Source organism: Citrobacter sp. Igbk 17 (genome assembly GCF_028069775.1).
Lineage (GTDB): Bacteria > Pseudomonadota > Gammaproteobacteria > Enterobacterales > Enterobacteriaceae > Citrobacter.
In genome coordinates, this window is sequence record NZ_JANEWI010000011.1 from 1 (window position 1) to 57,671 (window position 57,671).

General features: G+C 52.4%; 50 protein-coding genes, 1 rRNA gene and 1 riboswitch (1 of these 52 running past the window's edge). Of the genes, 25 read left to right on the top strand and 26 right to left on the bottom strand.

Annotated elements, in window-relative coordinates; all coding sequences use genetic code 11:
• The 3 genes from NNO08_RS08740 to btuB all read right to left on the bottom strand — a co-directional run.
• Positions 1 to 75: ribosomal RNA gene (locus NNO08_RS08740) — 16S ribosomal RNA — on the bottom strand; the annotation flags it as partial.
• Between the two features lie 378 nt (positions 76 to 453).
• Positions 454 to 1,305, bottom strand: a complete 852-nt coding sequence (gene murI / locus NNO08_RS08745) for a glutamate racemase (protein WP_137381510.1) — start codon at positions 1,303 to 1,305, stop codon at positions 454 to 456.
• Entirely contained in the window at positions 1,250 to 3,088 is a 1,839-nt protein-coding gene (btuB, locus tag NNO08_RS08750; RefSeq protein ID WP_202037221.1) for a TonB-dependent vitamin B12 receptor BtuB, read from the bottom strand. The genes murI and btuB overlap by 56 nt, the downstream gene beginning before the upstream one ends.
• Positions 3,089 to 3,152: 64 nt before the next feature.
• Positions 3,153 to 3,349: riboswitch (cobalamin riboswitch) on the bottom strand.
• A gap of 115 nt (positions 3,350 to 3,464) precedes the next feature.
• Here btuB and trmA point away from each other — a divergent pair.
• Entirely contained in the window at positions 3,465 to 4,565 is a 1,101-nt protein-coding gene (trmA, locus tag NNO08_RS08755; RefSeq protein WP_271456570.1) for a tRNA (uridine(54)-C5)-methyltransferase TrmA, read from the top strand.
• An 82-nt stretch (positions 4,566 to 4,647) separates the two neighbouring features.
• Here trmA and NNO08_RS08760 read toward each other — a convergent pair whose 3' ends face one another.
• Both NNO08_RS08760 and fabR read right to left on the bottom strand, forming a co-directional pair.
• Positions 4,648 to 5,007: a YijD family membrane protein gene (locus tag NNO08_RS08760; RefSeq protein ID WP_003825114.1), complete on the bottom strand. Its 360-nt coding sequence runs from the start codon at positions 5,005 to 5,007 to the stop codon at positions 4,648 to 4,650.
• A 15-nt stretch (positions 5,008 to 5,022) separates the two neighbouring features.
• Entirely contained in the window at positions 5,023 to 5,658 is a 636-nt protein-coding gene (gene fabR, locus NNO08_RS08765) for an HTH-type transcriptional repressor FabR (protein WP_003028862.1), read from the bottom strand.
• A gap of 191 nt (positions 5,659 to 5,849) precedes the next feature.
• Between fabR and sthA the strand changes: the two genes are divergently transcribed.
• Entirely contained in the window at positions 5,850 to 7,250 is a 1,401-nt protein-coding gene (gene sthA, locus NNO08_RS08770; RefSeq protein ID WP_202037223.1) for a Si-specific NAD(P)(+) transhydrogenase, read from the top strand.
• Here sthA and oxyR read toward each other — a convergent pair.
• The 4 genes from oxyR to argC form a co-directional block, all read right to left on the bottom strand.
• Positions 7,233 to 8,150 carry a DNA-binding transcriptional regulator OxyR gene (gene oxyR, locus NNO08_RS08775; RefSeq protein ID WP_137381485.1) on the bottom strand — a complete coding sequence of 306 codons (918 nt, stop codon included), beginning with the start codon at positions 8,148 to 8,150 and terminating at the stop codon, positions 7,233 to 7,235. The two genes, sthA and oxyR, sit on opposite strands and share 18 nt — an antisense overlap.
• A 313-nt stretch (positions 8,151 to 8,463) precedes the next feature.
• Complete coding sequence (gene argH, locus NNO08_RS08780; RefSeq protein WP_271456571.1) at positions 8,464 to 9,834, bottom strand: argininosuccinate lyase; 1,371 nt, start codon at positions 9,832 to 9,834, stop codon at positions 8,464 to 8,466.
• A gap of 108 nt (positions 9,835 to 9,942) precedes the next feature.
• Positions 9,943 to 10,719 (bottom strand): acetylglutamate kinase, encoded by a 777-nt coding sequence (argB, locus tag NNO08_RS08785; RefSeq protein WP_137378532.1) that lies wholly within the window; start codon positions 10,717 to 10,719, stop codon positions 9,943 to 9,945.
• Positions 10,720 to 10,726: 7 nt separating this feature from the next.
• Positions 10,727 to 11,731 (bottom strand): N-acetyl-gamma-glutamyl-phosphate reductase, encoded by a 1,005-nt coding sequence (argC, locus tag NNO08_RS08790; protein WP_271456572.1) that lies wholly within the window; start codon positions 11,729 to 11,731, stop codon positions 10,727 to 10,729.
• A gap of 155 nt (positions 11,732 to 11,886) precedes the next feature.
• Here argC and argE point away from each other — a divergent pair, with 155 nt between their 5' ends.
• From argE to gldA, 6 genes are all read left to right on the top strand, one after another.
• Complete coding sequence (gene argE / locus NNO08_RS08795; RefSeq protein ID WP_271456573.1) at positions 11,887 to 13,038, top strand: acetylornithine deacetylase; 1,152 nt, start codon at positions 11,887 to 11,889, stop codon at positions 13,036 to 13,038.
• Between the two features lie 316 nt (positions 13,039 to 13,354).
• Positions 13,355 to 16,006, top strand: a complete 2,652-nt coding sequence (gene ppc / locus NNO08_RS08800) for a phosphoenolpyruvate carboxylase (protein ID WP_202037227.1) — start codon at positions 13,355 to 13,357, stop codon at positions 16,004 to 16,006.
• Between the two features lie 209 nt (positions 16,007 to 16,215).
• Positions 16,216 to 17,949, top strand: coding sequence for a phosphoethanolamine transferase CptA (locus tag NNO08_RS08805; protein ID WP_271442189.1), 1,734 nt, complete (start codon positions 16,216 to 16,218; stop codon positions 17,947 to 17,949).
• An 85-nt stretch (positions 17,950 to 18,034) separates the two neighbouring features.
• Positions 18,035 to 18,886, top strand: coding sequence for an AraC family transcriptional regulator (locus NNO08_RS08810; RefSeq protein ID WP_271456574.1), 852 nt, complete (start codon positions 18,035 to 18,037; stop codon positions 18,884 to 18,886).
• 267 nt (positions 18,887 to 19,153) lie between these two features.
• Positions 19,154 to 19,816: a fructose-6-phosphate aldolase gene (gene fsa, locus NNO08_RS08815; RefSeq protein WP_271456575.1), complete on the top strand. Its 663-nt coding sequence runs from the start codon at positions 19,154 to 19,156 to the stop codon at positions 19,814 to 19,816.
• A 12-nt stretch (positions 19,817 to 19,828) separates the two neighbouring features.
• Positions 19,829 to 20,932: a bifunctional L-1,2-propanediol dehydrogenase/glycerol dehydrogenase gene (gene gldA, locus NNO08_RS08820; protein ID WP_271456576.1), complete on the top strand. Its 1,104-nt coding sequence runs from the start codon at positions 19,829 to 19,831 to the stop codon at positions 20,930 to 20,932.
• A gap of 84 nt (positions 20,933 to 21,016) precedes the next feature.
• Here gldA and katG read toward each other — a convergent pair whose 3' ends face one another.
• The 3 genes from katG to NNO08_RS08835 all read right to left on the bottom strand — a co-directional run bounded on the left by katG (position 21,017) and on the right by NNO08_RS08835 (position 25,319).
• Positions 21,017 to 23,197, bottom strand: a complete 2,181-nt coding sequence (gene katG / locus NNO08_RS08825) for a catalase/peroxidase HPI (protein WP_271442186.1) — start codon at positions 23,195 to 23,197, stop codon at positions 21,017 to 21,019.
• A gap of 168 nt (positions 23,198 to 23,365) precedes the next feature.
• On the bottom strand, positions 23,366 to 24,253 hold the full coding sequence (metF, locus tag NNO08_RS08830; RefSeq protein WP_271442185.1) for a methylenetetrahydrofolate reductase: 888 nt from the start codon (positions 24,251 to 24,253) through the stop codon (positions 23,366 to 23,368).
• 157 nt (positions 24,254 to 24,410) lie between these two features.
• Complete coding sequence (locus tag NNO08_RS08835; RefSeq protein WP_271456577.1) at positions 24,411 to 25,319, bottom strand: LysR family transcriptional regulator; 909 nt, start codon at positions 25,317 to 25,319, stop codon at positions 24,411 to 24,413.
• An 89-nt stretch (positions 25,320 to 25,408) separates the two neighbouring features.
• Between NNO08_RS08835 and NNO08_RS08840 the strand changes: the two genes are divergently transcribed.
• Entirely contained in the window at positions 25,409 to 25,780 is a 372-nt protein-coding gene (locus tag NNO08_RS08840; protein ID WP_271449580.1) for a carboxymuconolactone decarboxylase family protein, read from the top strand.
• Between the two features lie 81 nt (positions 25,781 to 25,861).
• Here NNO08_RS08840 and metL read toward each other — a convergent pair whose 3' ends face one another.
• Positions 25,862 to 28,294: a bifunctional aspartate kinase/homoserine dehydrogenase II gene (gene metL, locus NNO08_RS08845; protein WP_271456578.1), complete on the bottom strand. Its 2,433-nt coding sequence runs from the start codon at positions 28,292 to 28,294 to the stop codon at positions 25,862 to 25,864.
• A gap of 2 nt (positions 28,295 to 28,296) precedes the next feature.
• Positions 28,297 to 29,457: a cystathionine gamma-synthase gene (metB, locus tag NNO08_RS08850; protein ID WP_271456579.1), complete on the bottom strand. Its 1,161-nt coding sequence runs from the start codon at positions 29,455 to 29,457 to the stop codon at positions 28,297 to 28,299.
• A 265-nt stretch (positions 29,458 to 29,722) separates the two neighbouring features.
• Between metB and metJ the strand changes: the two genes are divergently transcribed.
• A complete protein-coding gene (gene metJ / locus NNO08_RS08855; RefSeq protein ID WP_048213988.1) occupies positions 29,723 to 30,040 on the top strand; it encodes a met regulon transcriptional regulator MetJ in 318 nt (105 codons plus the stop codon).
• A gap of 58 nt (positions 30,041 to 30,098) precedes the next feature.
• Here metJ and NNO08_RS08860 read toward each other — a convergent pair whose 3' ends face one another.
• The 3 genes from NNO08_RS08860 to rpmE form a co-directional block, all read right to left on the bottom strand.
• A complete protein-coding gene (locus NNO08_RS08860) occupies positions 30,099 to 31,523 on the bottom strand; it encodes an MFS transporter (protein ID WP_271442179.1) in 1,425 nt (474 codons plus the stop codon).
• Between the two features lie 89 nt (positions 31,524 to 31,612).
• The gene (locus tag NNO08_RS08865) at positions 31,613 to 32,293 is read right to left on the bottom strand and encodes an oligogalacturonate-specific porin KdgM family protein (RefSeq protein WP_271456580.1); all 681 of its coding nucleotides are present in this window, start codon (positions 32,291 to 32,293) and stop codon (positions 31,613 to 31,615) included.
• Between the two features lie 341 nt (positions 32,294 to 32,634).
• Complete coding sequence (rpmE, locus tag NNO08_RS08870) at positions 32,635 to 32,847, bottom strand: 50S ribosomal protein L31 (protein WP_094761941.1); 213 nt, start codon at positions 32,845 to 32,847, stop codon at positions 32,635 to 32,637.
• 257 nt (positions 32,848 to 33,104) lie between these two features.
• On the opposite strand from rpmE, the gene priA reads away from it, so the two are divergent.
• The 7 genes from priA (at position 33,105) to rraA (ending at position 41,092) form a co-directional block, all read left to right on the top strand.
• Positions 33,105 to 35,303: a primosomal protein N' gene (priA, locus tag NNO08_RS08875; protein ID WP_271456581.1), complete on the top strand. Its 2,199-nt coding sequence runs from the start codon at positions 33,105 to 33,107 to the stop codon at positions 35,301 to 35,303.
• A gap of 156 nt (positions 35,304 to 35,459) precedes the next feature.
• Positions 35,460 to 36,485: a DNA-binding transcriptional regulator CytR gene (gene cytR, locus NNO08_RS08880; RefSeq protein WP_137381466.1), complete on the top strand. Its 1,026-nt coding sequence runs from the start codon at positions 35,460 to 35,462 to the stop codon at positions 36,483 to 36,485.
• Positions 36,486 to 36,578: 93 nt separating this feature from the next.
• Positions 36,579 to 37,553, top strand: coding sequence for a cell division protein FtsN (gene ftsN, locus NNO08_RS08885; RefSeq protein ID WP_202037242.1), 975 nt, complete (start codon positions 36,579 to 36,581; stop codon positions 37,551 to 37,553).
• Between the two features lie 92 nt (positions 37,554 to 37,645).
• On the top strand, positions 37,646 to 38,176 hold the full coding sequence (gene hslV, locus NNO08_RS08890; protein WP_003028805.1) for an ATP-dependent protease subunit HslV: 531 nt from the start codon (positions 37,646 to 37,648) through the stop codon (positions 38,174 to 38,176).
• Between the two features lie 9 nt (positions 38,177 to 38,185).
• Positions 38,186 to 39,517: an HslU--HslV peptidase ATPase subunit gene (gene hslU / locus NNO08_RS08895; RefSeq protein ID WP_003028803.1), complete on the top strand. Its 1,332-nt coding sequence runs from the start codon at positions 38,186 to 38,188 to the stop codon at positions 39,515 to 39,517.
• A gap of 67 nt (positions 39,518 to 39,584) precedes the next feature.
• Entirely contained in the window at positions 39,585 to 40,514 is a 930-nt protein-coding gene (gene menA / locus NNO08_RS08900) for a 1,4-dihydroxy-2-naphthoate polyprenyltransferase (protein ID WP_271442755.1), read from the top strand.
• A 92-nt stretch (positions 40,515 to 40,606) separates the two neighbouring features.
• Positions 40,607 to 41,092: a ribonuclease E activity regulator RraA gene (rraA, locus tag NNO08_RS08905; protein WP_003028798.1), complete on the top strand. Its 486-nt coding sequence runs from the start codon at positions 40,607 to 40,609 to the stop codon at positions 41,090 to 41,092.
• Between the two features lie 219 nt (positions 41,093 to 41,311).
• Here the strand turns inward: rraA and zapB are convergent, their stop codons facing one another.
• A complete protein-coding gene (gene zapB, locus NNO08_RS08910) occupies positions 41,312 to 41,557 on the bottom strand; it encodes a septal ring assembly protein ZapB (RefSeq protein ID WP_115259761.1) in 246 nt (81 codons plus the stop codon).
• 426 nt (positions 41,558 to 41,983) lie between these two features.
• Between zapB and NNO08_RS08915 the strand changes: the two genes are divergently transcribed.
• The 4 genes from NNO08_RS08915 to fpr all read left to right on the top strand — a co-directional run bounded on the left by NNO08_RS08915 (position 41,984) and on the right by fpr (position 46,389).
• Positions 41,984 to 42,829: an MIP/aquaporin family protein gene (locus NNO08_RS08915; protein ID WP_137381460.1), complete on the top strand. Its 846-nt coding sequence runs from the start codon at positions 41,984 to 41,986 to the stop codon at positions 42,827 to 42,829.
• 21 nt (positions 42,830 to 42,850) lie between these two features.
• Positions 42,851 to 44,359 carry a glycerol kinase GlpK gene (gene glpK, locus NNO08_RS08920; RefSeq protein ID WP_271441490.1) on the top strand — a complete coding sequence of 503 codons (1,509 nt, stop codon included), beginning with the start codon at positions 42,851 to 42,853 and terminating at the stop codon, positions 44,357 to 44,359.
• Positions 44,360 to 44,536: 177 nt separating this feature from the next.
• Positions 44,537 to 45,547, top strand: coding sequence for a class II fructose-bisphosphatase (glpX, locus tag NNO08_RS08925; protein ID WP_137381459.1), 1,011 nt, complete (start codon positions 44,537 to 44,539; stop codon positions 45,545 to 45,547).
• 95 nt (positions 45,548 to 45,642) lie between these two features.
• A complete protein-coding gene (gene fpr / locus NNO08_RS08930; RefSeq protein WP_101741961.1) occupies positions 45,643 to 46,389 on the top strand; it encodes a ferredoxin--NADP(+) reductase in 747 nt (248 codons plus the stop codon).
• Between the two features lie 33 nt (positions 46,390 to 46,422).
• Here fpr and NNO08_RS08935 read toward each other — a convergent pair whose 3' ends face one another.
• Entirely contained in the window at positions 46,423 to 46,851 is a 429-nt protein-coding gene (locus tag NNO08_RS08935) for a DUF805 domain-containing protein (RefSeq protein WP_005121733.1), read from the bottom strand.
• Between the two features lie 100 nt (positions 46,852 to 46,951).
• On the opposite strand from NNO08_RS08935, the gene NNO08_RS08940 reads away from it, so the two are divergent.
• Positions 46,952 to 47,548 (top strand): YiiQ family protein, encoded by a 597-nt coding sequence (locus tag NNO08_RS08940; protein WP_271456582.1) that lies wholly within the window; start codon positions 46,952 to 46,954, stop codon positions 47,546 to 47,548.
• Between the two features lie 111 nt (positions 47,549 to 47,659).
• The gene (gene tpiA / locus NNO08_RS08945) at positions 47,660 to 48,427 is read left to right on the top strand and encodes a triose-phosphate isomerase (protein ID WP_003028783.1); all 768 of its coding nucleotides are present in this window, start codon (positions 47,660 to 47,662) and stop codon (positions 48,425 to 48,427) included.
• A 41-nt stretch (positions 48,428 to 48,468) separates the two neighbouring features.
• Here tpiA and NNO08_RS08950 read toward each other — a convergent pair whose 3' ends face one another.
• The 7 genes from NNO08_RS08950 to cpxP form a co-directional block, all read right to left on the bottom strand.
• Positions 48,469 to 49,941, bottom strand: a complete 1,473-nt coding sequence (locus tag NNO08_RS08950) for a DASS family sodium-coupled anion symporter (protein ID WP_061066967.1) — start codon at positions 49,939 to 49,941, stop codon at positions 48,469 to 48,471.
• Between the two features lie 113 nt (positions 49,942 to 50,054).
• The gene (locus tag NNO08_RS08955) at positions 50,055 to 51,359 is read right to left on the bottom strand and encodes an SLC13 family permease (protein WP_271456583.1); all 1,305 of its coding nucleotides are present in this window, start codon (positions 51,357 to 51,359) and stop codon (positions 50,055 to 50,057) included.
• A gap of 73 nt (positions 51,360 to 51,432) precedes the next feature.
• Entirely contained in the window at positions 51,433 to 52,182 is a 750-nt protein-coding gene (locus tag NNO08_RS08960; RefSeq protein WP_271454387.1) for a CDP-diacylglycerol diphosphatase, read from the bottom strand.
• A gap of 104 nt (positions 52,183 to 52,286) precedes the next feature.
• The gene (gene sbp / locus NNO08_RS08965; protein ID WP_271441480.1) at positions 52,287 to 53,276 is read right to left on the bottom strand and encodes a sulfate/thiosulfate ABC transporter substrate-binding protein Sbp; all 990 of its coding nucleotides are present in this window, start codon (positions 53,274 to 53,276) and stop codon (positions 52,287 to 52,289) included.
• A 206-nt stretch (positions 53,277 to 53,482) separates the two neighbouring features.
• The gene (gene pfkA / locus NNO08_RS08970; protein ID WP_003028778.1) at positions 53,483 to 54,445 is read right to left on the bottom strand and encodes a 6-phosphofructokinase; all 963 of its coding nucleotides are present in this window, start codon (positions 54,443 to 54,445) and stop codon (positions 53,483 to 53,485) included.
• A 183-nt stretch (positions 54,446 to 54,628) separates the two neighbouring features.
• Positions 54,629 to 55,531, bottom strand: a complete 903-nt coding sequence (gene fieF, locus NNO08_RS08975; protein ID WP_137381453.1) for a CDF family cation-efflux transporter FieF — start codon at positions 55,529 to 55,531, stop codon at positions 54,629 to 54,631.
• A 147-nt stretch (positions 55,532 to 55,678) separates the two neighbouring features.
• Positions 55,679 to 56,179 (bottom strand): cell-envelope stress modulator CpxP, encoded by a 501-nt coding sequence (gene cpxP, locus NNO08_RS08980; RefSeq protein ID WP_137381452.1) that lies wholly within the window; start codon positions 56,177 to 56,179, stop codon positions 55,679 to 55,681.
• A 150-nt stretch (positions 56,180 to 56,329) separates the two neighbouring features.
• Between cpxP and cpxR the strand changes: the two genes are divergently transcribed.
• The gene (gene cpxR / locus NNO08_RS08985; RefSeq protein WP_048214010.1) at positions 56,330 to 57,028 is read left to right on the top strand and encodes an envelope stress response regulator transcription factor CpxR; all 699 of its coding nucleotides are present in this window, start codon (positions 56,330 to 56,332) and stop codon (positions 57,026 to 57,028) included.
• A protein-coding gene (gene cpxA / locus NNO08_RS08990) for an envelope stress sensor histidine kinase CpxA (protein WP_137381451.1) crosses the window boundary here: on the top strand, positions 57,025 to 57,671 show its start. 727 nt of this gene lie beyond the right edge of the window; only the first 647 of its 1,374 coding nucleotides appear in the window; the start codon lies at positions 57,025 to 57,027; its stop codon lies off the right edge, out of view. The genes cpxR and cpxA overlap by 4 nt, the downstream gene beginning before the upstream one ends.

The window sequence follows — 57,671 nt, forward strand, 5'->3', positions numbered from 1 at the left end:
GTGCTACCGTTCGACTTGCATGTGTTAGGCCTGCCGCCAGCGTTCAATCTGAGCCATGATCAAACTCTTCAATTTAAGTTTGATGCTCGTGAATTAAACTTCGTAATGAATTACGTATGTTCACTCAAGAGACTTGGTATTCATTTTTCGTCTTGCGACGTTAAGAATCCGTATCTTCGAGTGCCCACACAGATTGTCTGATAAATTGTTAAAGAGCAGTTGCGACGCGCTTTAGCGCTCTGTCGCGAGGTCCCGTATATTACGTTTTCCTCATTCAGAGTCAAGCATTTATTTTTGCTTTTCTCTACGAGATCCTCAGTGGAACCCCGCTGACCCGGCGGCGTGTAATCCGTTGTTCCGTGTCAGTGGAGGCGCATTATAGGGAGTTATTTCAGGCTGACAAGGGGAAATTTAAAATAATTTTCCGAGTGCGTACTTTTTCACCAAAACAGACTAAATCGCCAGTTTTTCGAGCGTTTTGAAGCCATAGCGCTGCAACACTGGCAATAATTGTTCAGCCTCTGTTGTCATTGCCATGCAGAATGCCACATTCTCATCGGCTGATTTTGCATCTGGCGCTTCGTGTTCCAATAGCCAGGCCGTTCGACGCGCAATCGCTGCACCGGAATCCACCAGTCGCGTCCCTTCCGGGAGGACTTGCAATAACTCTTCCTGTAATAGAGGGAAATGGGTGCATCCAAGGACCACCGTATCAGGGGGTTCCGACATCCGCAGCCACGGTCGCAGAATACGACGCAGCTCTTCCAGCGAGACGGGTTCTCCGTGCAGCTTCGCTTCTGCCAGTTCCACCAGCTCAGCGGATCCCAACATCGCTATCTGACACTCGTTAGCAAAGCGCGCAATCAATTCGTGTGTGTACGAGCGTTTCACCGTCGCGCGCGTCGCCAGTAGCCCGACAATACCATTCGCCGTGAGCCGCGCCGCGGGTTTAATCGCAGGCACCACACCGACAACCGGAAAAGCGAACTTTTCACGTAATGCCGGGAGTGACACCGTGCTGGCGGTATTGCATGCGATAACCGCAAGTGCGAGGGGATAGCGTTGCTGAACTGCCGTCACAATCTCAACAACACGCTCAACGATAAACTCTTCGCTTTTCTCACCATAAGGAAAAGCGACGTTATCGAAAGCATATATATAGTGGAGATCCGGCAGGAGATTCCGGATCTCATTGTAGACCGACAACCCACCGACGCCGGAATCAAACACCAGCACGGTAGGACGTGAATCAGAAGGTGTAGCTGCCAGACAAGGTGTATTCCCGTCCTGCAGTTGGGTAGCCATAAACTGTCTCGTAATCTTTATCGAACAGGTTGGCGATTTTACCACGAACTGTCAGCTGTGAGGTGATCGGATATGACACTGCCAGATCCCACAAACTCACACCACCCAATTTTACCGGTTGATAAGTAACGTAGTCCGTATCGTATCGCGTCCCCAGATATTGATATGTCAGGCCCCAGTCAAAATCATAGACCTGCCAGTCGAGTTGGTATTTCACCTGCTGTTTAGAACGACGAGCCAGTGGCTCGTTGGTAATCGCATTACGCGAATCTACGTAGTCGTAGCTAAGCGTATGCGCCAACGGCCCGGTGTCGAAGTTTGCAGTCGCTTCGATACCTTTAATACGCGCTTTGCCTTCGTTGTAGTACTTCTGAGTGTGGGTGTTGTAGTCGATCATGTCATCGATATCGTTGCGATACCCTGACACGCGCCAGTTAACACCTGATGTTAACCCTTCAAACGCCCCTTCCCACTGCTTACTCTCTTCGGGGTCAAGGTTTGCATTGCCGTAATAGCCATGCAACTGCCCCAGATTTGGCGCTTTGTAAGATGTGCCATAGGAGGCAATGAAACGATAGCCTTCGATAAACTCCCATCCAGCACTGGTTTGCCATGTACCATGGCGACCAAACTCGGAGTTATCATCACTACGTGCCGCACCTTCGAAGGTGAAGTCACCAAGCTGCTGCAATCCCGTCAAATAGAGGCCAGTATTACGTTGGTCGTAACCGTCCGTAACATACCCAGTGCCAGGCTCCGTGGTTTGCTTTTGCCAGTCCACGCCTGCACCAATGTTACCGTGGCCAACAACTATGCTGTTTGACCACTGAACATTATATTGCTTCATATCATCCAGCGTGGCCGAGGAATCATAGCGGCCATAGTTCGGATCATAGTTGTAGTCTTTACTGTGGCTGTAGCTCGAAACCAGTTGTGACTGAATAAGCTCGCCATTAAAACGTAACCCAGCGTCCCAGCTCTGGCTATAAAGCTGTCGGGTATCAAGTAGTGCAGAGCCAGGAGAATAATACGAGTCATAATCTGTGCGGTTATCATAACCATAACCACGAACGAACCCGCTCCATGTCTCGGAGAAGTTGTGCTCCAGTGCGCCATACAGCGTCTTGCTTAAGAAACCGTCTTTATCCGGTTGAGCCTGTGCACCAGTGCTACCGTAGGCCACGACATCGAAGCCTTTGGTGTAGGCATAATCGCCCATCAACGTGACACGCGTATTTTCGCCAAGCTGTTGCTGGGTTGAGATATCGTAATTCTGATACCCATTGCTTCCCACGCCGGCGGTCAGTTCCGTCCCTGGTTTTTCGCGCGTAGTAATGATATTCACCACACCGCCAATCGCATCCGAACCATATATAGCGGAACGCGGCCCGCGGATATACTCAATACGTTGCACCAGCGATACCGGGAACTGGCTAAGATCGGCTGAGCCGCTAACTCCCGCTAAATTAAGACGCACACCATCTATCAACACCAGAACATGGCTGGCGTTAGTGCCGCGAATAAAAATAGACGAGTTTTGCCCCATACCGCCGCTTTGCGCGATATCAACACCAGGCAAACGACGTAGTACATCGTTTACCGAGGTAGATTGCCAGCGATCAATGTCCTGACGTGTAACGACGGTGATGGGTGCAAGTACTGCGCTTAGGGGCTGCTGAAAACGGTTGGCAGTGACGACGAGAGTATCTGGGCTAGCATCCTGCGCCCAACCAGAAGATGCCGCGACGGAAAGCGCCGTCAACAGCAACGATTTTTTAATCATTGTAAAGCATCCACAATATAAGAAGGATGCCGCAGGTCCACCGATAGTACGCGATAGTGAAAACCAGATGCGACGTTAGCCGGCAGGTCTTCGGGCTTGGAAGGTTATTCAGGATACCGAATAAAAAGAAATGAAGACTTCCCACCCACAGGCAGTGTCTGCTTTACGCTCTCATTTCACCTTTCCTTACCGCTGCGCGTCAGCTCCAGATTCACACTGGATTCCCTTTTAACTCACAGGACCGGAAAACGGATGCTACAGTTTGTTACAACCTACTGTCCAGACCGGATATCACAATATCGGAAATCATCAATAACTGGACATCTGATGAGCAATCCCTACAATCCCCGCGTACTTTTATTTTTCAGGACGCATCATGACCCCCGAACACCTTCCGACAGAACAGTACGACGCACAGTTAGCTGAAAAAGTGGTGCGTCTGCAGAGCTTAATGACGCCATTTTATGCACAGGCTCCGGAAGTGTTCCGCTCACCGGTTAGCCATTACCGTATGCGTGCCGAGTTCCGTCTGTGGCATGACGGGGATGACCTGTACCACATCATGTTCGACAGCCAAACGAAAAAACGTATTCGCGTCGACAGCTTTCCGGCGGCCAGCGAGCTTATCAATACGCTGATGGCGGCAATGATTGAAGGTGTACGCAACAACCACATCCTGCGTCACAAACTGTTCCAGATTGATTACCTCACCACCCTGAGCGGTCAGGCGGTGGTATCCATGCTGTACCATAAAAAACTGGATAATGAGTGGCGCCAGGAAGCCGAAGTGCTGCGGGATGCGCTGCGGGCGCAAAACCTGAATGTGCACCTGATCGGCCGGGCGACCAAAACTAAAATCGAGTTGGATCAGGATTATATCGACGAACGTTTACCGGTCGCGGGCAAAGAGATTATCTACCGCCAGGTTGAGAACAGTTTCACGCAACCGAATGCTGCAATGAACATTCAGATGCTGGAATGGGCGATTGATGTCACCAAAGATTCAAAGGGCGATCTGCTGGAGCTGTACTGCGGTAATGGCAACTTTTCATTAGCGCTGGCACAGAACTTCAACCGCGTACTGGCCACCGAAATCGCCAAGCCGTCCGTTGCTGCAGCCCAGTACAACATCGCCGCTAACCATATTGATAATGTACAAATTATCCGTATGGCAGCCGAAGAGTTTACGCAGGCAATGAACGGTGTTCGCGAATTCAACCGGTTGCAGGGGATTGATCTGAAGAGTTATCAGTGCGAGACCATTTTCGTTGACCCACCGCGCAGCGGTCTGGACAGCGAAACGGAAAAAATGGTGCAGGCGTATCCGCGTATTCTGTACATCTCCTGCAACCCGGAGACACTGTGTAAGAACCTGGAAACATTAAGCCAGACGCACAATGTTTCACGTCTGGCGCTGTTCGATCAGTTCCCGTATACGCACCATATGGAGTGCGGCGTACTGTTAACGAAGAAGTAAGACTGAACGGAGGCCGGATAAGCACTTCCGGTTCAGATTGCCGGATGGCGGCTTTGCCTTATCCGGCCTACAGCTATAACTGTTACTCCGCGATTTCCTGCTTACGGTTACGCACTTTAAAGCCGATCCAGAACACCAGAATCACCGACAGTACCGCCGGGAAGAAGTTAGAGCCAATATCCGGATATTCAGCACGTACAACGGTGCTGTACAGCAGAACACCGAGAATAAAACAGGCTGCAGCCAGGCCCGGTAACCCCACAGGCATGGTGCGATTCTGGTAACGTTGATGCAGACAGTAAACCGTCAACACCAGCGAAATAATCGGGAATACAGAGAATGGCACAATGGAGCTAAACAGCGCCGCGAATGTGCCATTGATCGATAAGCCAGCAACCAGCGCCAGCAGCAGCGTACCTTTATCTTGACCTGACTGTTTCATTGCTCGTCCTTCTCGTTACTCGGAGTGGTGCGTCATCTTCTCTTGTTCACGGCGGTACCAGTAAAATGCGCCTTTGGCGATCATGCGCAGTTGCAATACCAGCCGCTCTTCCAACTGCCGACGCTGTTCAGCGCCAACATCCAGTGCTTCTGCCCCGGCACTGAACACAATCGTTACCATGGCTTCGGCTTGCGCTTCAGTAAACGCGCGAGGCATATGGTTTTCGAGTTCAAGATAGTCCGCAAGTTCCGCAATGAAGTGCTGAATTTCACGCGCAACCGCTGCACGAAACGCTGCGGAGGTGCCCGAACGCTCGCGCAATAATAAACGGAAGGCGTTGGGATTGTTGCCGATGAACTCCATAAATGTTGAGACCGAGGTACGGATCACACTACCGCCTTTGGCGATACGCTGACGAGCCTGACGCATCAACTGGCGCAGCATCAGACCGCTCTCATCCACCATCGTCAGGCCGAGCTCATCCACATCGCGGAAATGGCGATAAAACGAGGTTGGCGCAATGCCCGCTTCACGAGCAACTTCTCGTAAACTTAGGCTGGCAAAACTACGCTCAGCGCTGAGTTGACTAAATGCGGCTTCTACCAGCGAACGCCGGGTTTTCTCTTTTTGTTGCGCTCTAACGCCCATCACGATGTCTGAATCCTTCCACATACCTTGCTGGCACTATACCAGAGATTAGGCGGTTGGCATGGCTTTGTGAATGATTGTTTACGCGCAGTTTGTGCTTCGACTTCGCAAAAAAGCACAACGATAATTGGGTTATCCCAACAACGATGTTACTATTCTGTTGCTTTTATGTATAAGAACAGGTAAGCCTGACCATGTCACATTCCTACGATTACGATGCAATAGTAATAGGTTCCGGTCCCGGCGGCGAAGGCGCTGCGATGGGTCTGGTTAAGCAAGGAGCGCGCGTCGCGGTTATTGAGCGCTATCATAACGTCGGCGGAGGCTGTACCCATTGGGGCACCATCCCGTCGAAAGCGCTCCGCCACGCAGTCAGCCGTATTATCGAATTCAATCAGAACCCACTTTACAGCGACCATTCCCGACTCCTTCGTTCTTCTTTCGCCGATATTCTCAACCATGCTGATAACGTAATTAATCAGCAAACGCGTATGCGGCAAGGTTTTTACGAGCGCAACCACTGTGAAATTCTGCAGGGAAATGCCCGTTTCGTCGACGAACATACCCTTGCTCTGGAATGTCACGACGGTACAGTGGAAACACTCACCGCAGATAAGTTTGTTATTGCCTGCGGCTCACGCCCTTATCACCCAACTGACGTCGATTTTTCGCACCCACGCGTTTACGACAGCGATTCTATCCTCAGCCTGCATCACGAACCTCGCCATGTTCTGATTTATGGCGCAGGTGTGATTGGCTGCGAATATGCGTCGATCTTCCGAGGGATGGACGTAAAAGTTGATTTAATCAACACCCGCGATCGTCTGCTGGCATTCCTCGATCAAGAGATGTCCGATTCACTCTCATACCACTTCTGGAACAGCGGCGTGGTCATTCGCCACAACGAAGAGTATGAGCGGATTGAAGGCTGTGATGACGGCGTCATCATGCACCTGAAATCCGGTAAAAAGCTGAAAGCAGACTGTCTGCTGTACGCCAATGGTCGCACCGGTAATACCGATTCGCTGGCACTGGAAAATATTGGTCTGAAAACGGACAGTCGCGGACAGCTAAAAGTGAATAGCATGTATCAGACCGCACTGCCGCATGTGTATGCCGTTGGCGATGTGATCGGTTACCCAAGCCTGGCATCTGCAGCCTACGATCAGGGACGTATCGCCGCTCAGGCACTGGTCAAAGGCGAAGCCACCGCACATCTGATCGAAGATATTCCCACCGGGATTTATACCATTCCTGAAATCAGCTCCGTCGGTAAAACCGAACAGCAGCTAACGGCAATGAAAGTCCCATACGAAGTCGGTCGCGCCCAGTTTAAACATCTGGCACGAGCGCAAATCGTCGGAATGAGTGTCGGTACGCTGAAGATTTTGTTCCATCGCGAGACCAAAGAGATTTTGGGGATCCATTGCTTTGGGGAACGCGCAGCCGAAATTATTCATATCGGTCAGGCGATCATGGAGCAAAAAGGTGGTGGTAACACCATCGAGTACTTCGTTAACACCACCTTTAACTACCCAACCATGGCAGAAGCCTATCGGGTAGCCGCGCTAAACGGCTTAAACCGCCTGTTTTAACGCTTTGTCGAAATGGCCATCCATTGCCCCACGGATGGCCTCTGCCAGCTGTTCATAACGGCTGCGTAACGGCGATCCCGGACGATAGACGAGACCAATAGTACGGCGCGGTTCTGGCTTAATGCACGGCAGATAGACCACACCATCACGCTTACGCTCTGGCGGAACGGCCAGTGCAGGCAGCAAAGTAATGCCACTCCCTGCCGCAACCATATTGCGCAGCGTTTCCAGACTGGTTGCCCGGAAATGGGTGTCTTCATCGGCACCGGCTTCAAAGCAGAAGCCCATCGCCTGATCGCGCAGACAGTGCCCATCTTCCAGCATCAGCAGTTTTTCACCGGCTAAATCTGACATCGGCACACAGTCGCGGTTTGCCCATGGGTGATCTTCATAGATCGCCAGCATCATAGGCTCATCAAACAGCGGCACTTCAATGAACGCCTCACTTTCCTTGACCAACGCCAGGATCACGCAGTCGAGCTTACCGCTATCCAGTTGCGCCAACAGTTGATGCGTCTGCGCTTCATGCAGATACATTTCCAGTTTCGGGAAGGTCTGGTGCAACATAGGGATAATATGCGGCAACAGGTATGGCCCCACCGTTGGGATCAAACCAATGTGCAGCGGGCCAGACATTGTCTCGCCTTGTTGGCTTGCCATTTCCTTGAGCACTTTGACCTCGCGCAGCACGGTACGCGCCTGATCCACCAGCAGTAAACCTGCCTGAGTGAACAGCACTTTACGACTCGTACGCTCCAGCAGCATAACGCCAAGCTCATCTTCCAGTTTGCGGATTTGCCCGCTAAGCGTTGGCTGGCTGACGTGGCAGGAATCCGCCGCTCGCCGGAAGTGACGATGCTCGGCTAGCGCCACCAGGTATTCAAGATCACGAATATTCATTATTCATCCTCCATCGCCACGATAGTTCATGGCGATAGGTAGCATAGCAACGAACGATTATCCCTATCAAGCTTTCTGTTTAATAATGCACCACAGAAACGGAACGGTACCCTTTAACCCTTGAAGCACCTGTCCGTTCTCATACTCGAAATAACTAAAGCCAACGTGAACTTTTGCGGACCTCTGGTCCGCATTTTTTTTGCATAAAAAAGCCCGGCTTAATGCCAGGCTCTGATAACTTTTTACCTGATGGCGCTACGCTTATCAGGCAGAACGGCGCACAGTGCCGGATGGCGGCTTCGCCTTATCCGGCCTACAGACGTGCCTTCGCATCGTCGATTGCCTGCGCAACCTGCTGCGGTGATACGCCACCTTTCGCTGCACGTTTGTCCAGACAGGATTGCAGGGAAAGTATCGGATAGACATCATCGCCAATGACGCTGCTGAACTTTTGCAAGTCGGCCAGCGACAATGCTTCCAGCGGTTTACCCTGACGAATCGCCTCAACCACCGTCTCACCTACGATATGGTGTGCTTCGCGGAACGGAACACCTTTGGCAACCAGATAATCCGCCAATTCAGTGGCGTTGGCATAACCCTGCTGCGCCGCTTCCTGACAACGAGGACGTTTCACCTGAATGCCGTCCAGCACCAGTGCGGCCATGTGTAAACAGTCCAGCCAGGTATCGAGTGCATCGAACAGGCCTTCTTTGTCTTCCTGCATATCTTTGTTATACGCCAGCGGCAGACCTTTCAGTGTCATCATCATACCGGTCAGCGCACCTTGTACACGGCCACATTTGCCACGGATCAGCTCTAATGCATCCGGGTTTTTCTTCTGTGGCATCAGGGATGAACCTGAGGTCACACGATCGGATAACTCCACAAAGCCTGCTTCGCCAGTGTTAAAGAAAATCAGATCTTCAGCAAAGCGCGACAGATGCACCATGCCGATAGAGGCATCAGAGAGCAACTCCAGGACATGGTCACGATCAGAAACGCTGTCCAGGCTGTTGCGGGTTGCCGAGGAAAAACCCAACCAGCCAGCCAGTTGCACACGATCGATTTCGTAGGCGGTACCCGCCAGTGCACCACAACCTAACGGGCTAACGTCCAGACGCTTAAGCGCATCCTGCAGACGGCTCTCATCACGCGCCAGCATTTCGACATATGCCAGACACCAGTGCGCAAACGTCACCGGCTGTGCACGCTGCAAGTGGGTGTAACCCGGCATAACCGCGTCCTGATTATTTTGCGCGGTGTCGACTAACGCGCTTTGCAACTGACGATTCGCAGACAACAGTTCCATGACCGTGTCTTTGCACCACAGTTTAAGGTCAGTTGCGACCTGGTCATTACGGCTACGCCCGGTGTGCAGTTTTTTACCTAACTGCCCGACTTTATCAATCAGCTTGCCTTCCACCCAGCTGTGAATATCTTCCGCATCACTTTGCAGGATCTGCTGCGGGTCCAGGCGTACCTCTTCCAGCAGATTATTCAGCGCGTCTTCCAGCTGTAGTTGTTCATCTGCAGTCAGTACGCCGACGGTTACCAGCGCTTTGGACCAGGCCACAGAGCCGACAATATCCTGCTCTGCCAGGCGGTAGTCAAAACGCAACGAGTCGTTGAACTGTTTGAACCGCTGATCTGCTGCCTGTGTAAAACGCCCACCCCAAAGTGCCATAACGAATTTCCTTAATATGATATTTTTGCCCGATGGCGCTGCGCTTACCGGGCCTACAAAACCCATGTCGGCCGGATAAGGCGAAGCCGCCATCCGGCACATTAATAGTTAAGCCAGAATACGCGTACCAATCGGCGTGCCGTTAAACAGCGCCGGGAGTTGCTCAGCATGACGCCAGGAAGCGATATCTACCGGGCGGCCCAGCGTACGCGCAGCATCCAGCGCCGCATTGACCTTCACGATCATGCCATCGGTAATAATGCCCTGCTCAATCAACTGTTCCGCTTTCGTCGCGGTCATTTCGGCAATACGCTGGCCTTTACCATCCAGAATACCGCTCACATCGGAGAGCAGGATCAGATCAGCCCCCAGCGTTGCCGCCAGCGCCGTCGCCGCCTGATCGGCATTGACATTCATCAACAGCCCATCCTCAGTAACGCCAATGGAACTCACTACCGGCAGAAAGCCCCCTTCCAGCAGCGTGTTAATCAGCTTAGGCGAACCCGGCTGCGCCAGTCCAACGTGACCTAACTCTTTATCGAGTGGCGTCACTTTTACACTGTCGCCATCGCCAAGATACAGACCCACAGAGGCAATTTGATGTTTTTTCGCCCAGGCCAGTAAGGTTTTATTCGCGGTCCCCGCCAGCGCCCCGGTGATGATGTCGATTTGATCGGCTGGCGTAACACGCAGGCCATTTTTCTTTTTCACCGGCAAATTAAGTTGTTTCATCAGCTCGTCGACGACACAGCCACCACCGTGCACAATGACCAGCGGACGCTGATGCGACTCGCGATAATTTACCAGCGCGGTAAACAGACGCTCCAGCGCCTCTTCGCTATCCAGTAACACGCCGCCCAGCTTGATAATTAATGGATTCATCATTGCACCCTTAAATAAGAGACTGCGTCTCAGCAAAGCCGAAACGGATATTTGCGCACTGCATGGCCTGTGCCGCCGCGCCCTTCAATAAGTTATCTTCAGTCGCTACCACAATCAGATGTTCGCCCTGCACAGCAAATCCGATATCACAGAACGGTAAGCCAACCACATTTTTCAGTGCCGGAACGCCTTTTTCATACAGGCGCACCAACGGTTTATCGCTGTATGCCTGTTGCAGCGTCTGCGCGACCTGAGCCTGAGTGACACCCGAATTCAGACGGCAGGTAATAGTTTCCAGGATCCCACGCGGGAAATTACCCAGATGTGGAGTGAAGATCACCTCCGTACCCAGGTGAGTAGCGATTTCCGGCTGATGGCGATGAGTAAACACGCCATACGGTTGCAGGCTCACTTCACAAAAGCTGTTCGAAATAGCGGCCTTACGGCCCGCACCGCTCACCCCACTGGTGGCGTTAATCACCGGCCACTGAGTAAGGTCCAGTAGCCCGGCATCAATAAGTGGTTTCAGCGACAATTGTGCCGCCGTCGGGTAACAACCCGGAACAGCAATCAAATTCGCGTCTTTCAGTCTGTCTACGCTCCACTCAGCCAGACCGTATACCGCCTGTTCCAGCAGTTCAGGATGCTGATGGGTAAAGCCATAGTATTGCTCATAGAATGCGCCGTCGTTTACGCGAAACGCACCCGAGAGGTCAAACACCACACAACCGGCACGCAGAAACTGCGGAGCCAGATCATGACTGACCTCATGAGCCGTCGCGAGGAACACAACGTCCACCCCTGCGCTAAACTCGCTGATATCGGACATTGGCTGTAACGGCAAATCGACAATGCCTTTTAGCTGCGGATGTAAATCGGAGATTAATTTTCCTGCATCATTGCTTTGCGCTGAGACGGTCAAAGCGGTTATGGTCATATCAGGATGGCGATTTACATAGGTCACAAGCTCTGCGCCAGCGTAGCCACTCGCGCCCACAATCAGCGTATTCAACATCGGAGCTGTTCACCTTCTTAGATTCGGTTGCCAGGTATAAGCCTTTATCACCTCACCTTACACTTGGTGGGTTTTATTACGCTCAATGTTATTGTATTTTTATTCATAAATACTGCATGAATATTGATACTATCATGACCCGAGGTGTGTCAACAATGAAAAACAATTTACCGCCATTTATCGAGATTTACCGCGCTCTGATTGCCACACCGTCGATTAGCGCAACCGAAGAAGCGCTCGATCAAAGCAATGCAGGTTTAATCACTCTGCTGGCGGACTGGTTCAGAGATTTAGGTTTCAATGTTGAGGTTCAGCCTGTTCCTGGTACGCGCAATAAATTCAACATGCTGGCGAGTGTCGGGCACGGTGCCGGCGGTCTGTTGTTGGCAGGCCATACCGATACCGTACCTTTTGACGATGGGCGTTGGACGCGCGATCCCTTCACCCTCACCGAGCACGACAATAAGCTCTACGGTCTGGGCACCGCGGATATGAAAGGCTTTTTCGCCTTTATTCTCGATGCACTGCGCGGTGTGGATGTCACGAAACTGAAAAAGCCGCTCTACATTCTGGCCACCGCTGATGAAGAGACCAGCATGGCCGGCGCTCGTTACTTTTCTGAAACGACTTCGCTCCGCCCGGACTGCGCAATCATTGGTGAACCGACATCTCTGCAGCCCGTTCGCGCGCACAAAGGTCATATCTCTAACGCCATTCGAATTTTGGGTCAGTCGGGTCACTCAAGCGATCCGGCACGCGGCGTGAATGCGATTGAACTGATGCATGATGCTATCGGCCATATCATGAAGCTGCGCGATGGCCTGAAAGAACGCTATCACCATGACGCTTTTACCGTGCCGTACCCCACGTTAAATCTGGGCCATATTCATGGCGGCGATGCAGCTAACCGTATCTGCGCCTGCTGCGAACTGCATATGGATATTCGTCCACTACCCGGTATGACGCTTAACGATCTGAATGGGCTACTTAACGATGCGCTGGCCCCGGTCAGTGAGCGTTGGCCGGGTCGCCTGACGGTATCGGAACTGCATCCGCCCATTCCTGGCTATGAGTGTCCGCCGGACCATCAACTGGTCGAGGTGGTTGAGAAACTGCTGGGCGCACAGACTGAAGTGGTGAACTACTGCACCGAAGCGCCATTTATCCAGACGCTGTGTCCGACGCTGGTATTGGGTCCCGGTTCTATTAATCAGGCACATCAGCCGGATGAATATCTGGAAACACGCTTTATTAAGCCAACCCGCGAATTAATCACCCAGGTTGTGCACCATTTCTGCTGGCACTAATGAAACTTGCCCGGTGGCGCTACGCTTACCGGGCCTACCCCGTCTAGTAGGCCGGATAAGCGCAGCGCCATCCGGCATCTCTATGTCACATGTTCATAAGCTTTTCTTATTTGGCACGATGTGAATTAACTTTAATAAATTGCCGCGATTTATTGGTTTGCTGAAGCGATTTCGCAGCAATTGACGTCACGAGTTTTACGTGGCTTTATAAAAGACGGCGAAAAAATTAAGTCCGAGAGATTTCGAGCGCAGCCAACAACGCTGTGGCGCGAAGGATACAGGACACATAAATTAAAGATGGGGTGTCTGGGTTAATATGAACGAACAATATTCCGCGTTGCGTAGTAATGTCAGTATGCTCGGCAAAGTGCTGGGAGAGACCATCAAGGATGCGCTGGGAGAGAACATTCTTGATCGCGTAGAAACAATCCGTAAGCTGTCCAAATCATCTCGCGCTGGCAATGAAGTTAATCGCCAGGAACTGCTCACCACACTGCAAAATCTGTCTAACGACGAGCTGCTGCCCGTTGCCCGCGCATTTAGCCAGTTCCTGAATCTGGCCAATACCGCCGAGCAGTACCACAGCATTTCGCCAAAAGGCGAAGCTGCCAGCAACCCGGAAGTGATTGCTCGTACTTTGCGTAAACTGAAAGACCAGCCCAACCTCGATGAAGCCACCATCAAGAACGCCGTGGAATCGCTGTCTCTGGAGCTGGTACTGACCGCACACCCAACCGAAATCACCCGCCGCACCTTGATTCATAAAATGGGTGAAGTAAACGCATGCCTCAAACAGCTTGATAACAAAGATATCGTTGATTACGAACGCAATCAGCTGATGCGTCGTCTGCGCCAGTTGATTGCTCAGTCCTGGCATACGGATGAAATCCGTAAGCTACGACCAAGCCCGGTTGATGAAGCCAAATGGGGCTTCGCAGTGGTTGAAAACAGCCTGTGGGAAGGCGTACCTAACTACCTGCGCGAGCTAAATGAACAGTTGGAAGAACATCTGGGCTATAAGCTACCTGTTGATTTTGTTCCGGTGCGTTTTACCTCCTGGATGGGCGGCGACCGTGATGGTAACCCGAATGTCACTGCAGATATCACCCGCCATGTGCTGCTGCTTAGTCGTTGGAAAGCCACTGACCTGTTCCTGAAGGACATCCAGTTCCTGATTTCTGAGCTGTCGATGGTTGAAGCCACGCCGGAACTGATGGCGCTGGTCGGGGAAGAAGGTGCGGCAGAACCTTACCGCTATCTGATGAAAATGCTGCGTTCGCGTCTGATGGCAACTCAGGCCTGGCTGGAAGCGCGTCTGAAAGGCGAAAAACTGCCAAAACCTGCTGGTCTGCTAACCCAAAACGAACAGCTTTGGGAGCCGCTGTACGCGTGTTACCAGTCTCTGCAGGCCTGTGGTATGGGTATCATCGCCAATGGTGAGTTGCTCGACACCCTTAGGCGCGTGAAATGTTTCGGCGTACCGCTGGTACGCATTGATATTCGTCAGGAAAGCACTCGTCATACCGAGGCACTGGGCGAATTGACCCGGTATCTGGGCATTGGTGACTACGAAAACTGGTCAGAAGCGGATAAACAAGCCTTCTTGATCCGTGAACTGAACTCCAAGCGCCCGCTTCTGCCACGTAATTGGGAACCCAGCAACGATACCCGTGAAGTGCTCGATACCTGCCGGGTGATTGCCGAAGCGCCTTATGGCTCCATTGCTGCCTATGTAATCTCAATGGCGAAAACACCGTCTGACGTACTGGCCGTGCATTTGCTGCTGAAGGAAGCCGGCATTGGTTTTGCTATGCCAGTCGCACCGCTGTTTGAGACGCTGGACGACCTGAACAACGCCGATGATGTCATGAGCCAGCTACTGAATATCGACTGGTATCGCGGCTTTATTCAGGGCAAACAGATGGTCATGATTGGCTATTCTGACTCAGCAAAAGACGCCGGCGTGATGGCCGCTTCCTGGGCGCAATATCAGGCACAGGACGCGCTGATCAAAACCTGCGAAAAAGCTGGTATTGAACTGACACTGTTCCACGGTCGCGGCGGCTCTATTGGTCGTGGTGGCGCGCCTGCCCATGCGGCGCTGCTCTCTCAACCACCAGGTAGCCTTAAAGGCGGCCTGCGCGTGACAGAACAAGGCGAGATGATCCGCTTCAAATACGGCCTACCGGAAGTCACCATCAGCAGCCTGTCGCTGTACACCGCCGCGATTCTGGAAGCTAACCTGTTACCGCCACCGGAACCAAAAGATGGCTGGCGTCATATCATGGATGAGCTTTCAGATATCTCCTGCGATCTCTATCGTGGGTATGTTCGTGAAAATAAAGACTTTGTACCTTACTTCCGTTCAGCAACACCAGAGCAGGAACTGGGCAAGTTACCGCTCGGCTCACGTCCGGCAAAACGCCGCCCGACCGGTGGCGTAGAGTCTCTGCGTGCTATTCCGTGGATCTTCGCCTGGACGCAGAACCGCCTGATGCTTCCGGCCTGGCTGGGTGCGGGTACGGCACTGCAAAAAGTGGTTGAAGACGGTAAGCAAAGCGAGCTTGAAGCAATGTGCCGTGACTGGCCATTCTTCTCCACGCGTCTTGGCATGCTGGAGATGGTGTTCTCAAAAGCTGACCTGTGGCTGGCAGAGTACTACGATCAGCGTCTGGTCAAAAAAGAGCTTTGGCCATTGGGTGAAGAGCTGCGTCAGCGTCTGGAAGCCGATATCAATGTGGTGTTGGCAATTGCCAATGACTCGCATTTGATGGCCGATCTACCGTGGATTGCCGAGTCTATTCAGTTAAGAAATATTTATACTGACCCACTGAACGTCTTACAGGCCGAATTATTATATCGTTCGCGCCTGGCAGAAGAGCAAGGTCATGCACCAGATCCACGCGTCGAACAGGCGCTAATGGTGACTATTGCTGGCGTTGCTGCCGGTATGCGTAACACCGGCTAATTTTTATGCCTGTCACCCTCGTGCTATTGCGCGAGGGTGATATAAAATACTGCTGTCATAACCACCTCATTTTTAATATATTCCTGTCTGCATTTTATACATCCAATGGATATTTGTTAGCAGAACGCGATTTTCGACTCGCATTGCTTCAGATCCTCTTAAGGTTTAGCCGCTAACGTTGGCGCTACGATTAAAGACAGGCTCACACTATGCAATCCTTACAACTCCAGTCTAAACCCAAATTTAGCTGGAAAGCCCTGGGTTGGGCACTCCTCTATTTTTGGTTCTTCTCTACCTTACTCCAGGCCATTATTTATTTTAGTGGCTATAGCGGAACTAACGGATTACGCGACTCAATACTGTTCAGCTCATTGTGGTTGATTCCGGTATTCTTATTCCCGAACCGTATTCGCATTATCGCCGCCGTTATTGGTGTGGCACTCTGGGCTGCTTCATTGGCCGCGCTGAGTTATTACGTTATTTACGGACAAGAATTCTCACAAAGCGTTCTGTTCGTTATGTTTGAAACCAACGCCAACGAAGCCCGCGAATATCTGAGCCAATATTTCAGTCTCAAGATAGTACTTATCGCACTGGCCTATACAGCAACCGCAATCCTGCTGTGGACGCGTTTACGCCCGGTCCATATTCCGTCGCCATGGCGTTATCTGGTGTCATTTGCGCTGTTGTACGGTTTAATTCTGCACCCAATGACCGTCAATACGTTTATCAAGCATAAGCCTTTTGAGAAAACGCTGGGCGGCCTTGCATCGCGCATGGAGCCTGCCGCGCCATGGCAGTTCATCTCTGGTTATTATCAATACCGTCAACAATTGACCGCATTAAATAGCCTGCTGAATGAGAACAACGCATTGCCACCACTGGCTAACTTTAAAGACAATTCTGGTGATGCGCCGCGTACGCTGGTGCTGGTGATTGGCGAGTCAACTCAACGTGGCCGCATGAGCCTGTACGGCTACCCACGTGAAACCACGCCGGAACTGGATGCGCTGCATAAATCCGATCCAAACTTCACCGTGTTCAATAATGTCGTGACCTCACGTCCTTACACGATTGAAATCCTGCAACAGGCGCTGACCTTCGCAAACGAGAAGAACCCGGATTTATATCTGACGCAGCCGTCGTTGATGAATATGATGAAACAGGCGGGTTATAAAACGTTCTGGATAACCAACCAGCAAACAATGACCGCCCGTAACACCATGCTGACCGTATTTTCCCGGCAGACAGACAAGCAGTTCTATATGAACCAGCAGCGTACCCAAAGTGCGCGTGAATACGACAGCAACGTGCTGGGACCGTTTAAAGAAGTCATGGCCGACCCGGCACCGAAAAAGTTCATCATCGTTCACTTGCTGGGTACGCACATTAAATACAAATTCCGCTACCCGGAAGGCCAGGGTAAGTTTGACGGTAATACCGAGAACGTACCTGCAGGTCTGAGCAGTGATGAACTGGAGTCATATAACGATTATGACAATGCCAACGTCTATAACGACCATATCATTGCCAGCCTGATCAAAGACTACAAAGCAACTGATCCGAACGGCTTCCTGCTCTACTTCTCTGACCATGGTGAAGAAGTGTATGACACGCCGCCACATAAAACGCAGGGCCGTAATGAAGATAGCCCAACGCGCCATATGTATACGGTACCGTTCCTGCTGTGGACGTCTGAAAAATGGCAGGCTGCGCACCCACGCGACTTCTCACAGGACGTTAATCGTAAGTACAGCAGCTCTGAACTTATCCATACCTGGTCAGATTTGGCAGGCTTTACGTACGATGGTTTCGATCCGACCCGTTCTATTACCAGCCCGGAGTTCAAAGAGACGACCCGCTGGATTGGTAATCCGTACAAGAAAAACGCCCTGATCGATTACGACTCCCTGCCTTACGGCGATCAAATCGGGAATCAGTAACGCTCTCTCAGGCCACTCTTTAAGAGTGGCCTTTTTTTATGATGACGGTTACTGTTTCCCTGTCCACGATCTGTCAGGGATTCACATGTATCACAACATCAGCCACCTACTTTCCCGCCTGATTAACGGCCCCTTACCGCTGCACCAGGTTTACTTCGCCAGCAGCAATGCCGTAACGCCAGAACTGGCGTATAAGGTAGATTTTCCACGACTGGAAATCGTGCTGGAGGGGCAACTTTCGGATACGGGTATCGGGAACATACTTGTTCCCGGGGACGTTCTGTACGTCCCCGCAGGAGGCTGGAATCTTCCGCAATGGCAAACGCCCGTCACTATGCTGACGATTCTGTTCGCTAAGCAGCAGTTAATCTTTAGCGTTATGCAATGGGATGGCCGCCAGTTCCAACATCTCGCCAATCAACATGTGGCACGCCGCGGGCCGCGTATCGGCTCCTTCCTGCTACAGGCGCTCAATGAAATACAAATGCAGCCCCAGGAGCAGCAAACCGCGAAATTAATTATTGCCAGCCTGTTCAGCCATTGCCGTGACCTGCTCGGTAGCCAAATCCAGACAGCATCGCGTAGCCAGGCACTTTTCGACGCCATTCGCGACTACATTGACGAACGCTACGCCTCTCCGTTGACCCGCGAATCCGTCGCCCAGGCCTTTTACATCTCACCGAATTATCTTTCGCATCTGTTTCAGAAAACCGGAGCCATTGGTTTTAACGAATATCTTAACCACACCCGACTTGAACAAGCGAAAACGCTATTGAAGGGCTACGATCTGAAAATTAAAGAAGTTGCACACGCCTGCGGGTTCGTCGACAGCAACTACTTCTGTCGCCTGTTTCGCAAAAATACCGAACGCTCACCGTCTGAGTATCGTCGGCAATATCACAGCCAGTTAACGGAAAAAGAGACGTCCCCACATTAAGGTGACGTCGCGACAAAACCCACAGAGGACAAAAAACATATTTACTGGATTTTTGTAATATTAAAAAGAAACGCGTATCCCCGGCCATCAGCATAAACTGACCAACCAAGAACATGTGAAGTATCTCCCACTTTCACCGACACATTACATTTGTCCAGCTTTTGACAGATTTGTCAGATAGCGCAGCATGCCGAAACACTCTTATCCTGAGCACAGCAAAGTATCCCGGTAACGGGCTGCTAACGAGAAATTAAGAGGGTGTTTTATATGGAACTGTACTTGGATACCGCTAACGTCGCGGAAGTTGAACGTCTGGCTCGCATCTTCCCCATCGCCGGGGTCACAACCAACCCCAGTATTGTCGCGGCCAGCAAAGAATCCATCTGGGATGTACTACCACGTCTGCAAAACGCCATCGGCGAAGAGGGCATTTTGTTTGCCCAAACCATGAGCCGGGATGCACAAGGCATGGTGGAAGAAGCCAGACGCCTGAGCAACGCCGTCCCCGGTCTGGTGGTGAAGATTCCCGTCACGGCTGAAGGCCTGGCTGCCATCAAAATACTAAAAACAGAGGGGATCACCACGCTGGGCACCGCGGTATACAGTGCTTCTCAGGGTCTGCTGGCCGCACTGGCTGGGGCAAAATATATCGCACCATACGTCAACCGCATTGATGCTCAGGGTGGTGACGGTATCCGCACAGTACAAGAACTGCAAACGCTGCTGGCGCTGCATGCGCCAAACAGCATGGTGTTGGCAGCCAGTTTTAAGACACCGCGCCAGGCACTGGATTGCTTACTGGCAGGATGTGCCGCAATCACCCTGCCATTAGACGTAGCGCAACAAATGCTCAATACCCCTGCGGTAGAGTCAGCTATAGAGAAGTTTGAGCAGGACTGGAACAACGCATTTGGTCACATCAACCTGTGAGGGAAATAAAGTATGGATCGCATTATTCAATCACCTGGTAAGTACATCCAGGGCGCTGATGTTATTACCCGTCTTGGCAGCTATCTCAAACCACTGGCAGAACGCTGGCTGGTCGTTGGGGACAAGTTTGTCTTAGGATTTGCACAATCGGCACTGGAAAAAAGCTTCCATGACGCCGGTCTGGCACTCGAGATCGTGCCATTTGGTGGTGAATGTTCACAAAACGAAATCGACCGCCTGCGTGGCGTGGCAGAAAAAGCGCAATGCGGTGCAGTGCTCGGTATCGGCGGGGGTAAAACGCTGGATACCGCCAAAGCGCTGGCGCACTTTATGGGTGTACCGGTTGCCATTGCGCCAACCATCGCCTCTACCGATGCGCCATGTAGTGCGCTGTCCGTCATTTACACCGATGCCGGTGAATTCGATCGCTATTTGCTGCTGCCAAACAACCCGGACAGGGTCATTGTTGATACCAAAATTGTCGCGGGTGCGCCTGCGCGGCTGCTGGCAGCAGGTATCGGCGATGCGCTGGCAACCTGGTTTGAAGCACGCGCCTGCTCACGCAGCGGCGCAACGACCATGGCGGGAGGTCAATGCACTCAGGCCGCGCTGGCACTGGCGGAGCTATGTTTCAACACGCTGATTGAAGAAGGCGAAAAAGCGATGCTGGCCGCCGAGCAACATGTGGTAACGCCTGCGCTGGAGCGTGTCATTGAAGCCAATACCTATCTGAGCGGCGTGGGTTTTGAAAGCGGTGGCCTGGCCGCTGCACACGCGATCCATAACGGTCTGACGGCAATCCCGGATGCACATCACTACTACCACGGTGAGAAGGTGGCTTTCGGTACATTGACGCAACTGGTGCTGGAAAACGCGCCGGTAGACGAAATCGAAACCGTGGCTGCACTGTGCCATTCCGTTGGTCTGCCTATTACGCTGGCACAACTGGACATCAAACAGGATGTTCCCGCGAAGATGCGCATTGTGGCAGAAGCGGCTTGTGCCGAAGGCGAGACTATCCATAACATGCCGGGCGGTGCCACACCAGATCAGGTGTACGCTGCGCTGCTGGTGGCCGATCAGTATGGCCAGCGGTATCTGCAAGAGTGGGAATAAGCACACCATAAAAAATCCCCGCAATGGCGGGGATTTTTCTGTCTGGCAGGCCGGATAAACGCAAAGCTTATCCGGCATTTTCGATTACAGCAGATCGAAACGGTCCAGGTTCATCACTTTCACCCATGCCGCGACAAAGTCCTTCACGAACTTCTCGTGGGCATCGCTGCAGGCATAAACTTCTGCCAGCGCACGCAGTACCGAGTTAGAGCCAAACACCAGGTCGGCGCGGGTTGCGGTGTATTTCACTTCACCGTTCAGACGGTCACGACCTTCAAAGACCTCTTTCGATTCGTCAGTCGCTTTCCATTCGTTACGCATATCCAGCAGGTTGACAAAGAAGTCATTGCTGAGCACGCCTGGACGATCGGTAAAGACGCCATGCTGACTACCATCGAAGTTGGCACCCAGGACGCGCATCCCGCCTACCAGCACGGTCATTTCCGGTGCCGTCAGGGTCAACTGCTGCGCTTTATCGATCAGTAATGACTCGGTGGTCGACACGTCAGGACGGGCACGATAGTTACGGAAACCATCTGCAATAGGCTCCAGCAGCTCAAACATCTCGATATCGGTTTGGTCCTGACGCGCATCTACGCGGCCCGGAACAAAAGGTACAGTGATGTTAACACCCGCCGCGCTTGCCGCTTTCTCAACACCTACCACACCGGCCAGCACGATAATGTCAGCCAACGAGGCGGTATGAGCAGATTTATAAATACCTTCCAGCACAGGCAGAACACGTGCCGCAGTCGCATTCACATCCCAGCCGCGTTGTGGTGCCAGCGCCAGGCGAGCACCGTTAGCGCCACCACGTTTGTCACCGCCACGGAAAGTCGATGCGGAGGCCCACGCCACCGATACCAACTCACTGACAGAAAGTCCGGAAGCTGCAATGGTCGCCTTCAGGTTAAGAATGTCTTCTTCGCTTGGGTTGAAGAACGCATGCGGCAGTGGGTCCTGCCAAATCAGATCTTCTTGCGGTACTTCCGGTCCGATGTAGCGCGATTTCGGCCCCATATCACGGTGCGTCAGTTTAAACCACGCACGGGCAAAGGCTTCGTTGAACGCTTGCGGATCGTTAAGGAAACGACGAGAGATCTTCTCGAACTCAGGATCAAAGCGCAAGGTCAGGTCGGTGACCAGCATTGTAGGCTTGCGTTTTTTCGACGGATCAAACGGATCGGGGATAATCTCCGGTGCGTCAACCGCTTCAAACTGAATAGCGCCTGCCGGGCTGCGCGTTTGCACCCACTCATATTTGAACAGGTTCTCGAAGAAATAGTTGCTCCACTGGGTCGGCGTCTGCGTCCAGACGACTTCCAGACCAGAGGTGATGGCATCTGCACCCGAGCCGCTGCCGTAGCTGCTGGCCCAGCCCAGTCCCTGCGCTTCAATTGGTGCGGATTCTGGATCAGGACCAACATGGGATGCTGGTGCTGCACCGTGGGTTTTGCCCAACGTATGACCACCACCAATCAGCGCGACAGTTTCTTCGTCGTTCATCCCCATATTACCGAAGGTCGCACGAATAGCTGCTGCCGCAGAAAGCGGCTCACCACTGTGATCAGGACCTTCCGGGTTAACATAGATAAGACCCATCTCGGTTGCGCCAAGCGGAGCTTTTGCCAGCTCTTCAGGATGACGGTGGGTCAGCCAGGCTTTCTCATCACCCCAGTTTACGTCCAGATCCGGTTCCCAGACATCTTCACGCCCTGCGCCAAAACCGAAGGTGCGGAAGCCTGAGTTTTCCAACGCCACGTTACCCGCGAGGATAAACAGGTCGGCCCAGGAAATTTTCTGCCCATATTTTTGCTTGATTGGCCACAGCAGACGACGCGCCTTATCAAGGCTAACGTTGTCCGGCCAGGAGTTCAGTGGTGCAAAACGCTGCTGTCCGCGACCCGCGCCACCGCGTCCATCGATGGAGCGATAAGTCCCTGCACCGTGCCATGCCATACGGATGAATAAACCGGCATAGGTACCCCAGTCGGCAGGCCACCACGGTTGAGATTCGGACAGAAGGGCTCTGAGATCCCCTTTCAGGGCAGAATAGTCGAGTTTGCTAAATTCTTTGCGGTAGTTGAAGTCCTCGCCCAGTGGGTTCGAACGGTTGGAATGTTGGTTCAGCAAATCTACACGGAGTTGATTAGGCCACCAGTCGCGGTTGTTCGTTCCTGCTCCCGCGCTCTGATCGTGACCGCCCTGATGAAAAGGACACTTACCGGCAGTTGATGCGTTATGGCTATCGTCGGACATGCTCATCTATATGCTCCCTTTACAGTGTTCTGACTACGATATACACCACCAGAGATAAGATATAGTCGAAATAACCCACAGATTCGATAGCTAATTCCTTTTATATTTTAAGTTACAGAGATGTAGATCAAAATGATCAATAAAAAGCCCTCCGTAGAGGGCTGGGGCATCTGTTTAATTCGGTCTTACACCCAGTGTGTGACAAATAGCGTAGCTCATCTCAGCGCGGTTGAGCGTATAGAAGTGAAAATCTTTCACCCCTTCGCGACTGAGGATCTTCACCATGTCCATGGCGATATTCGCCCCTACCAGCTTGCGGGTTTCGGCATCATCATCCAGACCATCAAACATTGTCGACATCCAGGAAGGGATACGAACATTGGTCATATCGGCAAATTTCTTCGCCTGCTTAAAGTTAGAGACCGGCAGGATACCCGGAATAATTTCCACATCGATGCCTGCTGATACGCAACGGTCGCGAAAACGCAGGTAGCTTTCCACATCAAAGAAGAACTGGGTGATCGCCCGATTTGCGCCGGCATCAACCTTACGTTTCAGGTTAAGCAGGTCTGCCTGGGCACTCTTCGCTTCCGGATGAACTTCCGGATAAGCGGCAACAGAGATATCAAAATCTGCGACGTCTTTCAGCAGGCTCACCAGATCGGCAGCATACATATCTGGTTTACCGCCACCCGGAGGCAGGTCGCCACGCAGGGCAACAATATGACGAATACCGTTATTCCAGTAATCCTGAGCAATGGTGCGCAGTTCATCGCGAGTGGCATCAATACAGGTCAGGTGCGGAGCCGCTTCGAGGCCCGTGCGATCCTTAATCCCTTTAATAATGCTGTGCGTACGGTCGCGTTCACCCGAATTTGCCCCGTAAGTCACGGATACAAACTTCGGCTTCAGGCTGCTCAGGCGATCGATGGAGTTCCACAGGGTTTGCTCCATTTCACTGGTGCGCGGCGGGAAAAACTCAAACGAAACGTTAATCTGACCCTGCACTTCTGCCAGGCTCTGATTCAGGGCTTCCCGCTGGTTGGCGTGAAAAAAGCTCATACCTTACCTCATCAATCTTATGTCGTTATATGTTGTGTTGTGAACTGCTATACGTTTAGACGTCTAGATGTAAAAATGACGGAAAAGCGTGCTGCCGTCAACACAAAAATCATCGATAAAGGTGAGGAATACTCAGCCAACGTGAAAAAAATTCACATCAGCTTGAAATGGTGAGGGATTGCATCATGAGTTCTTGCAACCACTGCAACCGGCTCTCATTCTCAGGCAACATCACTAACCCGGCACGGATACACAGCTCAGCATCGCTCAGTGGATGGAATACCACGCCCTGACGCTGGATAGCGGCAAATGAAGCCGGGAGCAAACTTAAGCCATCGCCCTGGGCAATCCGCGCAAGCAGAACATCATGCTCCAGCGGTTCTTCAAGGCAGGAAGGAGAGTAACCAGCACGGTGGAAAATCTGCCGGGTGTAGTCAAAGAAAGCCGGGTTACGTTCCCGCTGGAACCAGAACAACGGTCGGTGGTTGAGTGCCGATAAGGAAAGAGAGGCCGTACAAGCCTCTGACCAAAAGGAGGGTAATGCAGCAATTATCGGCTCTTGCCAGGCTAAAGGGGTGACGGTAAGCCCAGATGCCTCAATAGGCAAGGCTACCAGCGCCGCATCCAGTTTGCCTCGCCTTACCTGACGAACAAGTTCAGGTGAGCCGTGACGCGTGACACGCAGCATTTTTACACGAGCATTTAGCGTTGATTCAAGCGCCACAAAAACACCCTGTTCAAACGCCGTGCTTAATCCTAAACGCAGAGGTTGCACCTCCCTCTGCGCTAGCTGGCTCAATGCAAGATAGGTCTTGTCCTGTAGCGCCAGCAGTGGACGCACCATTTCTAATACGTGCTGACCCTCCTCCGTCAACGTCAGCCCACGGGTATGGCGGACAAAAAGCGTCACCCCCAGGCGTTCTTCAAGCTGGCGAATATGACGGCTTAGCGGCGGCTGCGACATAAAAAGACGTTGCGCCGCACGGCTCATGTTGTTCTCTTCGGCCACCACGGTGAAGTAGCGCAGCAGACGGATATCCAGAGAGTGCAGGGGCGATATTGTCATACCAAAAAAGTATCACGGAAACGGTATTATCCCAATCATTCTGCCCGCTCTATCCTCATGGCATACACCGCACTCACGAGGAAGAGATAATGAATTCAGAACGCTTTATTACCGGTCAGTTGATGCTGCAAAAAGTGGATGGTAAAGGGGGCGATGCGGTCGTCGAAAGTCTGCAAGATATTGCGCCAGACTTCGCCCGCTACCTGATTGAATTTCCTTTTGGCGACATCTATTCAAGACCGGGATTGGATTTACGCAGTAGAGAGATTGCTACCGTCGCGGCGTTAACGGCGCTGGGCAATGCCGCCCCGCAATTGAAGGTGCATATTGGCGCGGCATTACACGTGGGCTTAACGCAGGATGAGATCGTGGAAGTGATTATGCAGATGGCCGTATATGCTGGCTTCCCCGCGGCACTCAACGGCTTGTTCGCCGCGAAAGAGGTGTTTGCCTCTCAATAACACTGCCGGATGCGACGCTAACGCATCTTATCCGGCCTACGTTACGCACGAACCGTAGGCCGGAACATCCGCCAACAAAAACTACAGCAGTTGTGCCAGGCGATTGATGTCTGACTGAATCGCACCGGCGGTCACATCACGACCTGCGCCCGGCCCGCGGATCACCAACGGGTTATCGCGATACCAGCGGCTTTCAATGGCGAACACATTATCGCACGGCAACAGCGCTGCCAGCGGGTGTTCAGCACGGACCGCTTCAACACCCACACGCGCTTTACCATTGGCGTCAAAACGCGCCACGTAGCGCAACACCAGCCCCATTTCACGCGCAGCTTCCAGGCGTTGCACCATCTGTTCGTTCAACTCATCACCATTTTCAAAGAAATGGTCAATGGAGCCTTCTTCACAGTGTGCAGGCACCAGCGACTCAACGCGAACCTGGTCCGGCTCAATATCGTAACCTGCTTCACGCGCCAGGATCACCAGCTTACGCATCACATCTTTGCCAGAAAGATCGACGCGCGGGTCCGGTTCAGTTAACCCTTGCTGCCAGGCCTGATCCACCAGATCGGTGAACGGGACCGTGCCATCAAATTGCAGAAACAGCCAGGATAACGTGCCGGAGAAGATCCCGCTGATCGACAAAATCGTATCACCGCTATCAATCAGATCGCGCACAGTATGGTTGATCGGCAAACCTGCGCCCACGGTGGCGTTATACAGCCAGTGACGGCCGGTTTTTTCGAACGCATCATGAATTTGGCGATACTTATCACTGGTACTCGCCCCCGCCAGTTTATTGGCGCTAATGACATGGAAACCATGGCTGGCGAAGTCCAGATACTGATCGGCCAATTGTTCACTGGCCGTCACATCCAGCACCACTAAATCATCATACGGGTGGGCGCGCATCCACAGGAATAGCGCCTCTTCATCCTGCTCTACCGCTTCGTCGTCGAAGAAGGCCAGAGCACGGCTGGCATCCAGTCCTTCATAGTTCAGCAGGCTACGGCGGCTATCCACCACGCCTGCCAGCACGAATTCAAACCCGGTACGTGCGGAAAGCGTTGTTTGTTCGCGGGCGAACAGTTCCAGCCAGCGTGAACCAATATTCCCTTTACCGAACAGCACCAGACCGATACGTTTTTCTGCACGGAAAATAGACTGATGCAGGCCCTGAATCAGGCTTTCGGTCGGGCCGGTACGCAGTACCGCAACCAGACTGATCCCCTCTTCCGACTGCCAGGTAAACTCGACTGGCTGGCCTTTTAACTGCTGCCAGAAACGGTGGCAATGCAGTGGATTGCGCGTTACGCCAGCCCCAACCATCGCCACCAGCGCCAGCCCCTGGCGCAGACGCAGCTCGCCCGGCAAACCGGCTTCATCAAGAATTTTCAGTGCGCCATCAGCCACTTCGGAGGTATAGCAAAATTGCAGCAGCTGACGGTCCGGATGCACGCCAACCGCCAGCGGACGCACCTGCGTGCGTTTTAAAATCTGGTCGATATCTTTGTAAGCCAGCTTAAAGTCCTGGCCAGTGGGAACCTGAAACTCAATCAGACAGACGTCGTCATGGCTGGTCACAATGCGCGCCCCGGTACCAGAAGCCAGTACACGCTCAATCCGCGTTGACCCCTGATCCGGCGTGTAACTGCAGCGCAGCTGGAGGTCGATATCGCTACCCGAAACCGGCTGTAAGGTGCGGGCGTGCAAAACCGGAGCCGCAAGACGCGCCAGCTCGCTGGCTTCATCAAGACGCAGCAGCGGCAGCAGGCAGGCATCTTTGACTTTACGCGGGTCCGCACTATAAACCCCGGCGACATCGCTCCAGATAGTCACGCGGGAAACGCCTGCCAGCGCACCCACCTGCGTAGCTGAATAGTCAGAGCCGTTACGCCCCAGCAGCACCGTTTCACCCGCATTGCTACGGCTGATAAACCCGGTAACCACCAGGCGCTTGCCTGGATGTTGAGCCAGCAGTTGTTGCAGCAACGGATAAGACAGACCTTCATCCACCTGCGGCTGGGCACCGCGTTCAGCACGTAAAAACTCACGCGCATCCAGCCAGGCAGACTCCAGTCCCTGCTGGTTAAGGACAGCAGACATCAAACGCGCCGACCACACTTCACCATGCCCCACCACTTCGGCATAGACGGCTTCATTCACACCGCTGTCGAGCAATCCGGCCAGACGCTCCAGATCGTGAATAAACGCACCGATCAGCCCATCAGCCACATCTGGTGGTAACAGGCCACTAATCAGCTCACCTTGATAACGGCGTAACGCCTGCTGAACCTGATGCGCAGAAAGACGATCGGTCTGGCTTAACTTAAGCCAGCTAATCAACTGGTTAGTGGTACTGCCCGCGGCGGAAACAACCATCATGTCGTCAGGCTGCGAGTACTCCGCCATAATACCTGCGACACGCAAATAACATTTCACGTCTGCCAGACTACTACCACCAAATTTGTGCAGTTGACGACCCTTCGCCCCTGCCTGCGCAATCACACTCATGTTTACCCCTTGTTTGCAGCCCGGAAGCCATTTTCCAGGTCGGCAATTAAATCTTCGCCATCTTCAATACCGGTGGAGATACGCAGTAGCGTTTCAGAAATTCCGGCAGCAGCACGCGCTTCTGGCGCCATACCCGCGTGTGTCATGGTCGCGGCGTGGGAGATCAGACTTTCAACGCCCCCTAATGATTCCGCCAACGTAAACAATGACAACCCGCTCAGGAAGCGACGCAATGTTTGCTCGTCGCCATCCAGTTCAAAACTCAACATCGCGCCAAACCCTTTTTGTTGACGCGCGGCAATCTCATGCCCCTGATTATCCGGCAGTGACGGATGATACAGTTTCTTCACCAACGGCTGGGTTTGCAGGTAGTCCACAATAGCCTGAGCGTTACGTTGTGCCACTTCCATACGCGGCGACAGAGTACGCAGGCCACGCAACAGCAGATAGCTATCAAATGCGCCGCCGGTTACACCAATATTATTCGCCCACCATGCCAGCTCAGTGACTGTCTCCGGATCTTTCGCTATCACCACGCCAGCCACCACATCCGAGTGACCGTTTAAATATTTCGTGCATGAATGCAACACCAGATCGGCGCCCAATGCCAGTGGATTTTGCAGTGCAGGGCTTAAAAAAGTGTTGTCGACAACGCTCACCGCACCCGCCTCACGCGCCAGTTGGCAGATTTTTGCAATATCCACCACACGCAGCAACGGATTGCTTGGACTTTCGATCAGTACCAGCTTTGGTTTTTCCGCCAACGCCGCTTTCAGCGCCAGCTCATCACCCTGATCGACAAACAGCACGCGATAGCAGCCACGTTTTGCCAGACTGTCAAACAGGCGGTAGCTACCACCGTAACAGTCGTGCGGTGCGACCAGCAGATCGCCAGGCTTCAGGAACACCGTCGTCACCAGATGAATCGCCGACATGCCGGTATTGGTCAGCACTGCACCAGCGCCCCCCTCCAACTCCGCCAGCGCACGCTGAACCACATCACGCGTCGGGTTGCCACGGCGTGAATAATCATGAGCACGCGGCTCATTAAAACCGGTGAAATTATAGGTACTGGAGAGGTGAATCGGTGGGACAACGCAACCGTACTGCTCGTCGTCATTTAATCCGCTACGCACTGCAATGGTGGCCTGTTTACGCGTCATATTGAGGAGATCCTGGCTGAGTCGGTGAAAAGTCAGACACCAGAGTAATCATTGTTACAATAGCCGTCAATACATCTGGACATCTAAACTTCTTTGCGTATAGATTGAGCAAACAGGAAATAGCCGTTAAAATTATATGCATTAGCGTACATTTGCGTCGGCTAACTTCGTGTCAGGGCCGCGCCACTACGATAAACTACGCGCAATTATGGTCCGGGCTCAGGTTCTGGCCTCAATATTAATGACGAAGAGGATTAAGTATCTCATGGCTGAATGGAGCGGCGAATATATCAGCCCATACGCTGAGCACGGTAAGAAGAGTGAGCAAGTCAAAAAAATTACGGTTTCCATTCCTCTGAAGGTGTTAAAAATCCTTACCGATGAACGCACGCGTCGTCAGGTGAATAACCTGCGCCACGCCACCAACAGCGAGTTGCTGTGTGAAGCGTTTCTGCACGCCTTTACCGGGCAACCGTTGCCAAACGACGAGGATCTGCGTAAAGAGCGCAGTGATGAAATCCCGGAAGAAGCGAAGATCATCATGCGTGAACTGGGGATCGACCCGGAAACGTGGGAGTACTGATCGGCTGACGGTTAGAAAAATGAGAAAAGGCGGGATAACCCCGCCGTTTCTCACAACATTATTTTCTAATACCATTGATTTTATTCAATGTTTCTTCCATTTTGAGCGTTTCTTTGCGGTTCAATGGATAGAGATAAATCAGTATGACTGCCGCCAAAAACAGACATAAGGCCGGCAAGAGATTTGCCATCGTATAAATATTTTCCTGCACGATGCTGGTTTGCACAGCGCCGCCCGTTGACGAAGATTGATAACCAATGATGGCCAGCATAAAGCCACCAATCGCCCCTGCGCACGCCTGACCCACCTTGCGGGCAAAGAAGTTCACGCCGTAAACCGTACCATCCTCACGATCGCCGGTGACATACTGATGATAATCACAAACATCGGTCATAAACGCCCAAATCATCAGGTTGAATAACCCTGCCCCCAGCGTCGCCAGGAACAGGAAAACCAAATAGACTTTCGCGTCCGTAATATGGATGAAGTACATAATCAGATACATCGCCACCGCAAAGAGCAATGCGCCGACGCTGGCCTCTTTTTTACCAAACCGCTTCGTCAGCCAGGATGCCGAGGGAGCCAGCAAAACCAGAGAGCCGAAGGTAAACAGCAACGCCACGGACATGGCCTCTTTGTTGTGGAAGTAGTCATTAAACAGGTAAGTCATGTTGGTACCTGACAACCCCTGGTTAATCACAATCAGCAGATCCACCACAACTAAAACGATCAGTGCTTTATTGCGTAACAATCCCTTCAGCAGCACCGATACGGGCATGCTCTCTTTTCTCTCCACGCGCACACGTTCTGTTGTTAACTGACAGGTCAACGTTAAAAAGATAAAGCCCAGTACGGCACAACCAATAGCAATCCAGAAGAAGTGTTGCCCGGAAATCACCTGGCTTCCGTCCACCAGGGTGGTGTACATCAGAATCGGGATAAAAAAGCCGGTTGCGCCGCCGCCGATGGCGGAACCCACGCTTCGCCAGGTTGACAGTGACACTCGGTCTTCCGGATTCGAGCTAATCGCCGCAGACATGGCGCCATACGGAATGCTGACTGTCGATAACAGTGAACCGTAAACAAAATAGGAGCAGCAGATATAGATAATTTTCGCCGTATAAGAAAAATCATTCACAAACGGCAGAAACAGGACCACCGCAACGATACAGAATGGATACTTCATGCGACGCACCCAGGGGTTGAAACGTCCATGTGCCGTCAGTTTAGACGTATCGCATAAGCGACCTACGCCAACATCGACAAACGCATCAAAGAGTTTGGTCACAAAATAGAGCGAGCCGACAATGACACCAGAAATGCCGAGGACGTTCGTGTAATAAATCATTAAAAAACTATTTACCAGACCAAGAATAAAACAGGTTCCCAGGTCACCACACAAATAACCAATCTTATCTCTGAATCCGAAAGGTCTGACGACAATACTTTGATTGCTTCCACTCACCGTTCCATCATTAGACATGATGTCAACTCCTTAGACATATTATTCACGCAAACTATGCGTATATCCTGGTGCTCAACGTAATAAACCAATACGAAGAGTATTAACAATCAAAAGTTATAACCGAGACTGACACGATAGCGTGTCTGACGATCGTCAGTCGTGGTGGTGTCATAACCCGAGGAGACGTTACCAATCTCAATAAATGGAACCCAGGAATCTATTTTATAAGCAACACGGAAGTTATATTCATAATCGTCTTTTCTGTTGTTGTATAAATCTTCGCTGTCAGCAATTTTATAAATGCCGTTTAGTTCAAACATCCAATTATTGACGTTATAGCCAAGCCACGCTTCAGGACGGTAAACCATACGGTCATCTTTACCATCGGCGTTTCTGCGCATATACTCCTGGCGATAGCGGAATGCCGTCCACCAGCTGTCATTGATATTATATTGCACACGAATATAAGGCTTATAGATCGTGATGTTATCGCCCGTTTCAACCGCAATACCCGGCTGCCAGATAAGGTCCTGCCAGGTAAACTGGTAACTTGCCGTATACTCGTTACCGTTACTTTCCATATTATTCCAAGCATCATTCGATTGCGTATCTTCAGAACGTGAAATGGCCTCTACCGCCACACCAAAACCTGTAGCAAAACGATGAGACATATAAACACGATCGTAATTTCGCCCGTCATCATAATATTCATGACGATAATCGACATAACCCGCCTGCGCGGCCGCAGATAGTAATGGAATAAGTAACAAGGTAGATTTAAATTTCATGACAATCCCTTTTCACACTAAATAAATAAAATTCACCATCACATTCCTGAATGTGAACAGGAAAGTAATAGAGACGTAAGGATAATTTTATATTTCCGCGAAAGTGTATTTTAGAAAGAGGGGATAAACCTTTGAAATTTTGCCAGGAATTGTCATGAGTGGCAAAGAACGGAAGATAAAAATGACGAAGATCACCAGTGGGAATATTTTATCATAAAAAATAAAAAACACTGTTTCATTTATTAAATATGAAATATCATTCAATACATCAATATAAATTTTATTATCAAGTACAGATACAAAAAAAGCGCCATAAGGCGCTTTTTTCTGACAGCAGGAACTTATTTGCTGCCCGGGATGTTGAAACGCTTGTTGAAGCGATCAACACGGCCACCGGTAGCAACATCACGCTGCTTGCCAGTATAGAACGGGTGGCACTGACCGCACACGTCCAGGTTCAGATCGTGACCGACGGTAGAGCGGATTTTCATGACGTTACCGCAAGAGCAGTTTGCAGTAATTTCTTCGTATTTCGGGTGAATATCTTTTTTCATGGGAAAACCTCGGTTTAAGGCCGCGTCGCTCTTCCAGCCCTAACGCCAGACACCACGCGATGTTAATTATTCCCCGTCACCTTTCACACTGCATCAACAGCCTGAAATTCTCGGGTAATGGTCATTATTTGACGCAATCAATTTGCATCAAAGGCGGCGAATCATACAGAAATTAACCTGCTCATGCAAACTGATCCGCATTCTACCCTTCACTAATGTGTATACTAACCCGCCAGATTTCAAGTCAGGATGATTCAATGCCTGTTGCGCATGTTGCCTTACCCGTTCCGCTACCTCGTACCTTTGACTATCTCCTGCCGGAAGGTATGAGCGCCAAAGCCGGGTGTCGCGTACGCGTGCCCTTTGGCAAGCAACAGGAGCGCGTCGGTATAGTCCTGTCAGTCAGCGAGCAAAGTGAGTTACCGCTCAACGAATTGAAAGCCGTTCGCGAGGTATTGGACAGCGAACCGGTCTATTCGACCTCCGTCTGGCGTTTACTGCTGTGGGCTGCTGATTACTACCATCATCCCATTGGCGATGTGCTGTTCCATGCCCTGCCGATCCTGTTGCGCCAGGGCAGACCCGCCGCCAACACGCCCATGTGGTACTGGTTCGCCACCGAAGAAGGCCAGGTCATTGACCTCAACAGTCTGAAGCGCTCTCCAAAACAGCAACAGGCGCTGGCTGCGCTTCGGCAGGGAAAAATCTGGCGCGATCGGGTCGCCGAACTGGAATTTAACGATGCTGCATTACAGGCGCTACGTAAAAAAGGCCTGTGCTCCCTGGCAAGCGAAACGCCAGGCTTTAGCGACTGGCGTACGCACTACGCGGTTTCCGGTGAGCGTCTGCGGCTGAATACCGAGCAGGCCACCGCCGTCGGGGCTATTCACAGCGCATCGGACAGTTTTAGCGCCTGGCTATTAGCTGGCGTGACAGGCTCAGGCAAAACAGAGGTCTATCTAAGCGTTCTGGAAAATGTTCTCGCCCAGGGCAAACAGGCACTGGTAATGGTGCCGGAGATTGGCCTGACGCCACAAACCATTGCCCGCTTTCGCGAACGCTTCAATGCCCCGGTCGAAGTCCTGCACTCAGGTTTAAATGACAGCGAACGTCTTTCGGCATGGCTGAAAGCAAAAAATGGCGAAGCGGCAATAGTCATCGGCACGCGCTCATCGCTGTTTACGCCGTTTAAAAATCTTGGCGTCATTGTCATCGACGAAGAGCATGACAGCTCTTACAAGCAACAGGAAGGCTGGCGGTACCATGCCCGCGATCTGGCGGTTTACCGCGCCCACAGCGAACAGATCCCGATTATTCTCGGTTCAGCAACCCCCGCGCTGGAAACGTTGTGCAACGTGCGGCAGAACAAATACCGCATGCTGCGCCTGACGCGCCGAGCCGGAAACGCACGCCCTGCCACTCAGCACGTGCTGGATTTAAAGGGTCAGCAGGTGCAGGCCGGACTGGCTCCGGCGCTGATCACCCGCATGCGCCAGCATCTGCAAGCAGATAATCAGGTAATTTTGTTTCTTAATCGTCGGGGTTTTGCGCCTGCGCTACTGTGTCACGACTGTGGCTGGATTGCCGAATGCCCACGCTGCGATCACTACTACACGCTGCATCAGGCGCAGCATCACCTGCGCTGCCACCACTGCGACAGCCAGCGCCCGATACCGCGCCAGTGCCCCTCCTGCGGCTCTACGCACATGGTGCCGGTAGGACTCGGCACCGAGCAACTGGAACAAGCTCTGGCACCATTTTTCCCCGGCGTGCCAATTTCGCGTATCGATCGCGACACCACCAGCCGTAAGGGATCGCTGGAGCAGCACCTGGCAGAAGTCCATCGCGGCGGCGCTCGCATTTTGATCGGTACACAAATGCTGGCGAAAGGACACCATTTTCCGGATGTCACGCTGGTTGCACTACTGGATGTTGACGGGGCGCTATTCTCTGCCGATTTCCGTTCGGCTGAACGTTTCGCCCAACTTTATACCCAGGTTTCTGGACGAGCTGGGCGCGCCGGTAAACAAGGCGAAGTGGTGTTGCAAACGCACCATCCTGAACATCCGCTACTGCAAACCTTGCTGTATAAAGGTTATGACGCATTTGCCGAACAGGCGCTGGCCGAACGGCAAACGTTACAGTTACCGCCGTGGACCAGCCACGTGATCGTGCGGGCAGAAGATCATAACAATCAGCATGCGCCGATGTTCTTACAACAGCTGCGAAACCTGATTCAGGCCAGCCCATTAGCTGATGACAAACTCTGGGTACTCGGCCCGGTTCCGGCGCTGGCCCCCAAACGTGGCGGTCGCTATCGCTGGCAAATTTTGTTGCAACATCCGTCACGCATTCGCCTACAGCATATCGTCAGCGGAACGCTGGCGTTGATAAATACGCTACCCGATGCACGTAAGGTGAAATGGGTGTTGGATGTCGATCCCATCGAGGGATAACCCCTCATGATGCGAGGCGGATCGTAAAATTAAAGATCCATCACACTTTTTATGAAAATTCTGTAACCGCTTCCATTAACTATCTGATAAAAATGTTTCAGATGAAGGTTATCCAGGGACAGGTCTGTGCCAGCTGCACCCTGGCGAGGAGAAAGAGTGAAACCGAATAAGCAGGTTGCCGCCGCTACGATGAAAGATGTTGCTCTGAAGGCGAAAGTCTCAACGGCAACCGTATCCCGCGCATTAATGAACCCAGACAAAGTCTCTCAGTCCACCCGTAATCGGGTCGAACAGGCCGCCCTGGAAGTGGGATATTTACCCCAGTCGATGGGACGGAACGTTAAACGAAATGAATCACGTACCATTCTGGTGATTGTGCCGGATATCTGCGATCCCTTTTTTAGCGAAGTGATTCGTGGCATAGAAGTCACTGCCGCAGAACAAGGTTACCTGGTACTTATCGGCGATTGCGCGCACCAGAATCAGCAGGAAAAGACCTTTCTTAACCTCATTATTACCAAGCAGATAGATGGCATGGTCCTGCTCAGCTCACGACTGCCATTTGACGCCAGCGTGGAAGAACAGCGCAATTTACCGCCAATGGTCATGTCCAACGAATTTGCGCCAGAGCTGGAACTGCCTACCGTTCACATTGATAACCTCACTGCTGCTTTTAACGCGATGAATTACCTGCTGGAGCTGGGGCATAAGCGCATTGGTTGTATTGCCGGGCCAGAGGATATGCCGCTGTGCCACTACCGTCTGCAAGGCTATGTTCAGGCACTACGCCGCAGTGGAATTACCGTCGATCCACACTTCATCGCGCGCGGTGATTTCACCTATGAAGCGGGCGCTAACGCGTTAAAACAGCTGCTTGAGCTACCGCAACCTCCAACCGCGGTCTTTTGTCACAGCGATGTGATGGCGCTTGGCGCGCTCTCTTACGCCAAACGTCAGGGCTTAAAAGTACCGGATGATTTATCTATCATTGGCTTCGATAATATTTCACTGACGGAATTTTGTGATCCACCCCTGACAACCGTCGCACAGCCGCGTTTCGATATCGGACGCGAAGCTATGCTGTTACTGCTCGATCAGCTTCAAGGACAGAACGTCAGCAGTGGTTCACGTTTACTGGACTGTGAGCTCATAATTCGGGGCACTACCCGGGCACTGACGTAAAGTAAAGTGCTTTCGGACTCCCCTGTCTGGTCAAAGGCCCGTCGCTTAAGTAACATGGCGGGCTGACGAACGAATAAATACAGCGAAACGATAGTGGCACAACGAGATTATGTACGTCGCGGCCAACCGGCACCTTCGCGGCGCAAAAAGAGCACATCACGGAAAAAGCAACGCAGTACGCCAGCGGTATCCCCCGCGATGGTCGCTATTGCTGCAGCCGTACTCGTGACCTTTATCGGTGGTCTGTACTTCATTACGCATCACAAGAAAGAAGAGTCCGAGACGCTGCAAAGCCAGAAAGTCACCGGTAATGGCATCCCGCCTAAACCGGAAGAACGCTGGCGCTATATCAAAGAGCTGGAAAGCCGTCAGCCTGGCGTACGTGCGCCTACCGAACCGTCTGCAGGCGGCGAAGTGCTTAACGCCGATCAGCTGACCAATGAGCAGCGCCAGTTGCTGGCGCAAATGCAGGCAGATATGCGTCAACAGCCGACACAGCTCAACGAAGTACCGTGGAACGAACAAACACCTGAACAGCGCCAGCAAACGCTGCAGCGTCAGCGTCAGGTGCAACAGCAACAGTGGAACAACGCGCAGCAGCAGGCGCAGCAACCGCGCCCACGGGCGACGGAACAGCCGTACCAGCAGCCACAAACGCGTACGGCACAAGCCGCACCGGTACAACAGCCGAAAGCGCAGCCAAAACCGGTGGCCCAGCAGCCGTACCAGGATCTGTTGCAGACGCCAGCGCACACCGCTGCCGCACAGCCTAAAACGCAACCGGCCGCGCCAATAACGAATGAGACTCAGCCGCCAAAACAGACGGCAGAGAAAAAAGATGAACGCCGCTGGATGGTTCAGTGCGGGTCATTCAAAGGGGCTGAGCAGGCAGAAACCGTGCGTGCTCAACTGGCCTTTGAGGGCTTCAACTCCCGCATTACCACCAACAACGGCTGGAATCGCGTGGTGATTGGCCCGGTGAAAGGCAAGGAAAATGCCGACAACACCATCAGCCGCCTGAAAGTTGCCGGCCATACAAACTGCATTCGACTCGCCACTGGGGGTTGAAACCCCCAAAATCTCCCCCATCTATACTTGCATTACGCCCCGCACGCCTGTGCGGGGCCTGTATTCTGCATTTGTAACCAAGGGGTCTGCTCGTGACAACAATAGTAAGCGTACGCCGTAACGGCCATGTGGTAATCGCCGGTGATGGTCAGGCCACACTGGGTAACACCGTAATGAAAGGCAACGTGAAAAAAGTCCGCCGTCTGTACAACGACAAAGTCATTGCGGGCTTTGCGGGCGGTACTGCGGATGCATTCACGCTGTTTGAACTATTTGAACGCAAACTGGAAATGCACCAGGGTCACCTGGTTAAGGCCGCCGTTGAGCTGGCTAAAGACTGGCGTACCGACCGTATGCTGCGCAAACTCGAAGCGTTGCTGGCCGTTGCAGATGAAACGGCATCGCTCATCATCACCGGTAACGGTGACGTCATTCAGCCAGAAAACGATCTGATTGCCATCGGCTCCGGCGGTCCCTACGCCCAGGCGGCGGCACGCGCTCTGCTGGAAAACACCGAGCTTGGCGCACGCGAAATTGCTGAGAAAGCGTTGGATATTGCAGGGGATATCTGCATTTATACCAACCACTTCCATACCATCGAAGAATTGAACTCCAAAGCGTAAGGATCCCCCATGTCTGAAATGACCCCACGCGAAATTGTCAGCGAACTGAACAAACACATCATCGGCCAGGATAACGCGAAGCGTTCCGTGGCGATTGCACTGCGTAACCGCTGGCGCCGCATGCAGCTCAACGAAGAGCTGCGCCATGAAGTCACACCGAAAAACATTCTGATGATTGGCCCAACCGGTGTCGGTAAAACCGAGATCGCCCGCCGTCTGGCCAAACTGGCCAATGCGCCATTCATCAAAGTGGAAGCAACGAAATTCACTGAAGTCGGCTATGTGGGTAAAGAAGTTGACTCCATCATCCGCGATCTGACCGATGCCGCCATCAAAATGGTTCGCGTTCAGGCGATTGAGAAAAACCGCTTCCGCGCAGAAGAAATGGCCGAAGAGCGTATTCTCGATGTACTGATCCCGCCAGCCAAAAATAACTGGGGACAGTCAGAGCAGCCGCAGGAACCTTCTGCTGCGCGTCAGGCATTTCGTAAAAAACTGCGTGAAGGCCAGTTGGACGATAAAGAGATTGAAATCGATCTCGCTGCCGCACCGATGGGCGTAGAGATTATGGCGCCTCCGGGAATGGAAGAGATGACCAGCCAGCTACAGTCCATGTTCCAGAACCTGGGCGGCCAGAAACAAAAACCGCGTAAGCTGAAAATCAAAGACGCGATGAAGCTGCTGATTGAAGAAGAAGCAGCCAAACTGGTCAATCCGGAAGAGCTGAAACAGGAAGCTATCGACGCCGTTGAGCAGCACGGGATCGTGTTTATCGACGAAATCGACAAAATTTGTAAGCGTGGCGAATCCTCCGGCCCGGATGTTTCCCGTGAAGGCGTGCAGCGCGACCTGCTGCCGCTGGTTGAAGGCTGCACCGTCTCTACCAAGCACGGTATGGTGAAAACCGATCACATCCTGTTTATCGCCTCCGGCGCATTCCAGGTGGCTAAACCGTCTGACCTGATCCCGGAACTGCAGGGTCGTCTGCCGATTCGCGTCGAGCTGCAGGCACTGACCACCAGCGATTTCGAGCGCATTCTGACCGAACCGAATGCCTCTATCACTGTGCAGTACAAAGCGCTGATGGCAACCGAAGGTGTGGACATCAACTTCACCGAATCGGGTATTAAACGCATTGCCGAAGCGGCCTGGCAGGTTAACGAAACCACCGAAAACATCGGTGCGCGTCGTCTGCATACCGTTCTCGAGCGTCTGATGGAAGATATTTCCTATGATGCGAGCGATTTAAACGGTCAAAGCATCACAATTGATGCCGAATATGTGAGCAAACATCTGGATGCGCTGGTCGCAGATGAAGATCTGAGCCGTTTTATCCTATAATCGCGTTCAATGCATTTTCATCACTGTTGATGGGGCTGATAAAGCCCCATTTTTATTGGCGCTAAATATGACTGAACAACAACAAATTAGCCGCTCACAAGCCTGGCTGGAAAGTTTACGACCTAAGACCTTACCGCTCGCCTTCGCGGCGATCATCGTCGGTACGGCATTAGCATGGTGGCAAGGATATTTCGATCCGCTGGTGGCTCTGCTGGCATTAATTACGGCAGGGCTACTGCAAATCCTGTCCAATCTCGCTAACGACTATGGCGATGCTGTTAAAGGCAGCGACAAGCCCGACCGCATCGGACCGCTGCGTGGCATGCAAAAAGGCGTTATTACCCAGCAGGAGATGAAGCGTGCGCTGATCGTCACTGTGGTCTTAATCTGCCTGTCCGGTCTGGCACTGGTAGCGGTGGCATGTCACACACTGGCGGATTTTGTCGGCTTCCTGATTCTGGGCGGCCTGTCGATTATCGCTGCTATCACCTATACCGTCGGTAATCGTCCATACGGGTATATCGGTCTGGGTGATATTTCTGTGCTGGTCTTCTTCGGGTGGCTCAGCGTGATGGGGAGCTGGTACCTGCAGGCGCATACGCTGATTCCGGCGTTAATTCTGCCGGCAACCGCCTGCGGCCTGCTGGCAACTGCCGTACTCAACGTTAACAACCTGCGCGATATCAACAGCGACAGAGAGAATGGCAAAAACACGCTGGTGGTGCGCTTAGGCGCGGTTAATGCCCGCCGCTACCATGCCTGCCTGCTGATGGGCACGCTGGTCTGTCTGGCGCTGTTTAACCTGTTCTCACTGCAAAGTTTATGGGGATGGCTCTTTATCCTCGCCGCACCGCTGCTGATTAAACAGGCGCGCTACGTGATGCGTGAAATGGATCCGACGGCAATGCGCCCAATGCTGGAACGCACCGTAAAAGCGGCGCTATTAACTAACTTACTGTTTGTTGTTGGAATTTTCTTAAGTCAGTGGTCTGCATAACTGACAAATATCAATTAACAATTGATGATTTTGCCAACAGTACACATAGCGCGATATACTAAAAATTCTCGCAGCAACTGAACGTTAAGCCTATGAAATACGATACATCCGAGCTTTGTGACATCTATCAGGAAGATGTCAACGTCGTGGAACCGCTGTTCTCTAACTTTGGAGGACGGTCGTCGTTTGGCGGACAAATCATCACGGTAAAATGTTTCGAGGACAACGGGTTGCTGTACGATCTGCTCGAACAAAACGGCCGTGGTCGTATTCTGCTGGTCGATGGTGGCGGTTCTGTCCGTCGTGCGCTGGTCGATGCCGAACTGGCTCGTCTGGCAGTACAGAATGAATGGGAAGGTCTGGTCATCTACGGCTCAGTACGCCAGGTAGACGATCTGGAAGAGCTGGACATCGGCATTCAGGCGATTGCCGCTATTCCGGTTGGTGCTGCAGGTGAAGGCATTGGGGAAAGCGATGTGCGCGTCAATTTTGGCGGCGTGACGTTCTTTTCCGGCGACCACCTGTACGCCGACAACACCGGGATAATTCTTTCCGAAGACCCGCTCGATATCGAGTAAGCAAAAAAGGCACCGTAAGGTGCCTTTTTTATGCGTTGTCGCTGATTGCCGGATGACGGCTTGCGCCTTATCCGGCCTACAAACTCGTACTCTAAATCCTCTAAAGATTTCGCGTCAGGGCAAGGCGGCAAGTAAGTGAATCCCCAGGAGCATAGACCACTATGTGACTGGGGTGAATGCACGCAGCCAACGCCGCCATAACGTGAAATATGACGAGGATTAGACTTCTTCCATACGACCCAGCAGGGCATGCAGACGATCCTGCCAGCCACTCTGCTGTTCTTTCAGGCTGTTGTTCTCACGCTCCAGTTCTTCACGCTGCTGCTGTGCAGACTGAACTTCCTGCGACAGTGAGTTATTCTTTTCTTTCAGCTCTTCGATTTCCATCTGCAACAGCGTGATGGTATCAATCGCCTGCTGTACTTTTGCTTCCAGTTTCTCAAACACTTCTAATGACATCGTCATACCTCTCCTGAATTGCAAGGCGTTGATGGATAAAAATCCTCGTCCCGATAACCGGCGACGCCTTAATAAAAACGAGCGCACACTACTTAACACCGATTGTATGAAGCCGCGTCATCCCTGTCCAGCGGCATCCCGCGCAGATTGCGGTTTGCAACACTTTTAATCTTTGTCCTGGTGACATAACTGTCATAACTCTTAAGTGTTAACAGGATGATCGGTGAAATGATTCAGCTCACACTATTTTTGTATAACAAATACCGCTCAATGGCGCGAAAACGCTCATTTTGTTGATGGAGTACACACATTTTAATTTCGATATTTCTCGTTTTTGAGCGTTAACGATAAATTAACAGTGTGCCTACCGGCTCCGGGGATGTCAGTGACCTTCTCGCATACAATAAACATTAAACTCTTCAGGATCCGATTATGAGTCAAACATCAACCTTGAAAGGCCAGTGCATTGCTGAATTCCTCGGTACCGGGTTGTTGATTTTCTTCGGTGTGGGTTGTGTCGCTGCACTCAAAGTGGCTGGTGCTACTTTTGGTCAGTGGGAAATCAGTATCATCTGGGGTCTGGGGGTAGCCATGGCTATCTATCTGACAGCAGGCGTTTCTGGCGCACACCTGAATCCAGCAGTCACAATCGCACTATGGCTGTTTGCGTGTTTTGACAAACGCAAAGTCGTTCCTTTTATTATTTCTCAAATTGCTGGCGCCTTTTGCGCAGCGGCATTGGTTTACGGGCTTTATTACAATCTTTTCATCGATTTCGAACAAACGAACCATATCGTGCGCGGTAGTGTAGAAAGCCTCAATCTGGCAGGTACTTTCTCCACCTATCCAAACCCGCATATCAATTTTGTGCAGGCCTTCGCGGTTGAAATGGTCATTACCGCTATTCTAATGGGGCTGATTCTGGCACTGACCGATGATGGTAATGGTGTACCGCGTGGTCCACTGGCACCGCTGCTGATCGGCTTACTGATTGCCGTTATTGGTGCATCCATGGGTCCACTGACCGGTTTTGCGATGAACCCGGCACGTGACTTCGGACCGAAACTCTTCGCCTGGATGGCAGGATGGGGCGAGATTGCCTTCACGGGTGGTCGTGATATCCCTTACTTCCTGGTCCCCGTGTTTGGCCCGATTACCGGCGCAATTCTGGGCGCATGGGCATATCGCAAACTGATTGGTCGCCATTTACCGTGTGATGTCTGCGCGATTGAAGAAAAAGACGTTGCGACCAACACTCAACAAAAAGCTTCGCAGTAATGTGACTACGGGACAAAAATGATGACTGAAAAAAAATATATCGTTGCGCTCGACCAGGGCACCACCAGCTCCCGCGCGGTCGTAATGGACCACGATGCGAATATCGTTAGCGTTTCACAGCGCGAATTCGAGCAAATCTATCCGAAAGCAGGCTGGGTAGAACACGACCCAATGGAAATTTGGGCGACCCAAAGCTCCACGCTGGTAGAAGTGCTGGCGAAAGCCGATATCAGTTCCGATGAAATTGCAGCGATCGGTATTACCAACCAGCGTGAAACCACCATTGTCTGGGAACGTGAAACCGGTAAGCCGATCTATAACGCCATTGTGTGGCAGTGTCGTCGTACCGCAGATATCTGCGAGAAGCTCAAGCGCGACGGTATGGAAGAGTACATCCGTAACAACACCGGTCTGGTCATTGACCCGTATTTCTCCGGTACCAAAGTGAAGTGGATCCTCGACCACGTAGAAGGCTCGCGTGAGCGCGCCCGTCGCGGCGAGCTGCTGTTCGGTACCGTAGACACCTGGCTTATCTGGAAAATGACTCAGGGACGCGTACACGTCACGGATTACACCAACGCCTCACGTACCATGCTGTTCAACATCCATTCCCTGGACTGGGACGACAAGATGCTGGACGCGCTGGACATTCCGCGTGCAATGCTGCCGGAAGTTCGCCGTTCTTCTGAAGTCTATGGCCAGACCAACATTGGCGGTAAAGGCGGCACACGTATTCCTATCTCCGGTATCGCGGGTGACCAGCAGGCTGCACTTTTCGGCCAGCTGTGCGTGAAGGAAGGGATGGCGAAGAACACCTACGGTACTGGCTGCTTCATGCTGATGAATACCGGCGAGAAAGCCGTTAAGTCAGAAAATGGGCTGCTGACCACTATCGCTTGTGGCCCGACCGGGGAAGTGAACTACGCGCTGGAAGGTGCCGTGTTCATGGCGGGTGCGTCCATCCAGTGGCTGCGTGATGAGATGAAACTCATCAGCGATGCATTCGACTCAGAGTATTTCGCCACCAAAGTGAAAGACACCAACGGCGTATATGTTGTTCCGGCGTTCACTGGCTTGGGCGCACCATACTGGGACCCGTATGCACGTGGCGCCATCTTCGGCCTGACCCGTGGCGTAAACTCCAACCACATCATCCGTGCTACGCTTGAGTCTATCGCTTATCAGACGCGTGACGTGCTGGAAGCGATGCAGGCGGACTCCGGTATTCGTCTGCACGCGCTGCGCGTGGATGGCGGTGCGGTAGCCAACAACTTCCTGATGCAGTTCCAGTCTGACATTCTCGGCACACGCGTTGAGCGCCCGGAAGTTCGCGAAGTGACTGCGCTGGGTGCGGCATATCTGGCCGGTCTGGCTGTCGGCTTCTGGCAGAATCTGGATGAGCTGCAGGAAAAAGCGGTCATTGAGCGTGAGTTCCGCCCTGGCATCGAAACCACCGAACGTAACTTCCGTTACAGCGGCTGGAAAAAAGCAGTCAAACGCGCTCTGGCGTGGGAAGATCACGAAGAGTAATACATCATTGCCGGGTGGTGCGGCCTACTGATACGAAACTGACGTAGGCCGGATAAGACGCGTTAGCGTCGCCATCCGGCTATATCTCCGTGCGGGGCAACCCCGCACACACATCAATAATCTCGCCCCCTCCCCTGTGCTACACTTCGCGCCATTCCTTTCTGCTACGAGTTTGCAATGAGACGAGAACTTGCCATTGAATTTTCACGCGTGACCGAAGCGGCTGCACTGGCTGGCTATAAATGGTTGGGTCGCGGCGATAAAAACACCGCTGACGGCGCGGCCGTGAACGCCATGCGTATTATGCTCAACCAGGTCAACATTGACGGCACCATCGTGATTGGCGAGGGCGAGATCGATGAAGCACCGATGCTGTTTATCGGTGAAAAAGTCGGAACCGGTCTCGGCGATGCTGTTGATATTGCAGTCGATCCCATCGAAGGTACACGTATGACAGCAATGGGCCAGGCGAATGCACTGGCGGTACTGGCTGTCGGCGACAAGGGTTGCTTCCTGAACGCGCCGGACATGTACATGGAAAAGCTGATTGTCGGCCCTGGTGCCAAAGGTTCAATCGACCTGAATCTGTCGCTGGAAGCGAACCTGCGTAATGTCGCCAGCGCGCTCAACAAACCGCTGAGCGAACTGACCGTCACCATTCTGGCGAAACCACGCCACGATGAAACCATCGCCGAAATGCAGGCTCTGGGCGTTCGCGTATTCGCGATTCCCGATGGCGACGTGGCCGCGTCGATTCTGACCTGTATGCCAGACAGTGAAGTTGACGTGCTGTATGGCATTGGTGGCGCACCAGAAGGTGTCGTCTCTGCCGCCGTTATCCGCGCACTGGATGGCGACATGCAAGGCCGTCTGCTGGCTCGCCATGACGTCAAAGGTGACAGCGAAGAGAACCGTCGTATCGGCGAACAGGAGCTGGCTCGCTGCGCCGCGATGGGTATTGAGGCAGGTAAAGCGCTGCGTCTGGATGAAATGGCCCGCAGCGACAACGTTATTTTCTCAGCAACCGGGATCACCAAAGGCGATCTGCTGGAAGGGATTAGCCGCAAAGGTAATATTGCCACCACCGAAACACTGCTGATCCGTGGGAAATCACGTACGATCCGTCGCATTCAGTCCATCCACTACCTCGATCGCAAAGATCCGGATGTACAGACGCATATCCTGTAATTGATTTGATCAATAGAGCCTTCCAGCCCATCTGGGCTGGAAATCTTTCGTGCAACGAACGAAGATAAGGCAATCACAGCAGACAGGAGAAAACCATGGCAGATTGGGTAACAGGCAAAGTCACTAAGGTACAGAACTGGACCGATGCCTTATTTAGTTTGACCGTGCGAGCTCCGGTTCTTCCCTTCACGGCAGGCCAATTTACCAAGCTCGGCCTCGAAATCGACGGCGAGCGCGTCCAGCGTGCCTATTCCTACGTGAATGCGCCTGATAACCCCGATTTAGAGTTCTATCTGGTGACGGTTCCTGACGGAAAACTCAGCCCCCGTCTGGCCGCACTGAAACCTGGCGACGAAGTACAGGTCGTGAGCGAAGCAGCCGGTTTCTTCGTGCTGGATGAAGTCCCCGATTGCGACACGCTGTGGATGCTGGCAACCGGCACCGCTATCGGCCCATATTTATCGATTCTGCAGTTGGGCAAAGATCTGGACCGTTTTAAAAATCTGGTGCTGGTCCATGCCGCCCGCTATGCCGCCGATTTAAGCTATCTGCCGTTAATGCAGGACCTGGAAAAACGCTACGAAGGTAAATTACGTATCCAGACGGTTGTGAGCCGTGAAACCGCCGCAGGTTCATTAACCGGGCGAGTTCCGGCGTTGATTGAGAGCGGCGCGCTGGAAGCTGCAGTTGGGCTACCCATGGATACAGCAACCAGTCATGTGATGCTCTGCGGTAACCCGCAAATGGTACGCGACACGCAGCAACTGCTGAAAGAAACCCGGCAGATGACCAAACATCTGCGCCGTCGACCGGGCCATATGACCGCTGAACATTACTGGTAAGGGCTTGCCGGATGGCGCTCACGCTTATCCGGCCTACGAGTCAGCTCTGTATTTTACGTCCTGCGTGTCCTTACCGTATTTATTTGCGTCCTGGGTGCCGACAAACGCGCCCAGATCGATAAGCATACCCACCAGAATCAGCGTCGGTACAAAGCGGCCTACCGCCCATTGCCAGACACCGGGCAATACTGCCCAGTTTCCGGCCAGCAGCATCCATGCAAGAATCATCAGGAACGCCCACGCGCCGGAGCGCCCCCGATCATGCAGACGTTTTACTGTGACTGCAGCCGTCGGCCACAGCAAACAGACCAGACAAAATGCCGCCGTCTGGATATCGAGCAATTGTTTACTCGCCAGCGAAAACAAAACCAGCATCCCGACAATCCACAGACCGATCCAAATCCAGAAATCACGGCGTCCAAGACGCCCTTTAAATGAGAATAACCACTGCTGTATGGTCATGTAGATTCCTTTATTATTACCTTCCAGAACAGTTTACCCTTTTGACAAGCCCGGCGGTTACCGTTTTAATCGTGAGCAGTAAGAATAAAAGGTACGATTGATGAAGCAAGGATTGACTCTGTTTTTATTATTGTTTTCAGTCATGTCCGTGAATACAGCGGCGCTGGCGGAAGAACCATCGACGGCAACCACGGCCCCCTATTTACTGGCGGGCGCGCCGACCTTTGACCTGTCGATTAGCCAGTTTCGCGAAAACTTTAATACGCAGAATCCGAAGCTTATTCTGAATGAATTCCGTGCCATCGACAGCAGCCGCGATCGGGCAAATCTCACCCGTGCCGCCAGTAAAATCAATGAAAACCTGTATGCGTCCTCCGCCCTTGAGCGCGGCACCTTAAAAATCAAAAGTATGCAGATAACCTGGCTGCCGATTCAGGGGCCAGAACAAAAGGCGGCCAAAGCGAAAGCGCTGGAATACATGACCGCCGTCATACGCACCGTCGCGCCGTTGTTGACGAAAGAACAGAGTCAGAAAAAGCTGCAAAAACTGCTCGCTGCCGGCAAAGGTAAGCACTATTACGCCGAAACGGAAGGCGCAATTCGCTATGTTGTTGCAGATAACGGCGAAAAGGGGCTGACCTTCGCTGTTGAACCGATTAAGCTGGCACTATCAGAAAGTCTTGAGAAAGCGAATTGATGACAAAAAGCAAAGCCTTTCCGCAGACGAATCTCTATACTGTTTCACAGACCATGCTGCCCTGATGGGCGGCCATCTTCCTTAATTCGCTGACAAGCGTGGAGAAATGAAATGCGACATCCTTTAGTGATGGGTAACTGGAAACTGAACGGCAGCCGCCACATGGTAAACGAACTGGTTGCTAACCTGCGTAAAGAACTGGCTGGCGTTGCTGGCTGTGCAGTAGCAATCGCTCCGCCGGAAATGTATATCGACCTGGCGAAACACGCCGCTGCCGGTAGCCACATCATTCTGGGCGCGCAGAACGTTGACCTGAACCTGTCTGGCGCATTCACCGGTGAAACAAGCGCTGAAATGCTGAAAGATATCGGCGCGCAGTACATCATTATCGGTCACTCTGAGCGTCGTACTTACCACAAAGAGTCTGACGAGCTGATCGCGAAGAAATTCGCTGTGCTGAAAGAGCAGGGTCTGACGCCGGTTCTGTGCATCGGTGAAACCGAAGCAGAAAACGAAGCAGGTAAAACGGAAGAAGTTTGCGCACGCCAGATTGACGCAGTACTGAAAACTCAGGGCGCAGCAGCATTCGAAGGCGTGGTTATCGCTTACGAACCTGTATGGGCTATCGGTACCGGTAAATCTGCAACGCCTGCTCAGGCTCAGGCAGTCCACAAATTCATCCGTGACCACATTGCTAAAGCTGATGCGAAAATCGCTGAACAAGTGATCATCCAGTACGGCGGTTCCGTAAACGCAGCAAACGCTGCTGAACTGTTCGCTCAGCCGGACATCGACGGCGCGCTGGTTGGCGGTGCATCGCTGAAAGCAGACGCTTTCGCCGTAATCGTTAAAGCCGCTGAAGCCGCTAAACAGGCCTAAGTTGTTAAAAGGGGAGCATCGCTCCCCTTCTTATATCTGCTTTACCAGTATCCCAGCCAGTGCCACCAGAAGGCCCCCGTAACACCCCAGATGGTCAGGTTGACCACACTCATCACCAGTCCCGTTTTCCACCACTCAGCCAGTGTAACGTAACCCGAACCAAAGATGATTGGCGCAGTCCCTGTACCATAGTGCGTGAGCGACATCATCAACGAGGAGGAGAAGCCCAGCATCAGACCAAGCAGCGCCGGTGGAGCACCGAGGCCTAATCCGGCAGCGAAGAAAGCCGCGAACATGGCCGTGATATGTGCAGTGGTACTGGCGAAAAAGTAGTGTGAATAGACATAAAGCAGGATCAGCAGCAGCGTGGCGATACTCCAGTGCACCCCGAGATGGTCAATTGCACTACCAACACTCGTCGCCAGCCACCCCACCAGACCCAGTTTGCTCAGGAAATCCGCCATCATAACCAGTGCGGCAAACCAGACTATCGTATCCCAAGCACCACGGCATTTAAGGATATCGTCCCAACTCAATACCCCTGTCACTAACAGAACAGACAAGCCAATGAGCGCCGCGCTGGTGGGGTTAACGGCCCAGGTACTGCCCATCAGCATCGCTGGAACACCTGCCCACAGGCAGAGCAGCAAAGCGAAAACCGCGAGGGTGATTTTTTCAGCCAGCGACAACGGACCGAGTGCCCCCAGTTTTTCCCGGGCAAACTCTGGCGCATTCGGTGTGCGTGTAATAGCGGGCGGATAGAGCCACCAGATGACAATAGGCATCACGACCAGTGAGACAACGGCCGGAAGAAGCGCCGCAATCGCCCACATTCCCCAAGTCATATTCAGCACCCCATCCGTCCCTTTGGTCAAAAAACTCACAATAAGCGGGTTTGGCGCGGTAGCGGTAATAAACATCGCCGAACTGATCGGGTTAATGTTGTAGTTCACCAGAGCCAGATAACGACCTGTAGCGCCGTTCTCTTTGTCACCGGGTTGAGAGCCCAAACTTTCCGCAATCGCCCGCATCACCGGGTGAATAATACCGCCGCCGCGCGCGGTATTGCTTGGCGTAACGGGTGCGATCAGCGTTTCTGCCAGCGTTAGCGCCCAGGCGATACCCAACGTTCTTTTGCCAAACAAAGCAATAAACCCATAGCCGATACGCGCGCCCAGCCCCGTTTTCAACAGGCTTTGCGACAACATAATCGAGATGCCGATCAGCCAGATTAGCTGGTTGGAGAAACCACTTAACGCATCGCTCAGCGCCGCGGTGGGTTTACCGGGGTGCGTCACGCCGGTCATGGCTACCAGCATAATCGCCACAATCGCAATCGCGCCGATAGGCATGGCTTTACCAATAATTGCCGCGATAGTACCGATAAATAACGCCAGCAGATGCCACGCCTCGGGGGTAACATCTGCTGGACATGGGATAACAAACCAGATGGTCAGCGTAATAACAATCGAGATGATGGCAGGCCAACAGCGGATGGGGGTCAATCTGTCCATGAATCAATCCTTGAGTTTCCAGCACGCAATTATGCGCTCAGGTATTAACCAATATCGGGGCGCATAATACAATTCACCCACTCACAAAACAAAAAATTAACATTCAGATACAACTATAATTTCCCCAACACGCTAAACCACAGATAATCCAGCGGCAGCAGTATCAGATACGTTGCCGCCGCCAGCGTGATACACAGCAGCATTCCAGCTCTTGCCGGTACTTTTCCTAACGCCATTGCCACCACAATAGGTGATGCCTGATACGGCAATAGCGGTGTGGAATAGCCCAATACCTGAATCATAATCACCGAGAGTAGCGGGAAGCCGGTCGCATCTGAAAAACTTTGTGCCAGTGTGGTATACAGTGCCGGAACGCCGTTCGCCGTCATGATAAAATTGAGTGCGGTGGTAATGCCGGTCAATGCAAGGAAGCTGGTAAACGGTTTGTCCGCATCCAGCGGCATCACCTGTAACAGCGCCTCGCCTACCGCGCTACCGATACCGGTCTGCGTCACGGTGATGGCCAGTCCCAGGATACCCGCCACGTAAATGCAGGTACGGATATTCACCCCACTGGAAAATTCTTCGCCATTAATAAATCCTACGCGCGGCAACAGCGTAATCACCGCCGCCACCAGCCCGGTCCACGCCGGCCCCACACCATGCCAGCTTTCGCTGACCCACAGAAACAGCACCACCGCTAACATCCAGGCCAGACGTTTTTCATCACGACTCATTGGTTCAGGCGGCGTCAGATCGCGCGGCGCATGAGGTTGGCCGGGAAACAGCCAGCAGATAAGACCAATGAGCACCGCACCTTTTAGCCAACCCAACACGGGTGTATGCAGCAGCAAATAGGGAAGATAATTCAAGTGGATACCCCAGGAACCTTCCGCTGCGCCACTCATCACCAGGTTTGGTACGTTAGCAGGTAAGATCGTGGCGGAAAGCTGGAAGGTACCAAAACCCACGGCAAGCGCCAGACCATACCAGGCGCGCGTGCCGTCGTTAATTCCAGCCCGTTTCGCCATCGCCGCCACAATCGGCATCAGCAACGCAATACGGCCCATGTTGGACGGCATGACGAACGCCAGCGCGTAACTCAATAGCACCACGCTCGCGACCATTAATGGCCAGGAGTCTGTCAGTCTTGACGACAATGCCCTCGCTGCCCGGTCCGCCAGCCCCGTTTTACGAATCGCGATGCCCAGCACAAAACCACTGAAGACCAGCCAGAACGCCGATGAGGCAAAGCCGCCAAAGATGACATCCGGTGGCGCGATTTTGGCCACCATCGCCACGGCAAAGAAAAGCAGCGCCGTGATAAATTCCGGCAACAGCGACGTTGCCCAAAGCAAAATGGTGACGCCGACCACCAGAGAGGGAATAAACAGAGGGTGCGTAAGCCAGAGCGACATGCCTGTCTCCTGTTGTTTTTTTCAACAAGAATACGGGGACAGGCAAAGAGAGTAAACGCCAGATTAAGGGGGGCTAACGCAGAATATCACATTGATGATCCTGGATTTCCTCAGCGGAGGCGAGATTCAGCGACAGCAGGTCACGCTGAGTCGCCAGCAGGACAAAGGATTCGTCGCTTTGACGCACCATCGCCAGCGCATAGCTTCCCATCCGCTCACGCGCATCCGGCACCTCTTCAGCCAGCATCATAAACGGGCTGCGCTGCGCCAGTTCGTTTTCCGTCACACGACGCGCCAGATATTCATGCCCGCGCAATCCGCCGGGCAATGGCAACCAGCGAGTGCTAATTTTCGCCATATTGTCATCCAGTTGCGTTCTGACGTCGGGTCGCAGGCAGGAGATATGAATGTGAAAGTGATTTTGCGTACGCCCGGTACGTGAGTTAATTGTCAGCGATACCGCCTTATCAGGGATCTCCTGACCGTATTTTTGACTCATAAAACTACGTGCCTGCCAGGCTAGCCAGAAAAAATTCGGTGTTCCAGATTCCAACAGCAACGGGCTCTCCGTGCCATTGATACGGTAGGTTGGCATCAACAGATATTGCAGCGGACCGTTTCGGTCTTTGAACACCACATATCCGGCATCGGGTTTAACTTCAGTACACGGCGCGGGATTGTGCTGCTGCAACTGATGTGGCAGGCATTGCTCAAGGACTATCTGGCGTAACGCGTCCGGGTTACCGCTGAATTTCCAGTACCCTATGCCCGCAGCGGCGGCGACCACAATAACCGCCAGTAAAAGATAACCTGCTTTTTTCATTACGCGTTCCCTGTATCCCATTGAGGCGCAAGAGTAACGCAAAACGATGACAAATAAAAAACCCGGTCGCGCTATGCCACCGGGTTCTGCCGTGACCTCAACCTTTAGCGTTTGCTGATCTGGTCAAAGGTACCGCCGTTAGAAAAATGCGTTTTCTGCGCTTTCGTCCAGCCGCCAAACTCTTCATCAATGGTGAACAGTTTCAGTTTCGGGAATGCGCTTTCGTATTTCTTCGCGACGTCAGCATCACGCGGGCGATAGTAGTTTTTCGCCGCAATCTCCTGACCTTCCGGGGAATAGAGATACTTCAGGTAAGCTTCTGCCACCGCTTTGGTATCTTTCTTTTCCACGACTTTATCGACAACGGAAACGGTCGGCTCAGCGAGGATAGACTCACTTGGGGTGACTATCTCGAATTTATCTTTGCCTAACTCATTCGTTGCCAGCAACGCTTCGTTTTCCCAGGCGATCAGCACATCACCGATACCGCGTTCAACGAAGGTATTGGTTGAGCCGCGCGCGCCGGAATCCAGCACTTCCACGTTTTTAAACAGAGCTTTGACGAAGTCCTGCGCTTTGGCCTGATCGTTGTTGTTGTTGTGCAGAGCGTAGCCCCATGCCGCCAGATAGTTCCAGCGTGCGCCGCCTGAGCTTTTCGGGTTTGGTGTAATCACTGACACACCCGGTTTGACCAGATCGTTCCAGTCATGAATTTGCTTTGGGTTGCCTTTGCGTACCAGGAAGACAATGGTGGAGGTGTAAGGCGCAGAGTTGTCCGGCAAGCGTGTAATCCAGTTTTTATCGATACGGCCACGCTCAGCAATGGCATCCACATCGTAAGCCAGCGCCAGCGTCACGACATCGGCTTCAATACCGTTGATGACAGAGGTCGCCTGTTTACCAGAGCCGCCGTGTGACTGGCGGATAACGACGTTATCGCCGGTTTCCTGCTTCCAGTGTGCGCTGAATGCTTTGTTGTACTGCTCGTACAGTTCACGTGTTGGATCGTACGATACGTTAAGTAACTGAATATCCTTTGCCAGAACGCTGGTCGATGCCAGCAATAATGTTAACCCTACGCCCCATTTGTTCATCGCCCAGCTCTCTTATGTGATGTTGTGATGAGCAAAGCGTGCCAGAAAGAGATCCAAACATTAAAGAATAAAAAAAGATTTGCTATAACTTCGAGGAATAAATCCGAGGGGTTGCCGGATGGCGGCTAACGCCTTATCCGGCCTACAAGTTTCTGCAACCTGTAGGCCTGATTAGCGTAGCGCCATCAGGCGCGCAAAAAATACAATCAGTACAGTTTTTTCGCGCAGTCCAGCCAGTCACCTTTGAACGGACGCTTCATGTTTTCGATAGCGTCGATAATGTCGTGGTGAACCAGTTGCTCGTTCTGAATACCGACGCAGCGACCACCATGACCTGCCAGCAGCAGTTCAATAGCATATGCGCCCATTCGGGATGCCAGAATACGGTCGTAAGGAACCGGAGAACCACCACGCTGGATGTGACCCAGTACGGTAGAGCGCGTTTCACGGCCCGTTTCTTTTTCAATGTAATGTGCCAGTTCATCAACGTCACACATGTGCTCAGTGATCGCTACGATGGCGTGTTTTTTACCTTTTGCGATACCGGCTTTGATTTCAGCAACCAGATCGTCACGGCTAAATTCAACTTCCGGAACCACGACAAATTCACAGCCACCGGCAATTGCTGCAGCCAGGGTCAGGTCGCCGCAGTAACGGCCCATCACTTCAACGATGGAGATACGCTGGTGAGAAGAAGAAGTATCACGCAGACGGTCAATCGCTTCGACGACGGTACCCAATGCGGTGAAATAACCGATGGTGTAGTCGGTGCCTTTAATATCGTTGTCGATAGTGCCCGGCAAGCCGATGCACGGGAAGCCCATTTCAGTCAGGCGTTTTGCACCCATGTAAGAACCGTCACCACCGATAACAACCAATGCGTCGATGCCACGTTTCTTCAGATTTTCGATAGCCACTGCACGCACATTTTCGTCGCGGAATTCCGGGAAGCGAGCAGAACCGAGGAAAGTACCACCACGGTTGATCATGTCGGACACGCTGTAGCGGTCAAGCTGGACCATACGGTCTTCATACAAACCCAGGTAGCCATCATGGATCCCCATGACTTCCAGTCCTTCCGTTAACGCTGCACGTACAACACCACGGATTGCTGCGTTCATGCCCGGCGCATCACCGCCGCTTGTCAACACACCGATTTTCTTAATCATGACTACCTCTGAACTTTGGAATGCAAAATGAAATCTGCTGCCGGAAGTCGATTCCGCATATCGAAACGATCCAACGAATATGCAGATAGTATAACAATCACTTCCTGCTGAATTGATTCAGGTCAGGCCAAATGGTGGTAATTTATACACAAAATGCTGGCCCGGCTCACTTTTTACAACGAATTATGAAAGCTCAAACATCTTGCCTTCCTTGGGTACGACTGAACAGGGATCCTGGTGAATAATCACATCCGATCCCGGGAAACGCCGTAAAATTGCCTGCTCCACCTGCTCAGCCACTAAATGCGCCTGAACGAGCGGCAGATTATCTTCCATTTCCAAATGAATCTGAATAAAGCGGGTCGGCCCTGACTGCCGCGTGCGAAGATCGTGAGCGCCGCTGACACCTGGCCATGACGTCACTATATCAATAATTTCCTGACGTTCCTCATCGGGTAAGGCGCGATCCAGCAAGGATTGCACTGCCTCATACCCCATGCGTAATGCACTATATAAAATATAGATGCCAATCCCGAGCGCAAACAAGGCATCCGCACGATGCCAACCATACCAGGCCAGTCCAAGCGCAACGAGAATCGCACCGTTCATCATAACATCAGACTGATAATGAAGCATATCTGCCCGTACAGCCTGACTTTGCGTACGTTTCACCACCCAGCGCTGAAACGTGACCAGAATGATAGTACAAATTAACGCAATAACGGTGACAACTACCCCGACACCCGGATCTTTCATCGGCGTCGGTTGGATGAGATGCTGAATCCCGGTCAGGAATAAAAACAACGCCGAACCGGAAATAAACATACTTTGCGCTAGCGCCGCCAGAGATTCAGCTTTCCCGTGCCCAAACGTGTGCTCATCATCTGCTGGCTGCAACGAATAACGCACCACCAACAGATTGGTTAGCGACGCAGCGATATCGACCAGGGAATCCACCAATGCCGCCAGAATACTGACCGATCCGGTGTACCACCACGCAAAAATTTTGATCAAAAGTAACAGAGAAGCCATCACGGTCGCAGCGATTGCCGCCCGACTGACCAGTCGCCCATAGGTTTGATTCATAAACACTCCTGCCAGAATATGCCGCTAGTATAACGGATGAAGTAAAACAGTCAGGCAATAACCGAGTGACAAATTTTGGGCAAAAAAAACCCCCACATCATGTGGGGGAAGACAGGGATGGTGTCTATGGCAAGGAAAACAGGGTTACTACTGGGAACGTGAGTTGCTACTACTCAATAAATTCAACGATGAGCTTTTTTGCCATTGCGTTACATCGCGCAGTTGCTCCATTCGTTGTTCATGTTTCTCATTTAAAACCGCTTGCTGCTCGGGCGTTAACAGGCGATACATCTGGTTGCGGACCCTGGCTATTTCAACCTGGCGGGCAACCTGTTCTTGTGCCATTTTTTCTGCCTGAGCGCGCACAGCGCTTTCATCAAATTTCTCTGCGGTGACAAGACGATGCATTGTCTCCATTTCGCTAACATTTACAGGAGGCTGTTCGTGTCTTGCCTGCTGCATTAAATCTCGCATCTGTTGACGTTGATGTTCGGTTAAACTGATACCGTCAAACATGTGGCTCTGTACGCTGCGCTGCGATGAGCCTTCACCCAGGTGCCAGTGATCGCCTGTGACGACTTCAGCTGCATGGCTTAAAGTACTGAGTGCCAGCGTTGAGGCCATGACGGCAGCGGTAACTTTGCCCATCACTTGCTCCCAAAATCTTTTCTGTCGCGATTCAACGAGAGACAGTTTACGATTCGGGCTGCAAACATGCGTCAGGGGGTGTAAAACAACGTAAAGTCATAGATTAGCGACGCCTGATGACGTAATTTCTGCCTCGGAGGTACGTAAACAATGAATAAAATCCTGTTAGTTGATGATGACCGAGAGCTGACTTCCCTGTTAAAGGAGTTGCTCGAAATGGAAGGTTTCGATGTGCTGGTTGCCCATGATGGGGAGCAGGCACTTGAGCTTCTGGATGACAGCATCGATTTACTTTTGCTCGACGTCATGATGCCGAAGAAAAACGGCATCGATACACTGAAAGCGCTTCGCCAGACACACCAGACGCCCGTAATCATGCTGACCGCTCGCGGCAGCGAATTGGATCGCGTACTCGGCCTTGAGCTGGGTGCAGACGACTATTTACCCAAACCCTTTAACGACCGCGAACTGGTTGCGCGTATCCGCGCTATTCTGCGCCGCTCTCACTGGAGCGAACAACAGCAGACCAGCGATAATGGCTCGCCGACGCTGGAAGTGGATGCGTTAAGCCTGAATCCGGGTCGCCAGGAAGCCAGCTTTGATGGGCAAACCCTGGAGTTAACCGGCACCGAATTCACCCTGCTTTATTTACTGGCACAGCATCTCGGCCAGGTCGTTTCTCGTGAACACCTGAGTCAGGAAGTCCTGGGTAAACGCCTGACGCCGTTTGACCGCGCTATCGACATGCACATCTCGAACCTACGTCGTAAGCTGCCAGAGCGGAAAGACGGGCACCCGTGGTTTAAAACCTTGCGTGGTCGCGGCTACCTGATGGTCTCCGCTTCATGATAGGAAGCTTAACCGCACGCATCTTTGCCATTTTCTGGTTAACGCTGGCGCTGGTGTTGATGTTGGTACTGATGCTGCCCAAGCTCGACTCACGTCAGATGACCGAGCTACTGGACAGCGAGCAGCGCCAGGGGTTGATGATCGAGCAACACGTTGAAGCTGAGCTGGCAAACGACCCACCCAACGATCTGATGTGGTGGCGTCGCTTGTTCCGTGCTATCGACAAGTGGGCACCGCCAGGACAGCGGTTATTGCTTGTCACTACAGAAGGACGTGTGATCGGCGCAGAACGCAACGAAATGCAGATCATTCGTAACTTTATTGGTCAGGCTGATAACGCTGACCATCCGCAGAAGAAAAAATATGGTCGCGTTGAGATGGTCGGGCCCTTCTCCGTCAGAGACGGTGAAGATAACTACCAGTTGTATCTCATTCGACCAGCCAGCAGTTCACAGTCTGATTTCATCAACCTGTTGTTTGACCGGCCCCTGTTGCTGCTGATCGTCACCATGCTCGTCAGCTCGCCGCTGCTGCTTTGGCTGGCATGGAGCCTGGCGAAACCAGCGCGTAAGCTGAAAAATGCGGCGGATGAGGTGGCACAGGGTAACCTGCGTCAGCATCCGGAACTGGAAGCCGGCCCGCA

What these genes read in the sequence shown, in the direction of transcription:
- murI (WP_137381510.1), bottom strand. Translation starts at nt 1,305, where the DNA reads ATGGCTACCCAACTGCAGGACGGGAATACACCTTGTCTGGCAGCTACA.
- btuB (WP_202037221.1), bottom strand. Translation starts at nt 3,088, where the DNA reads ATGATTAAAAAATCGTTGCTGTTGACGGCGCTTTCCGTCGCGGCATCT.
- trmA (WP_271456570.1), top strand. Translation starts at nt 3,465, where the DNA reads ATGACCCCCGAACACCTTCCGACAGAACAGTACGACGCACAGTTAGCT.
- NNO08_RS08760 (WP_003825114.1), bottom strand. Translation starts at nt 5,007, where the DNA reads ATGAAACAGTCAGGTCAAGATAAAGGTACGCTGCTGCTGGCGCTGGTT.
- sthA (WP_202037223.1), top strand. Translation starts at nt 5,850, where the DNA reads ATGTCACATTCCTACGATTACGATGCAATAGTAATAGGTTCCGGTCCC.
- oxyR (WP_137381485.1), bottom strand. Translation starts at nt 8,150, where the DNA reads ATGAATATTCGTGATCTTGAATACCTGGTGGCGCTAGCCGAGCATCGT.
- argH (WP_271456571.1), bottom strand. Translation starts at nt 9,834, where the DNA reads ATGGCACTTTGGGGTGGGCGTTTTACACAGGCAGCAGATCAGCGGTTC.
- argB (WP_137378532.1), bottom strand. Translation starts at nt 10,719, where the DNA reads ATGATGAATCCATTAATTATCAAGCTGGGCGGCGTGTTACTGGATAGC.
- argC (WP_271456572.1), bottom strand. Translation starts at nt 11,731, where the DNA reads ATGTTGAATACGCTGATTGTGGGCGCGAGTGGCTACGCTGGCGCAGAG.
- argE (WP_271456573.1), top strand. Translation starts at nt 11,887, where the DNA reads ATGAAAAACAATTTACCGCCATTTATCGAGATTTACCGCGCTCTGATT.
- ppc (WP_202037227.1), top strand. Translation starts at nt 13,355, where the DNA reads ATGAACGAACAATATTCCGCGTTGCGTAGTAATGTCAGTATGCTCGGC.
- NNO08_RS08805 (WP_271442189.1), top strand. Translation starts at nt 16,216, where the DNA reads ATGCAATCCTTACAACTCCAGTCTAAACCCAAATTTAGCTGGAAAGCC.
- NNO08_RS08810 (WP_271456574.1), top strand. Translation starts at nt 18,035, where the DNA reads ATGTATCACAACATCAGCCACCTACTTTCCCGCCTGATTAACGGCCCC.
- fsa (WP_271456575.1), top strand. Translation starts at nt 19,154, where the DNA reads ATGGAACTGTACTTGGATACCGCTAACGTCGCGGAAGTTGAACGTCTG.
- gldA (WP_271456576.1), top strand. Translation starts at nt 19,829, where the DNA reads ATGGATCGCATTATTCAATCACCTGGTAAGTACATCCAGGGCGCTGAT.
- katG (WP_271442186.1), bottom strand. Translation starts at nt 23,197, where the DNA reads ATGAGCATGTCCGACGATAGCCATAACGCATCAACTGCCGGTAAGTGT.
- metF (WP_271442185.1), bottom strand. Translation starts at nt 24,253, where the DNA reads ATGAGCTTTTTTCACGCCAACCAGCGGGAAGCCCTGAATCAGAGCCTG.
- NNO08_RS08835 (WP_271456577.1), bottom strand. Translation starts at nt 25,319, where the DNA reads ATGACAATATCGCCCCTGCACTCTCTGGATATCCGTCTGCTGCGCTAC.
- NNO08_RS08840 (WP_271449580.1), top strand. Translation starts at nt 25,409, where the DNA reads ATGAATTCAGAACGCTTTATTACCGGTCAGTTGATGCTGCAAAAAGTG.
- metL (WP_271456578.1), bottom strand. Translation starts at nt 28,294, where the DNA reads ATGAGTGTGATTGCGCAGGCAGGGGCGAAGGGTCGTCAACTGCACAAA.
- metB (WP_271456579.1), bottom strand. Translation starts at nt 29,457, where the DNA reads ATGACGCGTAAACAGGCCACCATTGCAGTGCGTAGCGGATTAAATGAC.
- metJ (WP_048213988.1), top strand. Translation starts at nt 29,723, where the DNA reads ATGGCTGAATGGAGCGGCGAATATATCAGCCCATACGCTGAGCACGGT.
- NNO08_RS08860 (WP_271442179.1), bottom strand. Translation starts at nt 31,523, where the DNA reads ATGTCTAATGATGGAACGGTGAGTGGAAGCAATCAAAGTATTGTCGTC.
- NNO08_RS08865 (WP_271456580.1), bottom strand. Translation starts at nt 32,293, where the DNA reads ATGAAATTTAAATCTACCTTGTTACTTATTCCATTACTATCTGCGGCC.
- rpmE (WP_094761941.1), bottom strand. Translation starts at nt 32,847, where the DNA reads ATGAAAAAAGATATTCACCCGAAATACGAAGAAATTACTGCAAACTGC.
- priA (WP_271456581.1), top strand. Translation starts at nt 33,105, where the DNA reads ATGCCTGTTGCGCATGTTGCCTTACCCGTTCCGCTACCTCGTACCTTT.
- hslU (WP_003028803.1), top strand. Translation starts at nt 38,186, where the DNA reads ATGTCTGAAATGACCCCACGCGAAATTGTCAGCGAACTGAACAAACAC.
- menA (WP_271442755.1), top strand. Translation starts at nt 39,585, where the DNA reads ATGACTGAACAACAACAAATTAGCCGCTCACAAGCCTGGCTGGAAAGT.
- rraA (WP_003028798.1), top strand. Translation starts at nt 40,607, where the DNA reads ATGAAATACGATACATCCGAGCTTTGTGACATCTATCAGGAAGATGTC.
- zapB (WP_115259761.1), bottom strand. Translation starts at nt 41,557, where the DNA reads ATGACGATGTCATTAGAAGTGTTTGAGAAACTGGAAGCAAAAGTACAG.
- NNO08_RS08915 (WP_137381460.1), top strand. Translation starts at nt 41,984, where the DNA reads ATGAGTCAAACATCAACCTTGAAAGGCCAGTGCATTGCTGAATTCCTC.
- glpK (WP_271441490.1), top strand. Translation starts at nt 42,851, where the DNA reads ATGACTGAAAAAAAATATATCGTTGCGCTCGACCAGGGCACCACCAGC.
- glpX (WP_137381459.1), top strand. Translation starts at nt 44,537, where the DNA reads ATGAGACGAGAACTTGCCATTGAATTTTCACGCGTGACCGAAGCGGCT.
- fpr (WP_101741961.1), top strand. Translation starts at nt 45,643, where the DNA reads ATGGCAGATTGGGTAACAGGCAAAGTCACTAAGGTACAGAACTGGACC.
- NNO08_RS08935 (WP_005121733.1), bottom strand. Translation starts at nt 46,851, where the DNA reads ATGACCATACAGCAGTGGTTATTCTCATTTAAAGGGCGTCTTGGACGC.
- NNO08_RS08940 (WP_271456582.1), top strand. Translation starts at nt 46,952, where the DNA reads ATGAAGCAAGGATTGACTCTGTTTTTATTATTGTTTTCAGTCATGTCC.
- tpiA (WP_003028783.1), top strand. Translation starts at nt 47,660, where the DNA reads ATGCGACATCCTTTAGTGATGGGTAACTGGAAACTGAACGGCAGCCGC.
- NNO08_RS08950 (WP_061066967.1), bottom strand. Translation starts at nt 49,941, where the DNA reads ATGGACAGATTGACCCCCATCCGCTGTTGGCCTGCCATCATCTCGATT.
- NNO08_RS08955 (WP_271456583.1), bottom strand. Translation starts at nt 51,359, where the DNA reads ATGTCGCTCTGGCTTACGCACCCTCTGTTTATTCCCTCTCTGGTGGTC.
- NNO08_RS08960 (WP_271454387.1), bottom strand. Translation starts at nt 52,182, where the DNA reads ATGAAAAAAGCAGGTTATCTTTTACTGGCGGTTATTGTGGTCGCCGCC.
- sbp (WP_271441480.1), bottom strand. Translation starts at nt 53,276, where the DNA reads ATGAACAAATGGGGCGTAGGGTTAACATTATTGCTGGCATCGACCAGC.
- pfkA (WP_003028778.1), bottom strand. Translation starts at nt 54,445, where the DNA reads ATGATTAAGAAAATCGGTGTGTTGACAAGCGGCGGTGATGCGCCGGGC.
- fieF (WP_137381453.1), bottom strand. Translation starts at nt 55,531, where the DNA reads ATGAATCAAACCTATGGGCGACTGGTCAGTCGGGCGGCAATCGCTGCG.
- cpxP (WP_137381452.1), bottom strand. Translation starts at nt 56,179, where the DNA reads ATGGGCAAAGTTACCGCTGCCGTCATGGCCTCAACGCTGGCACTCAGT.
- cpxR (WP_048214010.1), top strand. Translation starts at nt 56,330, where the DNA reads ATGAATAAAATCCTGTTAGTTGATGATGACCGAGAGCTGACTTCCCTG.